The sequence below is a fragment of the Janthinobacterium sp. UMAB-60 genome, assembly GCF_900095235.1.
Lineage (GTDB): Bacteria > Pseudomonadota > Gammaproteobacteria > Burkholderiales > Burkholderiaceae_D > Janthinobacterium.
In genome coordinates this window covers 3,272-47,427 of record NZ_LT607491.1, presented here as the reverse complement: position 1 = coordinate 47,427, position 44,156 = coordinate 3,272, and the positions used below count along the sequence as shown (strand labels likewise).

The following is a 44,156-nucleotide window of genomic DNA, read 5'->3' as shown; positions in this document are numbered from 1 at the left end:
CCAGACGAAAAAAAGCCCCGGTTACGGGGCTGGTGCAAAAATTTAGAAGGGTAGTTCAGGCGGCGGTGGGCGCCGGTAGGCTTGCCAATTGATTTCGTCAGCGTTGATCTGGCTGATCAGCGGCGCAATGTCGAACGTGGCGTAGCTTCGCGAAAAGCCGCCGACGCGTGGCGACAGCAGCAAAATAGGTAGGGTGGGAAAGAACTGCTGTGCATGGAGCAGGGAGGCCGGGCCGGTGGTCGGCCAGGTGTGTTCTGGCTCGACCCTGACCACGGCCAGTTGGATTTGCTTGATCTTGATGATGGCGGCGCATAGTTGCATAAATGCATTATGCTTTGAATATTGCTAATTTGGAAGTGATTGGGAGTGCGACAACATACTAGGCGAAGATTAAATCCCAGTTCGGAACCGAGCCGGAAATTAGGCGAGCATCTCAGACCGCCCGAGCTCAGGAATATTATCCAAAGTTATTACCTTTGCCGCACTCCCTAGGAAGCTGGCGGCTCGACCAAACTCAAGATGAGTGGCGCCACGCTCAATCACAGCAATGCGGTTTGCCACATCTGATGCGGCCTTGACGTCGAACAGCTTGCCATGGAACTCGTACACCGCCGGCCAATTGACCTTGTCGTTTTCCATTGCCACCGGTTGAACAAAGATTGGCATCCCACTTTTTCGGCTGACAATAGCAACAGGAAATTCAATAGTATGGCCACTTGCGCCTTGGACTTTAGCTTGCCGAATAATCCGGTCAGCACCCAATTGCGCTTCCAACTCTCTCACTACAATTGCTTGGAACTTTGCTTGGGCGAACTTTGGCTGCCAAGATTTTGTTTTAAAAGAGAGCGCTAGTGCAAGTTTCGCAGCATCCCAAAGGGCTCTTTGAAGGAGATTGATTGGGCCACTGGCCTCAATACTCCAGTCTTCCCTGAACGTTGCTAGTGCAACTCCAGCAGTTTGGTTGAGCGAGTCGAGCCGGTTCTTTCGAAGCAGGATGCCCATCTGCTCAGCGTACATTGCCGTCTCGCATGCATCCGTAATGTAGAACGTGTCTACACTCGGCTGCGCGATATAGAAAGCGACATGAGGACCTGCCTTACCTAAGGTGAACGGCGCAGTAGCACGAATAGAACCCCTGCCTGAGGCGCGACAGTGCCATTGCGTGATCGATTCGAGAGTAGCGCAGTTCATAAAAGTTGCTCAGTTTGCCCCTTCAGAGGATGCCTGAATGGTCCATTTAGATAGATGTTAACACGTTCACAAAATTTAGTAATCGCATCTTCGAGTTCGGTTATGGGAGGATCAATCGGCTCCACATAATCGTCTGCAGCGATCGTCCATATGTGCTCATGCGTCAGCGACGTGATCGTTGCGCCAGAGTATTGGTATCCCGCAACGACAGCATTTGTGTGCTTTTGATCTGGCTTTGTATCAATGCCGTAGACGCGATGATTGCGTATCCAGACAGAGACAAAAAACGCTTCAGGTATTTCGATATCCGAATCGCCTCGTCGGTTGACGGCGCGCTTGCGGTATTGGGCACGGAAATCTACCTCCTCTGAAATCTCCGAGCCAACATAGCATTTACTCTCGAATTTAGCCCATCCTGAGGCCTTTTTGCTCGGGCTGTCGATCCACTCCATTTGTCGCACAATGGCCTTCTTCAAAGCCATAAATGTCTTCACATCGTCACTAGTAGGGGTAGGAAGCGCCAACTTAATTCTCTTTCTTATTCAAGCTTGTCTGCGCCGCTGAGTTTGGAGTGATGCCTTGGGGGAATGGATTCTCCGCACTCAGCGCAATCAATCAATACCATAATTTATGCCGTCCCGACAAAAGTATGTGCCGTTGCGCGGCAGCATTATATGAAATATTGCAAATTGAAAATCTATTGAATTGTTGCTTTATCTCACAACTCGGATGCCCGAGGCAGGCGAAGCGATTCCCATCAACTTACCCTTGCGGTAGAACATGATCTCTCGCGCGGCACGGCCAAGGCAAGCATCCATATCAGCATAGGTCGTGATCATCTGCAGGCGCTTCGCCTCGGGTTGCTTTTCGATTGCATACGTCCAGTGCACGGTCAGATGATCGCCCTCGATGTGCCAGCCGGCGAGTTTCCGGATTGCGAACTGCACGTCCTGGGCAGCCTCCTTGTTGCAGGACTGCTGCCTACGCATGGATACAGGAACCGGCTGCTCGCTAACCGCTGGTCCTGTGAAGTGCGGATTCTTTATGCTGCTGACCAGCTTGCACGCGTCGGCCGGCACGGCCTGGCTGACGGTGTAGACGTGGCCAGTTGCTGTATCGGTGCATTGCCATGTTTCGGCGTAGGCAGCGGGCGCGAGCGCCAGAGCGGGTAAGAGAAAAAGTAATCTGGGAATCATGGCGCCAGTCGGTAAGTTTGCTCGTACTGTGCCTGCATCTGCTGGCATGCATCCCGGGCAATTTGTGCTTCGACCGAGCCCGATGGCAACGCTTTAGCACGGCCCCAGCAAAGTTCAACCGCATCCTTGGATGCGGATTTCTCTTGGGCGTCTACTTGCAGGCGACTTGGTGTTGCGCCGACTGGCTCACGGTGCAACGACCAATACCCAAAGAAAAGCAGCGCCGTTACAGCTGCCACAAGACCAGGGAAAATAACCTTGAATATCGTCGGCCGCGCCGCATCGCGGCTGCCAGGAGCGGGACTCACAGTCGATCCTTGAAATTACGTGGCTCGAAACGGACAACTCGGCCGATTACCTTGCAGTCGCCAGTGCGGCACGGCTCTTGTTGGAAATCGGGGTTCTCCGACGCCAGATACCATTCGCGCCGCTCGTAGCGCAGGCGCTTGACTACCGACTCCCCCTTGTAATTCAGTGCGAAAACGCCGCCACTCACACGGCTCGTATCTTTTGTATTGACGACAGCCACGTCGCCTTCGTACATCATCGGCACCATGCTTTCGCCCTTCACTTTGATCGCGAGCAGCTGGTGCGTAGTGAGGTCGTTTTCTTCGAGCCACTGGCGGGGGACATGTAAATGCCCGACGTCATCAAAAACGCTATCTGCTTCGAAACCGGTAATTCCCGCCCGTAAATGCTCGGGAACCATGCGTATGGCAACCATAACAGGGGCCATATCATCATCGTCAGTCACCGGCCGCGCGCCAGGCGCGTCGACATGTTCGTCGTCCTGATCCACTGCGTGCCTCACATCAAGCCAGCCAGCTGGCTTCTCGAAAGCCTGCTCAATACGCTTGGCGATTGAATTCCCGATGTTTTTGATTGGCGTCTTGCCAATTATTTGACTTACCTGCGACGGGACCATATTGAGGGCGCGCCCGAATTCCACCTGGCCGCCTGCAAGGTCGGCAAGGGCGCGGGCGTTCTCTCGTCTGATTTCTTCTCTTGTCATCGCGTGATGGTCTTCTAATTTAACAAAAAGATAAACAACCAAAAAGATAAACAAATTACCGCGTAAAGTTTATCTTTATGGTAAAGTCGCGGAATGGATATGAAAAATTACCTCAAGCAAGCCGCGCCTTGCGACCGTCAGGCGTTAGCTGATGCCGCAGGAACTTCGGTTGCCTACCTCTACTTGATCGGCGGCAGGCATCGGCGCCCGAGCACGAAACTCTGCCAGAAACTCGTTGCCGCTGAAGTCAAGTTGAGCCTGAGCGAGTTGCGCCCCGACGTATGGGGTGTGTCAGAAACGGTCGCGGCATGATCCGCCTGATCCCCATCTTCCCACCGCGCCCGGCGGACGACGTCGTGCGCATCCCGCTGCTCGACCCGCACCAACTGCCGCCCGGCGTGCCGCTTGAGGGGTGCGCATTGCCTGCGAGCGAGCGCCCACCGTAAAACAGCACCAAGTACCAACCTGCAATTCGCTGTACCCAAACCCTGTAACACCGACCACCAGGAGAAAACCATGAAACAGAAGCAAAAACGCACCGCACTCGTCAAGGGCTACATCACCGACGACAACAAGGATGCCTTGCAAGCCGCATGCACAGCGATGCGCAAGACCGTCAGCGACGTGTTGAACGAATGCACGATCGTAATCATCCGCAATCACCTGGACGCCAGGCCGAAACGGAATGATACGCCGCCGTTTTCCAGCGGAGCTAGGCCCAAATCAATAAATAACAGGGCCCAGATTGTGCCGGCACCGCGCCCGTGCTTTGGCGTCGTCCCGCGCGTCGTGCGGATGCGGGTTTAACGGCATGGAGGCAGCTATTGAATAAACAAGCCGAGGTCACAGCCGAGGAGAAGGAGCTGATCTTCCAGCGTTCGATGATCTACCGCCAGGCCGAGAAAGACCTGCAGGGCGCCAAGGACGGGGAGGGCGAGATTGCGGCGAAGGCCGCGCACAAGGAAGCGCGCCAGAAATGGCGCGATGCCACCGACAGGGTGGCGAAGAAATATGAGGTGCCGCAGCGCGAGCCGCCCTAACGAACCCGCACCCGACAGCTACAGCATCGCATGGCCGGATTCGGCCACTTTAATCACCATCAATTAGGAATATGACATGACGCAAACAACTGCAATTAAGCCTTACCGCTCGCTGGACGACGCTCATGGCAATAACGAACTGCTCGACATGCTGCTGGCCAAGGGCCCGAAGAACGACGCAGCTCTGGCCCGCGCGCTGGAAGTGGCGCCGCCCGTGATTTCCAAGATTCGCCACGGCCGCCTGCCTATCGGCGCCTCGCTGTTGATCCGCATGCACGAGGTGTTCGACGTGTCGATCCGCGAGCTCAAGTGCATCGCGCGCGCCGAGGTGGCGGCTTGACCTGGGCGACATTGCAACAGGAAGGTGGCGCGCCGGCGCAGGCAGAGCAGGGCGCTCAGCTGCAGGAACAGGCCGAGCGCGAACTACCGGTCGACCCCGGCCATGTCCGGACGCGCCAGCACTACGAAGCAATGCTGCAGGAACTGCAAGGCCAGAAATGAAAAAAGCCCGCTTGCAGGCGGGCTTCCTTGAAACAACAAAAATTCGCGAAAGAATTTATGACCGAAATTGTACAACACAAAGGCATCACGATAGCGAATACGCTGATCGCGGTCGATAAAGAAGGCCGTTTTTGCCTCAACGATTTGCACAAGGCAGCTGGCGCGGAAAGCCGCCATCAACCTGCATTCTTCTTCCGTCGCCCGGAAATCCAGGAGCTGGAAGCGGAATTAAACTCTGCGCCGGCGCAGAGTTTGCCAACCATCACTTCCCAGGGCCGCAACGGCGGCACCTACGTGTGCAAGGAGCTGGTGTACGCCTACGCCATGTGGATCAGCCCCAAGTTCCACCTGGAAGTCATCCGCACCTTTGACGCCGTGGCCACCGGCCAGGCGCCGGCCGCGCCCAAGCCCAGCGCAATCTCGCCCGCCAAGGAATTCCGCGCCATCTTCGGCATTGCGCGCCTGATTGGCCTGGACAAGAACGCTGCAGCTATCAGCGCGAACCAGGGCACGGCCGCCCTGACTGGCGTCAACATGCTGCAGCTGATGGATCGCACGCACCTGGCCACGCCCAGCCAGGAGATTTACTACACGCCGACAGAACTGGGCAGCCGCTTCGTCAAGAGCGCAAAGGCCTTCAACCAGCTGCTGGTGCAGGCTGGTTTGCAAGAGAACATCTCCGGGCACTGGGTGCCGACGAAGAAGGGCCGGGAGCACGCCTACGTGATGGACACGGGCAAGGCGCACTCCAGCGGCACGCCCATCCAGCAAGTGAAGTGGCGAGACTCTGTCCTGGCGGAGGTGGCATTGTGACTGGCCAAGCTGACAATCGCGCGCGCCCGACTTTTGGCGTAAACAAGACGAAACGGCGCCATTCTGGCGTCACGCTCCCGAAACAGGGCTCTCGCTCGTACGCGCTGCTGCAGGCGATGCTGGCCGGGCCCGGCACCTTCTACCAAATCTGCGAGCGCGCGGGCTTCGATATCGAAGAAGCGGGCATGGAGCACCGCTTGCGCATGATTTTTTCACGCTTCATCCAGGGCAATGTGCGTCTGGCAGGCATTCGCTACGTGCTTAAAGACGCCTCGCGCGCGGCGCTGCTGGGCGCCGAGCCCGAGCAGCCTGGCCAGATGGCCACGCCGCACTTTCGTGGCACGGTGGGCGCAATGCCTGTCGTGGTCGTTCGCCGGCCAGCTGCGGAGGCGCGCCCATGAAGCGCGATGAGCTCCCGGCAACTCCAATCCGTTATCTGTCGCTGTTTAGCGGCATAGAGGCGGCAACCGTGGCGTGGGCGCCGCTCGGCTGGGTATGCGTCGGCGTGGCCGAAATCGAAAACTTTCCCCTGCGCGTGTTGGCGCACCACTATCCGAACGTCCCAAAACTGGGCGACATCACCAAAATTACCGAAGCGGATATCGCCGCACTCGGCCGCATCGATGTGATGGTTTTCGGTTCGCCGTGCCAGGACATGTCCGTAGCCGGAAAACGCAAAGGAATGCTCAATGCAGATGGAACTGTTACTCGATCCGGCCTGTTCTTCGCCGCCTTCAATATTTTCCAGTGGGCCCGCAAGCACGGCGGCTGCCGATTCGCACTATGGGAAAACGTCCCTGGCGCCTACAGCAGCAGCCAGGGCCGAGACTTTGCAAGCGTGGTTGAGCTCTTGGCAGGACTCGACGACGTTGCAGTCCCCGTCAACGGCTGGGGCACGGAAGGCTGTGCGCTGGGCGACAATGGACTGCTCGAATGGGCATGTCTGGACGCGCAATGGTTCGGAGTGGCGCAGCGGCGCCGCCGCGTGTTCGCTGTCCTCGATACTGGAAACTGGGCCAGTCGCCCCCCAATACTTCTTGAGCGCCAAAGCATGCGCGGGGATACTGCGCCGCGCCGCGAAACGGGGCAAGACGTTGCCGGAACTCTTAGCTCGCGCACTACAGGCGGTGGCGGGCTCGGAACTGACTTTGAATGCATGGGGGACTCCAGCCCACTGTATTGCCTGGCACACGGGCAGGGGGGGGCGGAACTAGCAATTGACCGCAGCCCGACGCTGACCTGCAACCACGAGGCGCCGATTGTCGCCGGCACACTGACGTGCGGCGCGAAGAGCGCTGGAAGCGCAACGCAGCAGGATGCCGAGGCGGGGCTGTTGGTGCCGGTCATCGGCTTCAACGCCCAGCAAGACCCTGATTCGTGGATCGAGCGCAGCGGCCCGCTCGCCGTCAACGGCACGCAAGCGCAGGCAATCGCCTTCTCGTGTAAAGACCACGGTGCCGACGCAATCATTGAACTGGCGCCGACCATGCGCGCCATGGGCCATGCCGCAAGCCACGCGAATGCGGGCGGGCAGTTGGCGGTTTGCATCACTGGAGACGTCACCCATTGCCTCAAGGCCGAAGGTTTCGACGCATCGGAAGACGGTACGGGCCGCGGCCAGCCGATTGTTACGGCATTCAAGTCCGGCCAGTCGGAGGCCGCTGGAGGTATTTTCACGACGGTGGAGTTTGCGCCGACGCTGCAAGCACAGAACAATGGATCAACCGCAGTGCCGGCGATTCAGTACGGTATGGCCGTACGCCGCCTCACGCCCACGGAAACGGAGCGCCTGCAGGGATTCCCTGACGGCTATACCGCCATCCCCATCAAAAAATACGCACGCAAGCGCGTGACGAAACTGCGTCCGGAGAGCATGTGGGCGAAGATCGACGGCAACTGGTGGCTGCTGGCCGCTGACGGGCCGCGGTATAAATCGCACGGAAATTCGTTTGCGGTGCCAGTCGTCGCATGGATTGGCCACCGGATTGATGCAGCCATGCGCGCCAACTTCGCGCATGAGCGCGAGATTGCGAGGGTGGCGTGATTTTATTCGTCAACGAGGCCTCGCTGGGCGCAGTCTGCCTTCAAGACGCCCTTGCGATGGGTGAGCAGCGTAAGCTGTTTTTCGCATTCCTGAATATGCACCAACGTGATTTGCATAAAGTAGTCACGCAGACCGCCGTCCCGCATCGAATCGAAATTTTGCCGTGTCTCCCAGAGGGCGTGAATAATTCTCAGGGAAAATGCGGCCGACTCAGGATCGGAAGGGGTTACGAACCTTTCCAGCATCTCACGTTCATGGTCAAGCCTACCAGGGGTGAAGGTAGATGTGCCATGGGCGCCGTCCGTCTCTACGTGATCAAGCGCACGCTTCATTTCACCAATTGCCCAATGTGCAAGCGTCCAGAGTGTTTCCGCCTTTTGCAGTTGCTCATAAACGCTTCGATCATCCGCATCTCCTGCCGCTTTTCGTTGCTGCGCCTGAGCCATCCAAAGCGCTACAAAAATTGCGACGATGGATCCCACTGCCTGCACCCAGCTCGCCCAATCCGAGGTTTTCAATCCATTGAGCCTACCAAGCCAAATAAGAGCGACCAGCAAAACTATCGCAGCAATGAGGCCGATTTTCTCCCGCTTATTCATAGAAGCAATCAGAGTTGTTTGAAAGGAATATTAGCATGATCGCCAATCCAGCCCAAATTACTCGCCACCATCTGGCGAACCAAGTCGCACCAGCCTATTCGCTGATCCGCAAGCTATGCTCCTGCGGCAAAGCCAGCACCGCCAAGCAGCTCGCCCAGCACGGCAAATGCGCCGCGTGCGCGCTGGCCACCGTCCGCGACGCGATCATGCCTGGCGACTTCGCCAAGCTGCAGCACATGCTGGGCGCCATCCACGGCAAGCCGAAGAATCGCTGGGGCTGTCGTAACTACTTTGCCGCCGGCAGCGGCCAGCAGCACGAGTCCATGCAGCGCTTGGTAGCCGCCGGCCTGGCCACGGCTGGCCGTGCCGCCAGCGAAATGACCTATTTCCATGCGACCCGCCTGGGCTGCAAGGCTGCTGGCCTCGACGCCGCTGGCATCAAGCGCGCGATGGAGGATGCATCGTGAGCGAATTGATCCTTACCGGCGCCGAGATCGACACCCTTGTAGCACTCATCGAATACGGCCCTTTGTCGCATGGTTACGAGCCTAGCAAATCTGCGCGCGACAGTCTGATCGAGCGTGGCCTGGCCGTGTCGATCGTCAACAGGCTTGAGGACGGCTGGACGGCCGCGACACTTGAAGGCCGCGACGCGTACAAGGCGCACTTCGGCACAGCGCTGGACGGCAAGGCGGACACGATGCGAGAGGCCCATGCGGCGCGGCTGGCACGCCGCGCTATCCGTAGCGCCGGGAGTGCAACATGAACCAAGCCTACATCTTCGCCGCCAGCGCCACCAAGCTCTCAATCCTTAATGGATTTTTGAAAGGTATTCATAACCTCCCAGCTGCGCTCTACTTGCCTCTTCGCAACTGCAGCTGCAAAATACGCGCCGTCCGTTTCAAGAGTAACAAGCCGTCGAACATCGGTGCTCGGCGGTTGGCGGGTGCTTATGTTCACAATATGCTTTTTGAGATTTCCCAGTGCATTTTGGATGCCGGCAATTTTCATCGCGCAACTGTCCTCCAGGGGTACAAGAATCGCAAGTTCTTGGTTGTCAATGAGTTTAAAGGAATCGATGGTCTCAATCGCAAGTATCCGGTTATTTATGGGGATCACGGCAGCATTCGAAGGGCCGAGCAATTCAGCGATCCGCTCCAACCCTTGGAGTATTGCTTGCATTTTATGTTGGCAATGGGCCGCGTGAATCACGGCCAACGTCATTCTTTCTCGTTGGCGCCTTCGCGCTTCAGACGATGCAAGCACGATGGTACCTATCAAAGTTCCCGTCGTGCCAATGGCAGCGACCCAGTATGCGGACACGGTTGCGTCCATACAAGACCAAGGGGTGGCACGGTATCCGTAGTAGGACGCTGCGCCCAAGCCGATCATCAAAGTTGCCCATCTAAACCAGGTCAGCCAAGTCAGCATAAATTTCCTTGTCAAAAGGAAATCTTATCATGAGCCTAATCCACTTGGTTTCGCTTTCGGGCGGCAAGGACAGCACTGCAACCGCTATTCTCGCGCTCGAGCTGCACGGTATAGCCGCGTGCCGTTTCGTCATGGCCGATACCGGCAATGAGCACGAGAGCACGCTGGAATATGCACTGGACTACTTGCCAGCGGCCCTTGGCATCAAGGTCGACGTGGTGCGTGCTGATTTCGCTGATGAATTCGCCACCAAGCGCGCCAACCTGGCGCGCATCGCGGCCGGCGAACCGGAGTCTGCCGTGTATGGGAAGCGCAAGTTCATGTATCACTGGACGGTCGAGGCAGCACAGCGTGCGCTTGAGCTGCTACACCCATCTGGAAACCCATACCTGGACCTATGCATGGTGCGGGGTGGCTTCCCTTCGCGCAAACGGCAGTTCTGTACGGAATATCTCAAGACCAAGCCATTGACGGAGTTCGCAATGGATTTGATTGATCGTGAATGCGATGCGATCTGGTCCTGGCAGGGCGTGCGGATCGACGAAAGCCAGTCGCGCCGCGAGCGTCTGCAAGGTACTGGCGCATGCGTCAAGCACTTTGAGGTGTTGGGCGGCGGCCTGTTCACCTACCGGCCCATCTTGCGCTGGAACGTCGGTGACGTGTTCGAGGCCCATCGTTTGGCTGGCATCGAGCCAAATCCGCTCTACAAGCAAGGCATGTCGCGCGTCGGTTGCATGCCTTGCATCAACTGCAGCAAAGGGGAGCTGCACGAAGTGTCTCGCCGCTTCCCTGAGCACATCGCTCGAATCGCGGAATGGGAAGCCCTAGTATCTGAGGTATGCCGGCCGCGCTCACCTGTGTCGTTCTTCCATATGGGCACTAAGGCGCACTCGGGCCAGGCCTCGACCATCGAATCAGTGGTCGAGTGGTCGAAGACTAGCCGCGGGGGCAAACAATTTTCGCTGCTTACAGCGTTGGTCGAGCCGACGGCGTGCAGCTCTGCTTACGGATTATGCGAATGACGACGAACTTTACCTGGGAAAAATGGCGTGGTGTGCGCGCCATTTCAATGAGTCGGCGCCTTAGCGATAGTCATGATGGAACGCGAAAAACGTTAAGAATTATCTATCACCGTCTCAAATATTCGACTGGTGCTCTGAAGTTGCTGAACGGCACCTTCCAGCACCGTGCAATTGGTATTCAGGTGCTCGAAGAAGGACGCCAGATTCTGCGAGCTGTCTTCGACATCACTGAGCAGCGACACCGTGGAGCCGATTCGTCCGTGGGCAGCAGCAAGTTGTGCGGCACAGTCGTAGGGCAATGGTGCCAATCGCAAGAGTTCTGTTGGGGTCCATTGGTTAACTTTCGCCAAAAGACGGTGTGCGTTCTTCGCGAGAATAAGAAGGTGACCCATGCCCTTTTGCGCCAACAGTTCATGGCTATTGGCATCTTTAAGACATTTGAGTGCGAACTTTGTATTGGCCTCATTGTGGATGTGTTGAAAATACATAGCGGCAGCGGTCAAGCGCGCAATTGCCGAGGCATCATTTCGCCGCCTGCGAGTTTCACTCGTTGCGATCCACAGGGTACCGAGCAACGTTCCAGTGGTTCCGATAGCTGCAACCCAGTATGCCCATATGGTGATGTCCATTTTGCACCAAGGGATGCAGTTGTAACCAGCCACTCCGATGGCTGCAGCGATAGCCATTATTGCCCACTTATCATACCAAGCCATTCTGCCTCCTATATAAGTTGGCGGAATCGTAACATGCCATGTGTAGGCGGTGGGAAATGAAGCGCTCTTCCATGAAGCCAGGCAAGCCCCTGACGCGCTCGCCATTCAAGCGCACCTCGCCCATGCCCAGCACCGGCATGCTCTCCGTGCAGTCGCACCAGCGCACGGCGCCGAAGCGCAAGGTTGGCTTGAAGAGCAAGGGCCCACGCTCCACGCCGATCCGGCGCGCCGCGCGCGGCCAGGACTGCACGCTGCGCCTGGCCGTCTGCAACTTCGATCCTGACACCACTGTGCTGTGCCACAGCAATTTCCAGGCGGACGGGAAGGGCATGGGCCTGAAGGCGCCGGACACCGCCGCCGCGTTCGGCTGTAGCGCCTGCCACGACGTGCTCGACGGCCGGCGCCCGCGCCCGGCTGATCTGTCGCTGGCCGCGCTTGAAATCGCATTCCGCGCGGCCGTCGGTACCACGCACGAAATTTTACGGTCGATGGGCCTGCTCGATGCAGCGCCCGTCGCCATTCAACCTACATTGGAACACCTATGAGCGCCTTTAGCCCGCAAGAGCAAAAACACCTGAAAGAAGCCGCGTACAGCGAATTCCTGCGCGCCAAGATCAAGCTGGCGCAGCGCAAGGGCTTCGACGTGCCGCTGGCCGATATCCATCCCGGCCTCAAGCCGCACACGCGTGACATCGTGCGCTGGGCCCTGGCAGGCGGCCAGCGCGCCATCTTCGCCTCGTTTGGCCTGCACAAGACCAGCACCAACCTGGAGGTGATGCGCCAGATCGGCATCCACCGGCCAGGCCTGCGCCTGATCGTGCTGCCGCTGGGCGTGCGCCAGGAGTTCATCCGCGAGGCGGCAAAGCGCTTCACGGGCGAATATGAAGTGCAAGTGCGCTTCATCCGCACGGACGCCGAGATCGTTGGTCAGGACGTTGTCTACCTGACGAACTACGAATCGGTGCGCGAGGGCAAGATCGACGTGCGCAAGTTCCGCGCTGTCGGCCTGGACGAGGCAAGTGTGCTGCGCAGCTACGGTAGCAAGACCTATCAAGAGTTCCTGCCGCTGTTTGAACAGGTCGAGTTCAAATTTGTCTACACGGCTACGCCATCGCCGAACCGCTTCAAAGAATTGATCCACTATGCCGGCTTCTTGGGCGTGATGGACACGGGCCAAGCCCTGACGCGATTTTTCCAGCGCGACAGCGAGAAGGCCGGCAACCTGACGCTGTATCCGCACAAGGAACAGGAATTCTGGTTGTGGGTGGCCAGTTGGGCCGTTTTCATCCAGCGCCCGAGCGACTTGGGCCATTCGGACGAGGGCTACGACCTGCCAGCGCTCGACGTGCGCTTTCACGAAGTGCCGAGCAACTACGACACGGCCGGCGCCGAGAAGAACGGCCAGGGCCTGCTGATCCCGAACGTGGCCATGGGCCTGTCGGCCGCCGCTGGCGAGAAGCGTGACAGCATGGCCGCGCGCGTGGCCAAGGTGGGCGAGATTATGGCTGCGGATCCTGATGACCATTTCCTGATCTGGCATGACCTGGAGGATGAGCGCCACGCCATCCAGGCGGCCGTGCCCGGCGTGGTCAGCGTGTGGGGCACGCAGGACCTGGACCAGCGCGAGCAGCGCATTGCCGATTTCAGTGACGGCAAGATCAAGGATCTGTCGACCAAGCCGATCATCGCCGGCAGCGGCTGTAACTTCCAGGTGCATTGCCACCGTGAGATTTTCGCGGGCATCGGCTTCAAGTTCAACGATTTCATCCAGGCCATCCACCGCGTCCAGCGCTTCCAGCAGCAGCACGCGGTGCGCATCGACATCATCCACACCGAGGTCGAGCGCAAGGTGCTGGCCGATCTGATGGAAAAATGGCGCCGCCACGACGAAATGCAGGCCAAGATGGGGCAGATCATCCGCGCCTATGGCCTGGACCAGCTGTCCATGCAGGATTCGCTGGCGCGCACCATCGGCGTCGAGCGCGCCGTGGTGGCCGGCGAGCGCTTCTCGGTGGCCAATAACGACTGCGTGCTCGAAGCCATGCAGCAGCTGGATAACTCGGTGGGCATGATCATCACCAGCGTCCCGTTCGCCAACCATTATGAATACACGCCGAGCTATAACGACTTTGGCCACACCCAGGACAACGATCACTTCTGGGCGCAGATGGACTTCCTGACGCCGGAACTGCTGCGCATCCTGCAGCCGGGCCGCATCTACGCCTGCCACGTCAAGGACCGCATCAATTTTGGCAACGTTACCGGCGCCGGCGTGCCCACCGTCAGCCCGTTCCACGCCGAGGCGCTGTTCCACGGCATCAAGCACGGTTTCGATTACATGGGCATGATCACCGTCGTGACCGACGTGGTGCGCGAAAACAACCAGACCTACCGCCTGGGCTATTCCGAAGTGTGCAAGGACGGCACGAAGATGGGCGTCGGCTCGCCGGAATACATCCTGCTGTTCCACAAGCCGCAGACGGACCGCAGCCGTGGCTATGCCGATACGCCTGTGACCAAGGCCAAGCCAATGTGCCTGGACGATGCCGGCGACCGGATCCCGTTTGACCGCAAGGCCGCGCCGATTCCTGGTACTGGCTACAGCGTGGCGCGCTGGCAGGTCGACGCGCATGCGTTCTGGCGCTCCAGTGGCGATCGCCTGCTGGGCGCGGCCGAACTGGCCAGTTTCGGCCCGGGCAAGCTGGCTAAGCTGTTCACCAGCATGTCGCTGGGCAACGTCTACAACTATGAATACCACGTCGAGGTCGGCGAGGCGCTGCTGGCCAATAAGGCACTGCCTGCCGATTATCTCAGCCTGGCGCCGGGCAGCGCCGATCCGGCCGTGTGGCACGACATCGTGCGCATGCGCACCCTGAACGGCGAGCAGTCGGCGCGTGCTGTCGAAAAGCACGTTTGCCCGTTTCAGATCGATATCGTTGACCGCCTGATTGGCCGCTACAGCAACCCGGGGGAGGTGATCTACGATCCATTCTGTGGCCTGGGCACTGTTCCCGTACGCGCAATGAAGCTGGGCCGCCAAGGCCGCGGCAGCGAGCTGAACCCGGCATATTTCGCTGACCAAGTGCACTACTGCCAAGCTATGGAGCGCGAAGTTAGCATGCCTACGCTGTTCGATATGGAACTGATGGACGAGGAGAATGCAAAGTGACGCGCGCAAATTTCAGTGAATTCGTGCTGGGCGCCATGCCCGGCACCAAGGCCGAGATCGTTATCAAGTCGGGCGTCAGCCAGGCAGCCGTGTTGCGGTGGGTTCGCCTGCTGCATTCCGCGCGCAAGATTTACATCGCAAGTTGGAAGCCGCACCCGCGTGCTGGCGCCGCCATGGCGGTGTATGCCGTGGGTGATCTGCCGGACGCACCGTGCCAGCTGAAGCATCTGACGAAGCGCCAGGTTCGCCTGCGCTTCGAAGCCAAGGCCAAGCAGGACGGCCGCTGGGATTCGATGAAGGCGCGCTGGCGCAGCAAGTACTGGATCCGCAAGGCGGGCGCCGTGGGCGACCCGCTGGTGGCTGCGCTGTTCGGCGCGGCGCGCGTGCAGGAGGGCCGGCTTTGAATTACTACAGCCATCACATCGGCGATTTTGACCGCGCGACCCGGCACCTGACGCGCATTGAGCGCAGCGTGTACCGTGATTTGCTCGACACCTACTATGACACTGAGCAGCCGCTGACGCTGGACCGGGCCGCGCTGTGCCGAAAAATCCTCGCACGTTCCGACGAGGAGGCAACGGCCGTTGAACAGACGTTGAACGAGTTTTTCATCGAAACGCCGACCGGCTGGTATCACCAGCGGTGCGAGGAAGAGTTGGAGGCATACCGCGCGTCGAATAGCCAGAAATCGGCAGCTGGTAAGGCATCTGCTGCCAAAAGAGCATTGAAATTGCAACAGGCGATGAACGGGAATTCAACGACCGTTGCAACGACCGTTGAACAGACGCTCAACGGCTCGGCAACTAACCAAGAACCAATAACCAATAACCATAAACCAGTAAACCTAAAACCTTCGTCGGCTTCGCCTCCCGATCCATACCCAGAAGAATTCGAAACGGCCTGGCAAGCGTACCCGCCACGTCCCGGTGCAAGCAAAAAAGATTCTTATAAGGGCTGGACGGCCCGCCGGAAGGAGGGCGTACCGGCCGAAGCGCTCCTTGCTGGCGTTCAACGGTATGCGAACTACGTGCTGCTATCTCGCACCGAGCCGCAATTCACGAAACAGCCTGCCACGTTCTTTGGGCCAGGCGAGCACTACAAGGCCGACTGGGCAGTCGGCGCAACGCAAACACAAAAAGGCGTCATTCATGGAAACTTTGGCAAGCAGGATTACCACAAGGGCGTTGGGGCAGATGGCACCTTTTGAAGGCAAGAAGCGCTTCGCCAGCGCGCAGATCGAGCGCTGCCCAATGCACGGCGAGTACACGGCAATGCTGATTCGCGGCGCCTGGTCCGGGTGCCCGGATTGCATGAACGTCGAGGACCAGGTACGCGAGGCCGAGCAGCGCGCCGCCTGGCGCCAGGAGCTCAAGGCGCGCGAATGGAGCGCAAAGCTCGGCCGTGCCGCTATTCCCGAGCGTTTTGCTGATCGCCGCCTCGAATCGTACCGGCCGGACTGCCCAGGCGCCGAGCGCGCGCTGGCCGTGGCCACCCGGTACGCCGAGAACTTCGAAGATGCACGGGCCACTGGCGCCTGCCTGATCTTCGCTGGGGATGTCGGTACCGGCAAGACGCACTTGGCCGTGGGAATCGCCCACCACATCATGGGGCACGGCCGCCAAGCGGTCTTCACCTCGGTGATGCGCGCCGTGCGGTCCGTCAAGGAAACCTACGCCAAGGGCGCTGGCCGCACCGAGGCGCAGGCCATCCGCGACCTGGTCGACCCTGATCTGCTGATCCTCGACGAGGTGGGCGTGCAGCACGGTAGCGACACGGAAAAGCTGATCCTGTTCGAGATCATCAACGGCCGCTATGAGGCGGCGCGCCCGACCATCGTCATCAGCAACCTGGACGCCGCCGGCCTGGAGCAGTTCCTGGGGGCGCGGGCGTTTGACCGATTGCGCGAAGGCGGCGGCAGGCTGGTGGTCTTCGATTGGGAGTCGCACAGGGGGAAACGCCCGAGCGTCCAGGCTGCGAATGCCGCTCAGGATTTGCCAGAGGCACCGCCGCACTGCGCAAGGGCCATGGCCGCTACGAAGTGACGTACCCATCAGAAAAAACGGCTTAAAAGGCTTTAAATGAAAAATCAAGAAAACAAAATCGCAGCAAATAAACGCCTGGCCGAGCTGCTGGGCTGGTCCAGCATAGTCGAGGTGGGCGGCGCCTTGGTCGGCACGCCGCCGGCGGGCACCGCTTCAAGTCGCGGCCAGGCCATGCTGCCGGACTGGATGGGCGACTGGGCGGCGGCCGGCCCGCTGGTAGTCGAGTATCGAGTCGATCTGGAATGGTCGTATGACGGAAAGGAAGTGGTGGCGATCATCAATCGAAATGACATGTATGGGAAGTTCCCCGTGCTGCTGGCCGACTTCAGTGCGCCCGATGCTGCCGCGCGTGCAGCCGTGGTGCGGGCCGTCGCCGAACTGGTGGGCTGCGCATGATGGCCCGTGGCATACAGGCCCTGGGCCGCCTCAAGGTCGGCGCCATGAACAAGACCGAGGCCGCGTATGCGCAGACGCTGGAGCTGCGCAAGGTTGCCGGCGAGGTGGCCTGGTACAAGTTCGAAGGCCTGAAATTCCGCTTGGCCGACAACACTTTCTACACGCCGGATTTCGCCGTTCTCTTGGCGTGCGGTGCGCTGGAGGCGCATGAAGTCAAAGGCCACTGGCAGGACGATGCGCGCGCGAAGATCAAGATCGCGGCCGACATGTACCCGCTGCGCTTCGTCGCCGTGCAGGCGCTGCCGAAGAAGGCGGGCGGCGGATGGAAAGTTGAGGAGTTTTGATGGGCGCGAACAAGAAGCCGCGCAAGCGGTATATCACGAAGCCGGCCGTGCTGCCGGCCGGCCTGCGCAAAGACTTGGCATTCGAAATGCCAGGCTTCCAGGCCAGCGAGGCCATGGGCAAGGGCCACTTCCAGGAGCAGCATGTCTACGACCTGCTGAGCAACGCCGATATGGCGCGACGGATTGCGCCAGCTGACCATGAAATCCTGCCGGTGGCCCAGGCCATGGTTGAGGCGATTGCCGAGATCCAAGCGCGCGCCCAGCGCACAGGCACCTTAGGCGTCAACGGCGATGAAATGCGCGTGCTGCGCGAGGGCGTCGGCAAGACCATGGTCTTTCTGCGTGGCGCGTCGAACGTCGACATTGCGCGTGCCGGACTGGCGGCCGTACGCGAATTCAACCGCACCGGCGTGCTGCGGGTATGAGCGGCTCTGAGGAGCGGCAGGGCTGGCGCAGGGCTAAAAAGGGTGTTAACGTTGGCATACAAAATGAAAGGCAAGACATGGGCTTTACAGACCGCTACATCGCATCGATAGGTTCGAGCAACCTGATGGACGACGCTTTGCACCACCAGACGGACCCGCTGGCCGCCGCGGCGCTGGCTGGCGACATCGGCGCGCTGCTGTGCCGCGTGAAGTACGCCGACGGCACGCTCAACCGCATGTTCGAGGGCAACCAGCAGAATCTGGCGCAGCTGTTGCGCATCTGGACTGTCGATGTGATCAAGCGCGGCCGGGCGCGTCGTTGGGTGCCGGAAAATACAGCATGGGATGCACAAGCGGCGCAGGCGCTGTACAGGCGCGTGGCAGAGAAGTCGCTGGCGCACTGGCTCGACGGCACGTGCAAAGGCTGCAGTGGCACTGGCGTCAAGGTGTTGCTGGGGAATGGACTGTGCACTTCGTGCAAAGGAACCGGCGTGGCGCCCGTGTACGGCGTGGCGGGCCTGGAGCTGGAGCGCGTCAAGGACATGGTGAGCGAACTGAGCTCCATTCACGATAGCCATTCTGGCCGGGCGGGCGGGTTGTTGCGCGGTGGCGACCTGTAGCGCGGATATTCTTTAAGCCTGTGTTTACAAACAGTATTTCGGCTGTATAATGCAGGCTCTAGTTCAAGAAAATTCTTCCGGAAATCGTAATGTGCGCATCGCGCCACCGATAGCTGGAACTCGCGACAGTACCCGGACCCAGCATCGGACCTGCACGCCTTGAATTTGCCGCTCACCACGCGCTATAGTCGTGGGAGCAACACCGAAGCCCGCTCATGCGGGCTTTTTCTATTTGCGCGCGTGAGCAGCGGGCGGCAGAGGTTGTCCCGGCCGCACGCTTTATGCAGCGGGGCTATGCTGCAACTACCTCAAGTTCCCGGCCAAGCGCATGCATCGCATCTTCGATAGCGTCGATTTTGGTTGTATGCGCCAAGTCGAGTAACCGCGTTACCTCCTGTGGCTTCACTCCCAGGCGCCGGGCAAGCTCGGCCGGGCGCATATCCTGCGCAGCCATTTCATTCAGCAGCAGCACCTTGGCGCTAACGCTGGCCGGCAGGCCAATAAGGCGCTCGCCTGGCAGCGCTGCTGATGGCGCAGGCGCGGCGCGGCGGTCCTCAAAGTAAAAATCCATTGCGGTGGCAAGGGCAGATCGGGCTTCGGCCAACGCTTCGGCTTCGTCGTCGCCCTGGGCGATAGCTTCGGGGATATCGCGGAACGTGACGACATAGCCGCCATCAGGATCTGGTGTAAAAGTTGCAGGGTATTTCATATAGCTCCTTTAGGGAGTGTGGTGGTGCCCGGAAGAAGCCCCTTACGGGGCAATCCCTCTATTTCAGATTCAGTTGTTTTTTGACGCCTTCAACAAGTCCTGTTTTCAGTTCCTTGCTTGGGTGCCTCGGTAAGATGGTCTGTTTGCCGTTCAGATAAACCTTCAAGTGATTTGTGCCTTCCTTGAAAGTCGCCCCTTGTAGCTTGAGCCATCGAACAAACTCACTCTGCTTCACCACACCTCCGTTGTTTGTTTCGATGAATAGAGTATAAGCAAAATTGCTTATTCTTGCAAGCAATATCAACAAAAATGCTTATGTTTTTGACCGGCCGGACGCGGGCGCGAGCATGCCGCCGCAGGCCTGAAAAGGAGGTGCGCCATGAAGTAGCGAAGAATTCATCCCCGGCGCCATGCGGCGCAAATGTGAAGGCGACTTTCCGCGCATTTAGCCATCGGCGCAGCGGGTAGTTTGGCACTGGCGAGGCCTTAGCGCATCAATCAGCCTACAACCACGAGCAGGATAAGCACCACCCAGCCGGCGCGCGCTGTAAGCGCGGCTACTCGGCGCCGGACGCTGTAACCGGCAACCAGATTTCGCGGGCGTAGCTCAATGGCAGAGCGGAAGCCTTCCAATCTTTCCACGCGGGTTCGATTCCCGCCGCCTGCTCCAGTTCTCCTCGCCCGGCATGCCGGGTTTCGCCGCCGGCCGCATCACTGCGCTGGCGGCATCTTTTTATCAATGCGCGAGCAGTCCAATACGGTTTCGATCATTGCAAAAAGCTGCCCGAGCGGACGATCAAGGATTTTTTCACGCTGTACAGCTGCTACCAGACCAACTAAATCTGAGTGCTGGAGTGTCTCTATGATTTGGCTAACGTCGTAGCGGGGGCCCGCGGAACCAGAGCTTAACCAGCGCGATATTTGGCGGTTGTGCCCATGTGTGTAGTCATTGAATATTTTGTAATGATCATTGAAAACCTCAAACCACTCCCCGAACTCGTGCGACTTTCGGAGGTTCTGCGCCATGGTGTTGAACGGTGGTGGTGAACGCTTTATCCGCAATATTTGGTCCACTAGTTCATCTGTGGCGCATGAATCTATCCACAAGCCCGATATAGCAGCTTCCAGCAGCGAACGCTGCAGTGCCGTAGCGCTAGCGTAAGCGCCTGCCTGCACAAGCAGTAGAAGGGCTTCGCGATGTTCGAGCGCCAGGTTTAGATAGGCCATGGCCAGATAAGACCTGCGGTTAAATTCACCCTGAACCCCGAGTATTTCTTGCAATGAAGACGAGATCCCAGCGGACTGCTTGAGGGCGAGTTCCAGATTTTTATTGTGCATAAGTTCGCTTCCGTATCACTGCATGGTCGGGTGTTGCCGGTATCGGATCGTACCATTGCGAACCTGTCGGCGCGCTCCAGTGGCAGGGCTTACAAAACGGGCGCAGTCACCGACGCATCATGGCCAAGAGGCTCCGCCGCAATTCATCGCAGCCCTGCTTGGCACGGGCGGTGACAAATCTGCTTAAGGCCAGACAAGTTTTTTGAGATTCCGCTTACCTTCATCCGAGAGCGCCGAAATCAAGACGCTAAGTGCCTTTACCTGTGCGTCTTCAGTCGAGGCTCCAACCTCGCCGGGCGTTAAAAATACAGAGATTCGGGCACGCTTATTGGGGAAAGAGGCATAGTCAGCGCAAAAGCTGGCGAGCGCCTCGTGAAACTTAGTGTATTCAGGGTCATCTTTGGTGATTAATCTGGCCCATGGGGCAAGTCTCTTTTCTGTAACGCGTCCATCTAACCGGCCTGATGCGCCAGTCTCTGCGGCGTAAAGTTGCGCATTCATATTCGTGTAGCCAATGAATTTGCTGGGACCAAACAGGATATCTCCGTCTCGCTCGGTCGCGTACCAAGCCTGGACGTTCGGAATGAGGCGGCGAACGTCTTCGTCCGCGCCGTTGTGAAGTGCTCCGTTGTACACGGAGATATTGGCGATCGCCGTATCTACAGATTGTACCAGTGTGATGGGGTTCATTTTTCATTCTCCTAATGTGCTTGCTTGCGCGGGTATGCGTGAGCACATGGTTAATATATCTCCCGTGAAACTAAAATGCAAGCTAGTTCTTCTGTAGTCAACGAATAGGATCGAAATGGGCCGAAAATCATCCCTGACAGAAAGGCAGTGGTCGGAGATAGGTAGACGCCTACTCACAGGGGAAAAGGGTAGGGGGCTGGCCAGAGAGTTTGGCGTATCCGAAGCCACGATCAGAAAACGCTTTGGTGCGCAGACGAAACAAATAAAAGACGTTGCAAATCAATTGGTTGCGGCAGAGTCGGCATTTAGTGCGCTACCGATTGGTGCGCAGATAAGTGCGCGCACCTTGGCCGACGAGCTGAAAGAAATCTCGATGCACTTGGCCGGCGCCGCACGATATGGCGCTGCCACCGCGCACCGGCTATCCGGCATCGCGCATAACAAGGCTGGCGAGATCGATGACGCCGAGCCGCTCGATGACAAGAGCCGCTTGGCCTTGGGTGATATCGCCGTGTTGACCAGGATGGCCAACGGCGCCGCCGAGATCGGCATGAACCTGCTGAAGGCCAGCAAGGACGTGAAGCCGGACGACGACGCGCCCACACCTGTCGCCATTACCTTCGGCGTGAAAGACGCCAAGCGCCATGACGACAATCCAGTTTGACCTGAACGTCCCGCAATCGAGCTTCCTGCAGCTGCCGCACAAGTTCAAGGCCTACGTGGCCGGGTTCGGCTCGGGCAAGACGTTTGTGGGCTGCGCCGGAATCTGCGCCCATTTCTGGCAGTGGCCAGGCATCAACCAGGGCTACTTTGCGCCGACCTATCCGCAGATCCGCGACATCTTCTACCCGACGATGGAGGAGGTGGCCTATGCGATGGGCTTGCGCATCAAGGTGAAGCAGGGCGACCACGAAGTCGAGGTATACGAGGGCCGCCGGTACCGTGGCACGGTCATCTGCCGCTCGATGGAGAAGCCGGAAACCATCGTCGGCTTCAAGATCGGCCACGCGCTGATCGATGAACTGGACGTGATGCCGCTGAAGAAGGCGCAGATGGCCTGGCGCAAGATCATCGCCCGCATGCGCTACAACGTGCCGGGCCTGATGAACGGCATCGACGTGACGACGACGCCCGAGGGCTTCAAGTTCGTCTATCAGCAGTTCGTGAAGGCAATCCGGGATAAGCCTGAGCTGGCCAGCTTGTACGGCCTGATTCAGGCGAGCACGTTCGACAACGAGCTGAACCTGCCCGACGACTATATCCCGTCGCTGATGGCCAGCTACCCGCCGGCCTTGATCGACGCCTACCTGCGCGGCAAGTTCACCAACCTGACCAGCGGCAGCGTGTATGCCGATTTCGACCGCGCGCTGAACCACACGAACGAGATCATCCTGCCCGGCGAGCCGCTGATGGTGGGTCTCGACTTCAACGTGCAGAACATGACTGCCTGCATCAACGTGGTCCGGGAAGGGCTGCCGCGTACGCTGGCTGAGCGCGTGCAAGTGCGTGATACGCCGGCCATGGCCAAGATCCTGAAGGAGGACTTCAAGGACAAAGGCCACCAGGTGAAGATTTTCCCGGATGCGTCCGGCCAGAACACCAGCAGCAAGAACGCGAGCGAGTCCGACCTGTCCATCTTGCGCCAGGCGGGCTTCTTGCTCGAAGTGAACCATTCAAACCCTGCGGTCAAGGACCGGGTCAATGCCTACAACGGCATGATCCTGAACGCCCAGGGCGAGCGCCGCTGGAAGATCAACACCGACCAGTGCCCGACCACCACCGAGGCGCTGGAGCAGCAGGTTTGGGGCGCCGACGGCCAGCCGGACAAGAAGTCTGGCCACGACCACCCGAATGACGCGAATGGCTACTTCCTCGTGAAGCGCTACCCGATCGTGAAGAGCACGACGACCACCGCGCCGCTGCGCATGTAACAACAAGGATTTCCATGACCGATGTACGCACACAATCAGCCGAAGCGGCCAAGCTGAACGAGGATTGCGCGCTGATCGCCTCGCTGCTGGGCGGCACGAAGACCATGCGGGCGGCTGGCAAGAAGTATTTGCCGCAGTGGCCGGGCGAGGACAGCGAAAGCTATGATCTGCGCCTGGCCGTCGCCACGCTGTTCCCGGCCTATGCGCGCACCATCGATGTGCTCTCGGCCAAGCCATTCAGCAAACCGGTGACGCTGGGCGAGGACGTGCCGGAACGGCTCAAGCCCTGGCTGCAGAATGTTGACTTGTCCGGCCGCGACCTGCATAGCTTCCTCTCGGAAATTACCCAAGAGGCGATGGGCTATGGCTTCGCTGGTATCCTGGTCGACTTCCCCAAGGCTGGCAACTTGGTCACGAAGGCCGACGAGCAGGCCGCCGGCGTGCGCCCGTACTTCGTCCAGGTGCATGTGCAAAACGTCCTGGGCTGGTTGCCGAAGAATGCGACCAGCCTTGATGGGCTGACCCAGCTGCGGTTGCTGGAAAGTGTGTCCGAGCCGAATGGCGACTTCGACACCAAGGAAATCGAGCAGGTACGCGTCTTGGGACGGGGCACCTGGCAGACCTGGCGCCAGAGCGATACCGGCAGCAAAAAGGAGTGGGCGCTGCATGAAGAGGGCATCACCAGCCTGAAAATCATCCCATTCGTGCCCGTCTACGGCAAACGCCTGGGCTACATGCAGGCCACGCCGCCGCTGCTGGAACTGGCGTACAGCAACATCGAGCACTGGCAAAGCAAGAGCGACCAGCAGAATATTTTGCACGTCGCGCGCGTGCCAATCCTGTTTGCCAAGATGCTGGGCGAGGGCGGCATCACGGTCGGCGCCGGCAGCGCGGTCAAGTCCGAATCGCCAGAAGGCGATCTGAAATTCGTGGAGCACGGTGGTAAGGCCATCGAGGCCGGCCGTCTGTCCATCCTCGACCTGGAAGACCGCATGCGCCAGGCTGGCGCTGAACTGCTGGTGATCAAGCCGGGTAACGTGACCGAATCGCAGACCCTGGCGGACAACGAGCAGGGTGCATGCGCGCTGCAGAAGATCGCGGGCAACGTCGAGGATGCCGGTGACCAGGCGCTGCAGTTCATGGCTGAATGGGTGGGGGAGGCCGAAGGTGGCCACATCACCATTTTCAAGGACTTCGGTGCCGCGTCGCTGGCCGAGGCCAGTGCCGAGCTGCTGTTCAAGAGCGCCGCCGGCGGGAAAATCTCGGGCGAAACCTACTTCAACGAACTGCAGCGCCGCGGCATTCTGTCGCCGGATCTGGACTGGGAGACGGAGCAAGAGCGTATCCAGTCGGCTCCGCCAGACCTGATGGGAGCATAAATGGGCGCGCTCGAAGAGTGGATTGCCGAGATGTTCCTCGTTCATTCCCTGAATCTGCTGCGCTTTTCATCCGGCGCGCAAGAGAAAATCTTGCTGCTGATGGCGGCCGTGTCGAAGGAATTGACGGCCAAGCTGAACGAAGGCGAGATATCGACCTACGGCAAGCAGCGCCTGGGCGCACTGCTGCGCGAGTCGAACGCGGTGATTTCATCGCATTACACCGGTATGCAGGCCGAAATGACGCGCAACCTGACCGGTATGGTGCGTATCGAGGCTGATTACACGGCCAAGGTGCTGACCCAGGGCCTCAAGATCGAGTTGGGCGCCAAGCTGCCGCCCGCCACCTATCTGGAGAAACTGGTCGGCGACACGCTGATCAAGGGTGCGCCATCGGCTGACTGGTGGAAGCGCCAGGCACTTGACACGCAATTCCGCTTCGCCAGCCAGGTCCGGCTCGGTGCTGCGCAGGGTGAGACGACGTCGCAGATCGTGTCGCGCGTGCTGGGCAAGAGCGCCAAAGCGGCCGATTCGCCGGCCAACAAGCCGGCATTGCCTGTCACGCCTCCAATGCCAGATTCGAGGGCGCCGCCCGCCGGGCCAGCAACGAAGCCGGGTGCGCCGCCAGCTGATCCAGCCGCTAAGCCGCCTAACGCCGCGCCGGATCCTGTAGCGCCGGGCGAGCAGGGCATCTTGAAAACGTCAGCCGCGAATGCGCGCGCGTTGGTGCACAGCTCGGTGCAGGCAGTGGCCAACGCCGCGCGCCTGGCGTCCTTTCAGCAGAATGCAGACCTGATCGAGTGCCTGGTGTGGCTGTCCACGCTGGATTCGCACACATGCCTGTTGTGCGCCATGCGTGACCTGCACGAGTACTCTCTGGACGACCAGGAGCCAATCAACCATACCCACGAGTGGGCGGGCGGCCCTGGTGCCATCCATTTCAGCTGCCGATGCGTGCTCAGCACGCGTACCAAGTCATTCAAAGACCTGGGCATCGAGCTGGACGAACCGGGCGAAAGCACGCGCCCCAGCGACGGCGGCCCGGTCAGTAGCAAATTGAACTTCAAGGACTTCTTGGCCAGCAAAGACAAGGCCTGGCGGGCTGAGTACTTGGGGCCGGGCCGCGCCGAGATGTACGAGGCGGGGAAGATTACGCTGAATGACCTGATGAACCTCAAGGGCAGGAAGCTGACGCTGGAGCAGCTGCAGGCGAAGTACAAATAGCAAAAGTGAGGGCGAATGGAAATTGCACTGCAAGTCGCGGCTGCCGTATGGGGCGCGTGGATCGCCCTCAACCTGCTTATGGTGGCTCTCGCGGCGACAGTCCTACCGGTTCAGCAGGTGCACTTCGACGGATTCCGGGCGCGGCTGCCGACCTCGTTGCCGACGCTGCTGGCGCCGGCTGAGATCGCCGCTGTCGTGGCACACGAGCATGGCCACGGCCATCACCTGCATATCTGGACCAACCTGCTGTTGCGATGCCTGCTTTTGACGCCTGGGCCGCAGCGCCGGCGCCGACAGGAAATCGAAGCCGATGACTATGCTGTGGCGCGCGGACACGGCGCCCACTTGGCCAGCGCGCTGCGCAAGCTGTCGAGCCATCCCGACGATGTATCGCGAGCCGAGCGCCTGGAGCGCATGTAGCACAAACGATTTCACAGACCGCCCGCGAGGCGGTTTTTTATTGCCGCGAGCGGACGCGAAGCGGCGCACGGCCGGAAGGCCATTAATAGGGCGGATGCCCAGAAAGAACGACCATGCCATTCAAATACAACGCAGACGGAACCATTGCTATCGACGGCGAGAAGAAACTGCCGATCTTCATTCACCCGAACGGTACCGAGGCACCATTCGACGCGGATACCACGCTGGGCACGATCACTCGTCTGAACGGCGAGGCCAAGACCCACCGCGAGGGCAAGGAAGCGGCAGAGGCAAAGCTGAAGACCTTCGAAGGCATCGAAGACGGCGTAGCTGCCCTGGCCGCCCTGAATACGGTGAAGAGCCTGAGTTCCGGCGAACTGAAAACGGCCGCCCAAGTCAAGGAAATCCAAGATGCGGCGGCCAAGGCCGCGCAAGAGCAAGTCGCCGCCCAAGCCAAGGCGAGCGCCACGCAGTTGCAGGAATTGACCGCGCAGCTGGATAAGCGCACCAACGAATTGAACACCCACATGATCGGCGGCGGTTTCGCCAGCTCGAAGTTGTTCACCGACGATAAGCACCCGCTGCGCCTGGCTATCCCTGCCGAGATGGCAAAAGCCTATTTCGGCAACAACTTCAAAGTCGAGGACGGCAAGACTGTCCCGTATGACGCCGCCGGCAACAAGATTTTCTCGCCGACCCGCCCGGGTGAAGTGGCCGACTTCGATGAAGGTCTGGCGCAGCTGGTGGCCGCCTGCCCATTCAAAGATCAGATCCTGAAGGGCTCTGGCGCATCTGGCGGCGGCGCGCAAGGCGGTGGCTCGGGCGGCAGCGGAAACGCCAAGCAGGTCACGCGCGCCCAGTACGAAGCGGCCGACCCATCGGCACGCGCCGGTCTGCTGAGCGGCGGCGCCGTGCTGGTCGACTGATTCCGATTTCCCTGTTCCACCGAATGGCCTGCCGTGCGCGGGCTTTTTCATATCGGCATTACCGCAACATCGCAATACATTTGCCGGCGCCTGGATGGGCTAAGTCGGTGCTTTGGGCCGGATGGCCTGCTGCTGGAAATCCCAAACCACTTACCTTTAAGGCAATCAACATGAAAAAAATGTTCGCTTTTGCCGTGGCGCTCGCCGCCATGGCATTGTCCACGGCCACCTCGGCCGCAACCGCCAGCGCCCAGGCTGTGCGGGGCTTCGCTGCGCCAGCCATCAGCAAGGCAGTCTTCTGCGCACGCGTGGCGCGCGAGCTGGCGTATGGATACGTCTGGAACTACGCCGCCAAGACCGGCCTGGTACTCGGCGCCAACAACCTGACAGGCCTCATCAATACGCTGTATAACGCGATGGATGTGGTTTCCCGCGAACAGATCGGTATGATCCCGGCCGTGTCGAGTGACATGACCTTCGCGCGTGCCGCCGTTGGTCAGACCGTCACTTCGCCAGTTGCGCCAGCAGCAACTGCGACTGATATTGTGCCAGCCGTTACGCCGCCAGATGACGGCAACCAGAACATCGGCAACAAGGGTGTCACGCTGACGAAAGCGCGCCGCGTTCCAATCCGCTGGAACGGTGAAGAAAAACTGGCGCTGGACAATAGCGGCAACAGCTACAACATCATTCTGCGCGACCAGTTCGCGCAAGCGATGCGTACGCTGGCCAATGAAGTCGAAAGCGACCTGACGGCGCTGCACGTCAAGGCGTCGCGTGCTTACGGCACGCCAGGTACCGCTCCGTTTGGCGTGGCCAACGAGCTGAATGACACCGCCGGCGCGCTGCGCATCCTGGAAGACAACGGCGCTCAAGGCCTCGACTTCCAGTTGGTGCTGGGCAGTGCTGCCATGCAAAACATGCGCAGCAAGCAGTCGGGCCTGTTCAAGGTAAATGAAGCTGGCCGCGAAGACATGCTGCGCAACGGCATCACCGACCGCCTGCAAAATCTGGCGCTGCGCCAGTCGTCGCAGATCAAGCGCCCAGCCAAGGGTACCGCTGTCGGCGCCACAACCAATGCCGCAGGCTATGCTTTCGGCGCCACGGTTATCACGTTGGCGGCAGCTGGTACCGGCACGTTTGTTGCTGGTGATGTAGTCAGCATTGCTGGCGACCCGGAAAACAAATACGTGGTTGCCTCCGGCGATGCTGACGCCTCGAACGGCGGCACGATCACCCTGGCTGCGCCAGGCCTGATGCAGGCTATCCCTCCCGCCGCGACGGCGATCACCGTTGCCAACGTCGGCTTCCGTAACCTGTTCTTCGCTCGTTCGGCGATCGTGCTGGCCACCCGTGTACCCGCGCTGCCGACGCAGGGCGACTCGGCTGTCGACCGCACCATCATCACCGATCCGGTGTCGGGCCTGTCGTTCGAGGTCAGCATGTACATGCAGTACCGTCAGGTGCAGTACGAGATCGCACTGGTATGGGGCTGCGGCACCGCCAAGGACGAGCACTTCGGCATCCTGCTGGGCTAACCATCAACCCGGCCCGGCCTGCACTGAGGTGCTGCCGGGCCTCACCTGGAATTCACCATGGATACCCTCAAAATCGTATCGACGGACCCGCACACGCAGGGCCCATTCGTCGTCATCAATAAATCCGACTTCAACCCCGACGTGCACGAGCTGTACGGCGACCAGGACCTGGGTGCGCCGGCCGAACGCGTGCCAACCATGGCCGAGCTGCTGGCCGCGCGTGATCAGCTGCTGGAGCGCGAGCGCGAACTGGCGGCCGAGAAGGATCGCGTTGCCGAACAGGCCCAGGCCAACGAGGCCGAAGCGCAACGCCTGCGCAACGAAGCTGTAAGCCTGCAGGCCGCGAAAGATGCAGCTGCTGCGGCAAGTCTTGCCACTTCGACCGAAAAGCCAGCCAAGGCTGCCAAGGCGTAATCCCTGGCCAGCACCGCCCCGCGCGCCGGGGCATTCCACAAACCGCATTCCCGAAAGTCACTATGCCAACCATCACCGCCGGCAGCACGCCACAAACCATCAGCTTGTCCGAGGGGCAAGTTCTGAATATCAGCGGCGTCGTCGGCACTGCTGGCGTGGCGTATCGCCTCGATCCGGTGCTGGGTGGCACGAATTCACTGCAATCGTGGACCATCGGCGCTGGTGCGTTGGCGCAGATCGGGCCTTATGCCGGCCTGCAGCGCTTCCTGGTGACGTGCTCTGCGGGACGTGTGGATGTGAGCGCGTCAAATGCGGTGTTGAACCTGTCGAGCGGTGGCGCCGCTGGATCGATTCCATTTTCGGCTGCTGTTCCGCTTGGTGGCGGTAGCGTCGTGATGGAAAAGAAGGTGGTGAGCGGGGCGCTGACATTCGTGCCTTCTGGCGCTATCTCTGGTGGCGTATGCGTTGCAGAGATGCTGGCCGACGGCGTGAATGCGCCTTCGTTCGCGGCTTTTGAAGAGCATTCCTCGTCGTCAGGCTGGCTGAATACGGCGGGATTTACGAACCTTGTGCAGTTTTTCTGCATCGGCACCCGCAATTACTTCTCGGTCTCGCAGCCCCTTGTACAAGTGGCACCCGATTTGACGCCGCCGACCGTGGCGTCAGCTATCGTCGCGGCAGCTTTGCCGGGAGTGCTCTCCATCGGCTTCAGCGAGGCGCTGGCCAGCGGCTTTGTTCCAACCGCAGGCGCATTCACGGTCGACGGCCACACCGTGACCGCGGTGGCCTTGCGCGCAGCCTTCGTAGGCTTGACAGTTGCCCCGGCGTTTGGGGGCGGAGAGGCCGCGCGCACGGCGGCGTATGTGCAGCCCGGTAGTGGCGGCTTGCGTGACCCGGCCGGCAATCTGGTGGCGTCGTTTAGCGGCCGTGCGATTGCCAATAATGCCGGCGTGGTCGTGACCGTGCCAGCTGCGCCCACAGCGGTTGCAGCGGTGGCCGGCAATGGCCAGGCCACTGTAACCTATACGCCTGGGGCCGATGGCGGCTCGACCATCACCGGTTACGTGGCCACATCAACGCCAGGCGGATTTACTGGCAGCGGCACATCTGGCCCGATTGCGGTGCCTGGCTTGACGAATGGGGTGGCCTATACGTTCACCGTGCACGCCGTGAACAATATCGGCAACAGCGCCGAGTCGGCACCATCGGCCGCTGTTACGCCAGCATTGCCGGCCGCCGGATATGCTCGGTTCGCAAGTCTGGTCAACACGACCGAGAGCGGCAGTGCCGACCCATACGCCTACACAGGTAATGGCACAGCATTTGGTACTGCAATGGGCGGCATAGCAACAAAATCTCGCGTGGTTGGGACTGATGGCTCTTGCGCTGTGGTGCTTGGCACGGCCACCGACGCGACGCACGAGGCAATGCTCGGACTGGATAATTCTGCCACCCCTGTCGGCTACACTTCGCTGGACTATGCGGTGTTCGCGCCAAGCACGGGAACCTATCGTGTGGTCGTTGGGGGAGTTAGTACGGCAGCGACAGTGGCCGTTTCCTGCGCTGCGGGCGACATCATGCGCCTCAGTATCGCAGGGGCGAATCTTGACGCACAGGTATCGAAAGACGGCGGCACGACGTGGACGACCATCTACTCATGGAGCGGCATCTCCTCATCGGCAGTTAAGTATCATATCCAGGCTGCGAAATCTGCTGTACTCACCGCCAGCCAGATTGTCGGTGCCGCATGATGATCATTCCGACCGGAATGGCGCGCACGATCTATGACCCGTCCCGTACAGCCATCACCTACGACGGCAACAGCATTATCGATCCGACGCTGCCAGGCGACCTGGTACTGCAGCTGGCAGCCATGCCGCCCATCAGCAATGCACTGACGATTTCCAATATCGGAAAGTCGGGCCAGACCATCCGGCAAATGATCGCGACGCGGAGCGATGTTTTGGCATCCTTTGTACCCGGTCGCCGCAATATCCTGATCGCATTCGAGATCACCAACAGTATTTTCAACGGAGTGTCCCGAACTGGCCTGCAAGCCATTGCCGATCTGGCCGAATATATCATCGCGGTGCAGGCCGACGTCGCTGCTGCTTACCCAGGTCAGCGGTGGACCGTGATTGTACAGACGGCCATCCCGCGCGGCGACTATCTGGGCGCCGTCTATACCGCGCAGACCGGGGAGGTGGAGCTGCAGGCCGCCAACGCGGCACTGCGGGCGGACTACCGCTCGATGGGCGCAACAGCCCTCGTAGAGTCGCGGCGCCCAGGCGGCATTTTCGATTTCACTGACTCGCACAACGGCGTTCGATTCCCGTCGACCTATTGGCGCGATCGCACGCACCCGAATGCGGCCGGCGACGCCGTGTTGGCCGGTTATGTAGCTGATGTCCTGAAGACGCTGCCTGCCCGCTGAAATTTTAAGGATCCACATGCTCACAATCGAAACCGGCGCAGGCCTGTCTGACGCCGAATCTTACGCCAGCATCGCCGCAGCTGACGTGCGCTGTGCCAGCCTGGGCCTGACTGCCTGGGCGGCGCTGGCCGTAGCTGACAAGGAAATCGCCCTGCGCAAGGCCATGGTCTTCATGGCCACCTACCGCACGCGCTGGGCCGGCCGTCGCGTCTATCAGCGCCAGACGCTGGACTGGCCGCGCTACAACGTCGTGGTCGATGGCTTCATCGTGCCCAGCACCATCGTTCCGCCCGACGTGATCAATGCCTGCATCGACCTGGCCGTGCGCGCCGGCAGCGGCGAAGATCTGCTGCCCGACCTCGACACTGGCTCGAACGCGATCAAGAAAGACAAGACCGGCCCGCTGGAAACGGAGTACTTCCAGAACACCACGGATGCGCGTGAGCGCTTCGTGGCCGTGGACGCAATCCTGGCGCCTTACTTCGGCGAGCCCGGTGGTGGCAATTCGATCAAGGTGACACGAGCATGAGCGCATACCCCGCAGTGAAGATCGATGGCTGTTTCGTCGCTGATAACACCTACCGCGACGGCGGCAAGGTATGGATCGTCACCAACCTGATCGCACGCGCTAAGGACTTGGTGCCGTTCGACCTGCCAATGGCGGCGATTTACTCCGGCAGCGAGGTCTGGACCCCTGTCGGTTCGGCCTACGGCATCGCGCACCACGTGCGCCGCGCGCTGGACGTCAACACCGAGTATCCGATCATTCTGTGCCAGCAGGGCTTCATCATGGACGGCTGGCATCGCGTGCTGCGTGCCCTGATCGACGGCAAGACCACGATCAAGGCCGTGCGCTTCGTGAAGACGCCGCCGTATGACTACTTGAAAGCGCCATAGGCTATGACCGATTACAGCAAAAGCGCCTCGCGTGCCGACCAGTCCCTGCGCCGCAAGGGCGGCGTCGTGGCGCTACGCCAGGTCGTCACCGGTCCATATGATCCAGGCCTGGGCTCTGCACCCACCATCACCACGGACTACGAAGGCACCGGCGTGAAGATAAACTACGAGGCCGAGAACATCGACGGCACGCTGATCCAGGCGGGCGACCAGAAACTGCTGTTGTCGCCGCTGCAGCGTAACGGCGCGCCAATGCCGACGCCAACCACGGCCGACTTGGTGCTGTTCGGCGGCGCCAGTTACACGGTAAAGGCCGTCGGAACCACAGCACCGGTCGATGTGGCCGTGCTGCACACGCTGCAACTGCGGGGGCTTTGATGGCGAGCATGTCATTTTCGATGCAGATTGCCGAGTTCATCGCCAAGACCAAGGCCAACCAGGATCTGGTGGTGCGCGCCATCACCATGAAGATCGACAACAAGCTGGTGCAGCGCTCGCCGGTCGGTGATGCCAAATACTGGAAGCACAAACCGCCACCAGGCTATACAGGCGGGCGCTTCCGCGCCAACTGGCAGCTTTCCATCGGCTCGCCGACCGCTGGCGTCCGCGACCTGATCGACAAGGACGGAAGCGCCACAATCGCCGCCCACGGTAGCACGATCAGTGCGGCGAAGGCGGGCGACGTGATCTACCTCGTGAACAACCTGCCCTATGCGAAGCGCATCGAGGAGGGCTGGTCCCGCCAGGCGCCCGTCGGCGTCGTTGCGCTGACGGTCGTGGAATTCCGCACCATTGTGGACAACGCTGTGAACGGCGTGCGCGACGGCACCACCGCAAGCGAGTTCGCCCAAGGCTATTCGAGCTATAAATTATGAGTCAATCAACAATACGCGCTGCGCTGGAGGTGGCCCTGGCCAGCCTCGCGCCAGCCATCGACATCGCTTGGCAGAATGTGCCATACACGCCAGTTACCGGTCGACCGTACCAAGCAGCCTATTTGCTGCCGGCCGATCCAGATAATCATTCCATGGGCGACGGCTCGCGCCAGGAGCGCGGCATCTTCCAGGTCAGCTTGCTGTATCCGCCAGGGCAGGGCACCGCCGCCGCCGGCGCGCGCGCTGAAATGATCAGGGAGCTTTTCCGCCGCGGCGCAAGCTTCACGAAGGGCGATGTGACCGTGCAGATTGAGCGCACGCCTGAAATCGCCAACGGCCGCGAGGACGGCGACCGCTGGATGGTGCCGGTCAAAATCCGGTATTTCTGCAACTTGTAACACGCATCACTCCACACAGATCGCCTCGGCGGTCTTTTTTTTCGACCAAAGAAAGGCAATCCATACCATGACCACTGCAAACGGCATCGACAGCCTGCTCGTTATCGGCAAGCAAACAGCGGAAGGCACAAAGGCCCAGGCTGCCGCCGGCCGCCTCTATCCACGCGTGACCGCGACGTATGACACGGACGCCGACAAGTACTCGAGCAATGAGATCGACCCGAGCCAGCAGCAGAGCGATACCCGCCTGGGTAACTTCCGCACCTCTGGCGTCATCAAGGGCGAAGCCAGCTGCGGCACCTACGCCTTGCTGCTGGCCGCGCTGCTGCGCCGCGACTTCACGGCCGGAGGCGTCACCGCGGCACAGAACACCATCGCATCGGGTGCCACGGGTCTGACTCGCAGCGCTGGTTCCTGGCTGGCCGACGGTCACCGCGCCGGTACCGTCGTGCGCATCGGCGGCTTCCTGACCACCGGCGCGGCCAACAATGCCAAGAACTTCTTCATCACGTCCGCTACTGCGCTGAAGCTGACGGGCCAGTTTATGAACGGCTCGGCCATGACCGTTAAGGTCGAGGGCGATCCAGTGACGGTGACGGCGATCGGTAAGCGCAGCTTCACGCCGCTGAGCGGACACACCACCGACTGGTTCACTGCGGAAGTTCAGGATCCTGGCATTGCCGTCAACCGCTGCTTCATTGATCAGTTGGTGAGCAAGGTTGACTTATCCGTGCAGCCGAACGGCATCACCAGCATGGATTTCACGCTGATGGGCAAGCTGGAAGGCCCGACGACGCCGGCAGCATACTTCGCCGCGCCGGCGGCCGCGCCTGGCACCGGCAAGTTCTCGGGCGCCACGGCGATGCTGACGGTGGCCGGCATCCCGTCGCAGATTTGCACCGGCATGTCGCTGTCCCTCGATGGTCAGGTCAAGATCGATCCGGTGATCGGCTCCAAGTTCGCCACGGCCGGCTCGCGCGGCAAGGTGCTGGGCTCCGGGCAGTTCACCGTGCTGATGCAGGATTCGGCCTATATCGACTACTTCAAGGAAGAAGTCGAGTTGCCGCTGGCCTACGCCATGGCGGCCAGCACGGCGCCATTGGCCGATGCGATGACCATCGCCATGGGGCGCATCAAGATCACCAGCGCCAAGGTCGATGATGGTGAAAAAAACAAGATTGTCACTTGTGCCTTCGACATCCTGCGCTACCAGGGCGCCGATGCGCAGTATGAGGCGACCACCGCCGCCTTCCAAGACACCAGTCTGTAATCCATTGCCCGGCCACGCGCCGGGCTTCCTTTTTGGCGCAAGCCAACCCCAGCACCGACCGGTCGCTGTCGCCTTCGTGGGCGCGGCGGCCGGCACGGGCATTGTTTATTTCCCACGAAAGGCACTACCCATGAATACCACCCAAGCACCCGCAGTCCTGAACGCCGCTCAAGCCCTGGCCGTCGCTGGCTTCGATATCGCCAACCTGTCCGCGCCAGCCGCGCGCGTGACCTTCGACGTGCCCGTGATCTTCGACGCCGACGGCGAGCCCGTGGCCGGCATCAAGATCGTCGGCAAGAATTCCGACGAGTACCGCAAGGAAAGCCACGCCGTGCGCGCCGAAGGCTACAAAAAATCGGCCAAGCGCAAGACCGCCATCGATGCATCGACGGACGAAGGTGCCGATCAGTTGGTGAACGTCATCGATGACAACCAGAAGCGCCTGGCGCTGGCCGTGGCTGTCGACTGGTACGGCTTCACCAGCAACGGCGCGCCGGTCGCCTTCGACAAGGACATGATCGCCGCGGCGTTCGACAAGTACCCAACCTGGCAGGACCGCGTAACGGCCGCCCTGGAAAACGACGCCAATTTTTTGAAGGTCTAACCCAGGCCCTGTTGCTGTACGCCGATCATCTGTTTGATCGCGCGGCAGCGGCAGGCGACGGCAACGCCAAGGGCGATCACCTGGACACCGCCCGGCAAAACCCGCTCTACCGAGCACCCGAGGCACCGGCGGTGCCGCAGCTGCCGCCCGAGTTGGCCTATATCTGGACCTGGTTCACCCAGCTGAACCAGAAGCGCCAGTGCGGCATGGCCGTGAACGCGCTGACCAGTGCCGAGATATTGGCCTGGCAGGCGCGTCATGGTATCCGCTTCGATCCGTTCGAAGAAGCCGCCATCGATCGCCTTGATGCGCTGTTCATTTATCGCCAAAACAAGAAGGACAAATAAATGCCTGATATCGCCGAGCTTGGCCTTTCGATTGACACGCGCCAACTGGAGCAAGGCGCCCAGGCGATGGACCGTCTCGGCGCCGCCAGTGAACGTGTCGAGAAGAAGGTCGACAGCGCGACGACGGCAGTGGCGCGCCTGGGAGATGCTAGCGCGTCAGCCAAGGGCAAGGTTGAGGAGGGTGCCGTCGCCGTGTCATCCGTTGGGGATGCTGGCGAGCGCGCGCTACGCATGATCGAGCCGGCGAGGGCGGCAATGCTGTTGCTTGGGTATGCCGGGATTAGTGTGCGTTCCGGGGCTGCGGAAGCTGCGCTTGGCCTGGACGCATTGAGCGGTTCGGCAGCCAGCATCGCACGGCAGGCATTGGACCCTGCAAAAAATGCAATGCTGATGCTTGGATACTCTGGCGCCGGTGTTCAATCGGCGGCAGTGCAAGCCGCGCAAGGGCTCGATATGCTGCGGGCTGCTGCTGAATCGGTGGCGCGTCAGGGTCTGGATCCGGCGAAAAATGCCATGCTGCTGTTGGGCCATGCCGGCTCATCGGTTCAGGCTGGCGTTTCGAGCGCATCAACTGCGCTCGATGTGCTTGGCGGCTCGGCGTCAAATACTGGTCAACGGACTTCTGTTGTTTGGGAGGTGCTTGATAGAGTTGGCAACTCAGCATCCGGCGTAGGCTCGCGTGCGCTTGTTGCTGCGGAGACCTTTGAAAACCTCGGCAGATCAGCGTCCAACATAAGCCCCCGTGCGATTTCTGCTGCGGATGCCATTGAAAACCTTGGCGCTACAACTGAGCGCACATGGAAAAAGCAAGCCGATTACAACGGCGCAATGAATGATACTTCGCGCCTGATGCGAGATGCTGCCGAGGCGTCGCGGAATTTGGAGGACTCAAAACACAGGCTGCTGGTTGAACTCCAGCGCGAAATTGATGTTTTCGGCATGTCGCGCAGTGAATTGGAGCGCTACCGTGCTGCGGAGCAGGGTCTGGGCCTTTCTGCACAAAATAAGGCTGCCGCCCTGGGATCTAGCATTGATGCTATGCACCGCGAGGAACGCGCGGCGCGCGATGCGGCGGCAGCCGAGGACCAGGCCACCCAGGCAGGCGACCGCTTCATCAAGAACCTGCGGGACCAAGTGGCCACGCTGGGCATGACAACCCAGCAACTGCAAGCCTACCGTGCTGCCCAGTTGGGCGTTTCCGATGCGGCTGCGCCCTTGATCAACAAGTTGGCCGAGGCCGGCGCCGGCGCTAAGTCGGCGGGCGGCCACATGGAAGGCCTGAGTTTTCAGTCCGCCAGCGCAAAGCGCGAACTGCTGGTGCTCGCCCATGAGCTGAGTCAGGGGCAGTTTCAGCGCTTCGGCGGCTCGATGATGGTTCTCGGCGAACAAACTGGCGCCGCCAGCCTGCTGTTCAGCGCCGCCGGCCTGGCTGCGCTGGCCTTTGCTGGCGCACTGGGCACGGTTGCCTACGCGATGATCAAAGGTGCCAGCGAGCAGCGTGAAATGAACAATGCCCTGATCTCGACGAACAACTATGCAGGCGTCACCAGCGACAAGCTGAACGAAATGGCGCATGCGGCGACTGAGGCGGGTGGGAGTATCCGTGAGGCCAAGAAGGTCGTCACAGAGTTGGCCGGCACCGGCAAATTTACGGGCGATCAGATCGCCTACATTACTGATGCGGTTATTGCTCTTGAGCATGCCACGGGTGAATCTGTCAAAAAAACAATCAAAGAATTCGAATCTCTGGCCGTTCAGTCGACTGGTAGCACCAACCGTGCGACCGAGGTGATCACGCGCGCAACCGTCAAGTTGGATGACACCTATCACTTCTTGACGCTTTCCGTATATGAGGCAATCCGTGCCTTGGAAAAAGACGGTGATGCCAAGGGTGCATCTGCAGTCGCCACTGAAGCGTTTGCAAAGGCAACCAAGGATGGTGCAGAGCAGATGATTGCCAACCTTGGTAGTGTGGCGCGCGCTTGGCATGGCGTAAAAGAAGCAATCGGCGGCGCTATGGATGCCATCGGAAGCTACGGCGCCAAGGCCACGCCAGCGGCCGATGTAAAAAAATACAGTTTCCGCCTGTCGGAATTCGATAAGGGACTGGCTGATAGCAATCTGCGCTTGGGGCGCGCACCTGATGCCATTACGCCTGAACTACAGGCAACCCGTACGCAGATTGTCCTTGGCCTGACCGACGCCGTAGACAAATTGAACAAAGCTGATGCCGTAGCTATGGCCCAGGGAGAAGTGGCGACTAAAAATTCGCGTGCAGTTCATGCCGCTGCAATGATCCACGCGGAAGATATCCGCCTGCAAAAGAAAGGAATGGGGGAGCTGGCGGTCGCCCTGGATGCGTACCAATCGAACATCGATGCCATTCGCGCTGCTGACCCAAATTCACCTCTTATTAGCCCTGACGCGATTGCCGCTGGTATTGCTGCTCGGACCAAAGCGCACACAGAGCAGGCTAAACCAAAGGCCGACCAGGTCGAAAACACTCAACTTGCCGACCAGATCAAGCAGTATGAGAAAGAGGCCGCGACCGCGAAGGCCCATTACGACGCATTGGGCAAGCTTGACGACATGTACTTAAGGGGCGGCGAACTGTCTGTACAACAGGCATACGAGAACAAGCGCTCATATGCAACCAAAACATATGAAGCCCAGATTGACGCGTATGACCTGGAGCTTGATGCGTTGACCAGCCACAACAGCCGCACCAGCGGCGAGGCTGCGAAACACGAAAAGCAGATCAACGAGATCCTCGGGAAACGTGACGCGGCAGAGAAAGCCTTCTTTGACGAGAGTTTCCGTCGGGACGAAGAGGAGCGCTTGCGCCAAGCGGCAATCGCCACCGCCGCATCAGATGCCGCCAACAAGGAAATCGCAGCCATTAATGCCCAGGTGGCCGCTGTTGAGGAGCAAATCCGCACCTACGGCTTGTTGCCGGCGCAAAAAACCGCTTTGGCAGTCGCGGATCTTGAAGAGCAAAAAGCTGCTCTTGCCAGTTTCGAGGGCAATGAGAAGGTCATTGATGGCATTAATCGCAAGATCGAAGCGATGAAACGCCTTGGCATCGTGCAAAGCAAGGCTTCGACGCAAGAGCAGGGTGGCGACGTGGCCAAGGCCAAAGAGTTGCTGGATATCCTGACGGCTGTCGACACTGCAACGAAGTCGGCAGCGCAAGGTATGGCCGCGTCGTTCGGCGCGGTCGGCACTGCTATCGGCGGACTGACGACAGCCTTATCCGGCTATGCCGTGCAGCAGCAGGCTATCGCTGCCCAGTTGGCCGCCGCCACCAAGGATGCCTATGGTGACCCGACCAAAGTCGCCAAAGCCCAGGCCGCTGCGGCCCAGCAGGGCGCCCAAGCGCAGATCAAGTCTTATGGAGACATGGCCAGCGCCGCCAAGGGCTTCTTCAAGGAAAACAGCACCGGTTACAAGGTGATGGAAACCGCAGAAAAAGCATTCCGCGCCTATGAAATGGCCATGGCCGTCGAGTCGATGGTCAAAAAGATCTTCTTCAAAGAAGCCGAGGTGGCCGCCAACCTGACACTGAACGCCACCAAGGTGGGCGGCGAGGCTGCTGCCAGTGCCGCGTCAACCGGCCTGGCCGCGACCGAGGCCAGCGCCTGGGGCATCACGGCGGTGGTGAAGGCCCTGGCCTCGCTGCCGTTCCCAATGAACCTGGCCGCTGGCGCCGCTACGCTGGCGGCCGTGGTGGCCATCGGCGCCAAGATGCTGGGCGGCGTAGGCGGTGGCAGCGTCAGCGTATCCGAACAACGCCAGGCTGCCAACGGTACCGGCTCGGTGCTGGGCGACTCGTCCGCGAAGTCGGAATCGATCGCACACAGTCTGGCCATCATGGAAAAGAATTCCGGGCTGGGCCTGGCTTACTCTGCATCGATGGCCAGCTCATTGCGCCAAGTTGTCGACGGTATTGGCGGTCTCGGTGGCCTGCTGGTGCGTAATTCCGGAGTGACCGGCAGTATGGCGGCCGATACAAAAGGGGGCGCCGCGTCGTTTGGCGCGTCCACCCTTGGTGTTGCACTGACGGGCGGGGTTATCGGCTTGACACTGGATAAACTGACCGGCGGACTTGTTGGAAAAATCACCGGTGGCATCCTGGGTTCCATATTTGGAGGTAAAACGACCACGCTTGATACGGGCGTCATGTTAAACAAGGCATCGCTGACCAGTATTCAGATGGGTGGCGTGTCCGCTAGCCAATATACCGACACGAAAACGTCGGGTGGCTGGTTCTCTCGCGATAAGAACCGCACTGCGCTGAGCAGCCTGGGTGGTGAGGCGAACGACCAGTTCACTAAAATCATCCTGGGCCTGCGCGACACGATTCAATCAAGCGCCACGGCGCTGGGCATGGGTGGCGCCGTTTTTACCGCGCAGCTGAATACATTCGTGGTCGACCTGGGCAAGATCAGCCTGAAGAATTTGAAGGGCGATGAACTGCAGAAGGCCTTGGAAACAGCGTTTTCAAAGCTGGGCGACGACATGGCCAAGTTCGGCGTGGGCGGCCTGGAGCAGTACCAGGCCGTGGGCGAGGGTTACCTGGAAACGTTGGCGCGCGTGGCCAATGACTACATGCAGGTGTCCGACGTGCTGGCCGTGCTGGGCAAGTCCTTCAATACGACCGGCCTGGGCGCGGTGGCGCTCAGCGAAAGCTTGATCGCGGCAGCCGGCGGCCTTGATAAGCTGACCAGCGGCACGAGCTACTTCGTTGAAAACTTCCTGACGGAAGCGGAACGCATGGCGCCGATCACCAAGTCGGTGAACGACGCCATGGGCAAGCTGGGAATATCGGGCGTGACCACGGTCGACCAGTTCAAGGCCCTGGTGCTGGCGCAGGACCTGAACACGACTGCTGGCCAGGCGATGTATGTGGGATTGATTGCCCTTGCCGAACCGTTCAAGAAGGCGGCCGACTATGCGGCCGAGCTGGCCGGTACCACGGGCGACCTGGCCGCAGCGAACAAGACCGCCAGTGAGATTGCCAGCGAGCGTCGCGACCTGCAGCAGCAGCTCAACGAATTGACGAAAAGCGAAACGGCGTTGCTGGCCATCCAGCGCGCTGCCATCGCCGACGTCAATAAGGCGCTGTTTGACCAGGTGCAGGCGGCCAAGGCTGTGGTCTCGGCCAAGGACGCACTGGGCAAGGCCTACGACAGAGAGGCGGCAGCGGCCCAGACTGCGCTGGATAAATCGAAATCGTGGGTGGCCACGCTCAACGGCCTGAACGCCAGCATGGCGCTGGGCGGCCAATCCACCCTGACGCCAGAGCAGAAGTACGCCGAGGCGCGGGCCCAGTTCGAGAAAACCCTGGCGGCGGCCAATGCCGGCGACACGACGGCGCAGTCCGGCCTGTCGGCCGCCGAGCAGGCCTTCTTGACCGCCTCCCAGGTGGTCAACGCCTCGGACGCCCGTTACGCGGCAGATTACGCACGCGTGCTGGCAGCCAATGACGAGGCGTTGAAATGGGCCTCGGCCCAGGTCGACGTGCAGCAGGCCAGCCTGGATGCCCTCAAGGCCCAGGTGTCGGGCCTGATCACCATCAACGACAGCGTGCTGACGGTGGCGCAAGCCATCGCCAACCTGCAGGCGGCGATGGGCACGGCGACCGGCCTGGGCGTGAAGTTCGACGGTTCCCATGCCGGCGGCCTGGCCAATGTGCCGTTTGATGGTTACGCGGCCGAGCTGCACCGCGGTGAAGTGGTGGTCGACGCGCCAGCGGCGGCAGCCATGCGGCGCTATTTCGGTGGCGCGCCAAGCCAGGGCGGCGGCAACACCGATGCCCTGGTGGCCGAGATCAAGCGTCTGAATGAAAAGCTCGACAAGCTCAACGCCGACACGAACAGAAATGCTGGCGCCACCATCCAGGCCACCGTCGAATCGAACGACAAGGCCGCCAAAACGGTCGTGGCTGGTGTCGACAAGTCAGCCAAGAGCTCGGCCTGGGCCAATACAGTGAAAGGAGAATACGCATGACTGATGCGCAATTTTTAGAATGGCTGCAAAGCCCGTCCGCCATCCGCATGGTGCTGATCGAGGCCCAGGTGAACGTGGCCGGCCAGGAGGTGACGCGGTATATCGCCTCCCGGCCGTACGTCACAGGCCCGGCCGATGTGCCGGCCAACACGGAGTATCTGCCGCTGGCCACCGGTGGCCTGGCCTTCACGGAACAGGTCAGCTTGACGGGCGAGGCCGGACTGTCCGGCGGTGACATCGAGCTGGACAACGGCGATGGCGCACTCGATGGCTGGTTGCTCGATGTGTGGCGCAACCGCGCCATCAAAGCCTGGGCTGGCGACCCCAGCTGGCCGCGCGCCGATTTCCGCCTGGTGTTTGACGGCATCGTCGATGACGTTGGCAGTTCCAGTCGCGAGACAATCAACCTGGTACTGCGCGACAAGTTGCAGCGCTTAAATACGCCCATCACCGAGGTCAAGCTGGGCGGTACGACGCCGAACAAGGACGCAATCTTGCCGATTCCGTTCGGGGAATGCCACAACGTCACGCCGCTGCTGACCGATCCGGCCACCTTGGAATATGGTTTTCTCGGTGCCGTCGAGTCGAGTTTCGAGGTGCGCACCAACGGCAAGCCGATTGCCGTGGCCTTGAATGACCAGGCCGGGCGCTTCAACCTGACCACGCCGCCATACTCGGCTGCGATCACGGTCAGCGTGCAGGGCGACAAGGGCGGCAGCTATGCGCCGCGCATCGCCCCGCTGGTGCAGCGCATCGCTACGGCGTACGGCAAGGCCGCCGACCGCTTCACGCTGGCAGACCTCGACCTGGCCAATCTGGCCGCCTTCGATGCCGCCCACCCGCAGCTGGTGGGCCTGTACGTTGCGGACCGGACGAACCAGGCGCAGGCCATCCAGCAGCTGGCGGCCAGCGTGGGCGCCCAGGCGCTGATGTCGCGCACCGGCCAGCTGCGTCTGGTGCAGATCGCGCTGCCTGCAGCCGGCGTGCCGGTGCAGATTGGCCCCGAACACATGCGACTCGATTCCTTGCGCCCGGTACAGCGCCTGCCGGTGGTGGCGGCCGTCAAGATCGCCTTCGACCGCAATTACACGCTGCAGGCCAGTCTGACCACCAGCATCCCGCCAGCGCATGCCGACCTGTACGCGACGGAGTGGCTGACGGACACCGCTGTCGATGCCGTGGTAAAGGCGCGTTACCGCCTGACGGACGACCCGCCACAGATCGAAACCTGCCTCAAGACCAACGCAGACGCGCAAGCGGAAGCGGCGCGGCGCCTGGCCCTGAACAAGGTGCAGCGCACGATTTATGAATTTGACGGAGAGCCTGAGATGATGATGCTGGAACTGGGGCAGCCCGTGGTATTGCGCGATGACCGCTTCGGCCTGCAGGACGGTGTGCCTGGTGTGGTGGTGCTGCTGTCGCACCAATGGCTGGCCGGGCGCGTGACGGTGGGGGTGTTGGTATGACGGCCATCGGCGGCGCGCGCGATACGCTGCTGCAGGCGACGGCGGAGCGTTTCAGCACGACGGCGGACGGCAAGGCGATCCTGCTGGCTGGCAGTACGCCTGTGTTTCGCGTGAACAGTGCCGGCGCCGGCGCGCCCGGCTCGATTGCGATTACCGCCAAGCCCGTGAACGTGGTGGGTGATATCGTGTTTTCGGTGTCTGACGGCACGCAGTTGACCGTCAACGGCAACGTGGCCACGGTCGACTTTGCCAGCATGACCACCGACACGACCCTGGTGCAGGCGCGCATCCGCGAATTTGGCGTCGATTACGTGGCCAACTACATGATCAGCAAGGTCTTCGACGGTATCAGAGGCGACACCGGCCTGGCAGGCTTGAACACGGGCCAGGCCTTCGCCTACAAGCGCGCGGCCGTGGCGCCTGATGATTTGCCGGGTGACGTGGTCTTTTCTTTTGCCACGGGCAGCATCACGACGCCTGCCGGCAACGACCTGGCCAATGGCTGGTCGAAGAATATCCCGGCAGGCACGGCGCCGCTGTACGTGCGCGTGGCCGCCGCCAGCTCGCGCAATGCCACGGACAATATTGTCGCCAACGAGTGGGCGGGGGCCGTGCAGCTGGCCAAAGATGGTGCCAATGGCGTGGATGGCCTGAACGTGGCGCCCGTGCGCATCTACCAGCGCGGGGCCACCAATGTTGCGCCGGCGCTGCCGAGCGCGGCATGCACGTTCA

At 60.5% G+C, this 44,156-nt stretch carries 54 protein-coding genes, 1 tRNA gene and 1 pseudogene; 43 read left to right on the top strand and 13 right to left on the bottom strand.

What is annotated here, in order from left to right:
- Positions 1 to 42: 42 nt before the first annotated feature.
- From K0F86_RS16470 to K0F86_RS16445, 6 genes are all read right to left on the bottom strand, one after another.
- Positions 43 to 321: a hypothetical protein gene (locus K0F86_RS16470; protein WP_219135419.1), complete on the bottom strand. Its 279-nt coding sequence runs from the start codon at positions 319 to 321 to the stop codon at positions 43 to 45.
- A 99-nt stretch (positions 322 to 420) separates the two neighbouring features.
- Positions 421 to 1,191, bottom strand: a complete 771-nt coding sequence (locus K0F86_RS16465) for a DUF1828 domain-containing protein (RefSeq protein ID WP_219135418.1) — start codon at positions 1,189 to 1,191, stop codon at positions 421 to 423.
- Positions 1,188 to 1,673 carry a hypothetical protein gene (locus K0F86_RS16460; protein WP_219135417.1) on the bottom strand — a complete coding sequence of 162 codons (486 nt, stop codon included), beginning with the start codon at positions 1,671 to 1,673 and terminating at the stop codon, positions 1,188 to 1,190. Before K0F86_RS16460 ends, K0F86_RS16465 begins: the two co-directional genes overlap by 4 nt.
- 231 nt (positions 1,674 to 1,904) lie before the next feature.
- Positions 1,905 to 2,387, bottom strand: a complete 483-nt coding sequence (locus tag K0F86_RS16455) for a hypothetical protein (protein WP_219135416.1) — start codon at positions 2,385 to 2,387, stop codon at positions 1,905 to 1,907.
- The gene (locus K0F86_RS16450; protein ID WP_219135415.1) at positions 2,384 to 2,695 is read right to left on the bottom strand and encodes a hypothetical protein; all 312 of its coding nucleotides are present in this window, start codon (positions 2,693 to 2,695) and stop codon (positions 2,384 to 2,386) included. The genes K0F86_RS16455 and K0F86_RS16450 overlap by 4 nt, the downstream gene beginning before the upstream one ends.
- Positions 2,692 to 3,453, bottom strand: a complete 762-nt coding sequence (locus K0F86_RS16445; protein ID WP_219135414.1) for a S24 family peptidase — start codon at positions 3,451 to 3,453, stop codon at positions 2,692 to 2,694. The genes K0F86_RS16450 and K0F86_RS16445 overlap by 4 nt, the downstream gene beginning before the upstream one ends.
- Positions 3,454 to 3,498: 45 nt before the next feature.
- Between K0F86_RS16445 and K0F86_RS16440 the strand changes: the two genes are divergently transcribed.
- The 9 genes and pseudogenes from K0F86_RS16440 (at position 3,499) to K0F86_RS16400 (ending at position 7,797) form a co-directional block, all read left to right on the top strand.
- Positions 3,499 to 3,711 carry a hypothetical protein gene (locus tag K0F86_RS16440; RefSeq protein WP_219135413.1) on the top strand — a complete coding sequence of 71 codons (213 nt, stop codon included), beginning with the start codon at positions 3,499 to 3,501 and terminating at the stop codon, positions 3,709 to 3,711.
- Positions 3,708 to 3,845: a hypothetical protein gene (locus tag K0F86_RS16435; protein WP_219135412.1), complete on the top strand. Its 138-nt coding sequence runs from the start codon at positions 3,708 to 3,710 to the stop codon at positions 3,843 to 3,845. The genes K0F86_RS16440 and K0F86_RS16435 overlap by 4 nt, the downstream gene beginning before the upstream one ends.
- A 70-nt stretch (positions 3,846 to 3,915) precedes the next feature.
- Positions 3,916 to 4,206 (top strand): hypothetical protein, encoded by a 291-nt coding sequence (locus K0F86_RS16430; RefSeq protein WP_071077716.1) that lies wholly within the window; start codon positions 3,916 to 3,918, stop codon positions 4,204 to 4,206.
- A 17-nt stretch (positions 4,207 to 4,223) separates the two neighbouring features.
- Entirely contained in the window at positions 4,224 to 4,439 is a 216-nt protein-coding gene (locus K0F86_RS16425) for a hypothetical protein (protein WP_219135411.1), read from the top strand.
- Positions 4,440 to 4,515: 76 nt separating this feature from the next.
- A pseudogene (locus K0F86_RS16420) lies at positions 4,516 to 4,749 on the top strand (helix-turn-helix domain-containing protein); the annotation flags it as partial.
- A 26-nt stretch (positions 4,750 to 4,775) separates the two neighbouring features.
- Complete coding sequence (locus tag K0F86_RS16415) at positions 4,776 to 4,940, top strand: hypothetical protein (RefSeq protein WP_219135409.1); 165 nt, start codon at positions 4,776 to 4,778, stop codon at positions 4,938 to 4,940.
- Between the two features lie 57 nt (positions 4,941 to 4,997).
- Positions 4,998 to 5,753 carry a KilA-N domain-containing protein gene (locus K0F86_RS16410; protein ID WP_219135408.1) on the top strand — a complete coding sequence of 252 codons (756 nt, stop codon included), beginning with the start codon at positions 4,998 to 5,000 and terminating at the stop codon, positions 5,751 to 5,753.
- Positions 5,750 to 6,154, top strand: a complete 405-nt coding sequence (locus K0F86_RS16405; RefSeq protein WP_219135407.1) for a hypothetical protein — start codon at positions 5,750 to 5,752, stop codon at positions 6,152 to 6,154. Before K0F86_RS16410 ends, K0F86_RS16405 begins: the two co-directional genes overlap by 4 nt.
- Positions 6,151 to 7,797: a DNA cytosine methyltransferase gene (locus K0F86_RS16400; protein WP_219135406.1), complete on the top strand. Its 1,647-nt coding sequence runs from the start codon at positions 6,151 to 6,153 to the stop codon at positions 7,795 to 7,797. The genes K0F86_RS16405 and K0F86_RS16400 overlap by 4 nt, the downstream gene beginning before the upstream one ends.
- A gap of 2 nt (positions 7,798 to 7,799) precedes the next feature.
- Here the strand turns inward: K0F86_RS16400 and K0F86_RS16395 are convergent, their stop codons facing one another.
- Positions 7,800 to 8,396, bottom strand: coding sequence for a hypothetical protein (locus K0F86_RS16395; protein ID WP_219135405.1), 597 nt, complete (start codon positions 8,394 to 8,396; stop codon positions 7,800 to 7,802).
- A 35-nt stretch (positions 8,397 to 8,431) separates the two neighbouring features.
- Here K0F86_RS16395 and K0F86_RS16390 point away from each other — a divergent pair, with 35 nt between their 5' ends.
- Together K0F86_RS16390 and K0F86_RS16385 are read left to right on the top strand one after the other, a co-directional pair.
- Positions 8,432 to 8,863 carry a hypothetical protein gene (locus K0F86_RS16390; RefSeq protein WP_219135404.1) on the top strand — a complete coding sequence of 144 codons (432 nt, stop codon included), beginning with the start codon at positions 8,432 to 8,434 and terminating at the stop codon, positions 8,861 to 8,863.
- Positions 8,860 to 9,162, top strand: a complete 303-nt coding sequence (locus tag K0F86_RS16385) for a hypothetical protein (RefSeq protein WP_219135403.1) — start codon at positions 8,860 to 8,862, stop codon at positions 9,160 to 9,162. The genes K0F86_RS16390 and K0F86_RS16385 overlap by 4 nt, the downstream gene beginning before the upstream one ends.
- A gap of 38 nt (positions 9,163 to 9,200) precedes the next feature.
- Here K0F86_RS16385 and K0F86_RS16380 read toward each other — a convergent pair whose 3' ends face one another.
- A complete protein-coding gene (locus K0F86_RS16380; protein ID WP_219135402.1) occupies positions 9,201 to 9,827 on the bottom strand; it encodes a hypothetical protein in 627 nt (208 codons plus the stop codon).
- 29 nt (positions 9,828 to 9,856) lie between these two features.
- On the opposite strand from K0F86_RS16380, the gene K0F86_RS16375 reads away from it, so the two are divergent.
- Positions 9,857 to 10,849, top strand: a complete 993-nt coding sequence (locus K0F86_RS16375; protein WP_219135401.1) for a phosphoadenosine phosphosulfate reductase family protein — start codon at positions 9,857 to 9,859, stop codon at positions 10,847 to 10,849.
- A gap of 92 nt (positions 10,850 to 10,941) precedes the next feature.
- On the opposite strand, the gene K0F86_RS16370 is transcribed toward K0F86_RS16375, so the two are convergent.
- Positions 10,942 to 11,562, bottom strand: a complete 621-nt coding sequence (locus K0F86_RS16370) for a hypothetical protein (RefSeq protein ID WP_219135400.1) — start codon at positions 11,560 to 11,562, stop codon at positions 10,942 to 10,944.
- Positions 11,563 to 11,618: 56 nt separating this feature from the next.
- Here K0F86_RS16370 and K0F86_RS16365 point away from each other — a divergent pair, with 56 nt between their 5' ends.
- The 9 genes from K0F86_RS16365 to K0F86_RS16325 all read left to right on the top strand — a co-directional run bounded on the left by K0F86_RS16365 (position 11,619) and on the right by K0F86_RS16325 (position 18,558).
- Positions 11,619 to 12,107: a nuclease domain-containing protein gene (locus K0F86_RS16365; RefSeq protein ID WP_219135399.1), complete on the top strand. Its 489-nt coding sequence runs from the start codon at positions 11,619 to 11,621 to the stop codon at positions 12,105 to 12,107.
- Positions 12,104 to 14,731 (top strand): DNA methyltransferase, encoded by a 2,628-nt coding sequence (locus K0F86_RS16360; RefSeq protein WP_219135398.1) that lies wholly within the window; start codon positions 12,104 to 12,106, stop codon positions 14,729 to 14,731. Before K0F86_RS16365 ends, K0F86_RS16360 begins: the two co-directional genes overlap by 4 nt.
- Positions 14,728 to 15,135, top strand: coding sequence for a hypothetical protein (locus K0F86_RS16355; protein WP_219135397.1), 408 nt, complete (start codon positions 14,728 to 14,730; stop codon positions 15,133 to 15,135). Before K0F86_RS16360 ends, K0F86_RS16355 begins: the two co-directional genes overlap by 4 nt.
- Positions 15,132 to 15,938: a YdaU family protein gene (locus K0F86_RS16350; RefSeq protein WP_219135396.1), complete on the top strand. Its 807-nt coding sequence runs from the start codon at positions 15,132 to 15,134 to the stop codon at positions 15,936 to 15,938. The genes K0F86_RS16355 and K0F86_RS16350 overlap by 4 nt, the downstream gene beginning before the upstream one ends.
- Positions 15,925 to 16,773: an ATP-binding protein gene (locus tag K0F86_RS16345; protein WP_219135395.1), complete on the top strand. Its 849-nt coding sequence runs from the start codon at positions 15,925 to 15,927 to the stop codon at positions 16,771 to 16,773. The genes K0F86_RS16350 and K0F86_RS16345 overlap by 14 nt, the downstream gene beginning before the upstream one ends.
- A 36-nt stretch (positions 16,774 to 16,809) precedes the next feature.
- On the top strand, positions 16,810 to 17,169 hold the full coding sequence (locus K0F86_RS16340; protein ID WP_219135394.1) for a hypothetical protein: 360 nt from the start codon (positions 16,810 to 16,812) through the stop codon (positions 17,167 to 17,169).
- On the top strand, positions 17,166 to 17,513 hold the full coding sequence (locus K0F86_RS16335; protein WP_257572195.1) for a DUF1064 domain-containing protein: 348 nt from the start codon (positions 17,166 to 17,168) through the stop codon (positions 17,511 to 17,513). The genes K0F86_RS16340 and K0F86_RS16335 overlap by 4 nt, the downstream gene beginning before the upstream one ends.
- Entirely contained in the window at positions 17,513 to 17,938 is a 426-nt protein-coding gene (locus K0F86_RS16330; RefSeq protein ID WP_219135393.1) for a hypothetical protein, read from the top strand. The genes K0F86_RS16335 and K0F86_RS16330 overlap by 1 nt, the downstream gene beginning before the upstream one ends.
- A gap of 77 nt (positions 17,939 to 18,015) precedes the next feature.
- Entirely contained in the window at positions 18,016 to 18,558 is a 543-nt protein-coding gene (locus tag K0F86_RS16325; protein ID WP_219135392.1) for a hypothetical protein, read from the top strand.
- 292 nt (positions 18,559 to 18,850) lie between these two features.
- On the opposite strand, the gene K0F86_RS16320 is transcribed toward K0F86_RS16325, so the two are convergent.
- Both K0F86_RS16320 and K0F86_RS16315 read right to left on the bottom strand, forming a co-directional pair.
- On the bottom strand, positions 18,851 to 19,267 hold the full coding sequence (locus K0F86_RS16320; RefSeq protein WP_219135391.1) for a type II toxin-antitoxin system HicB family antitoxin: 417 nt from the start codon (positions 19,265 to 19,267) through the stop codon (positions 18,851 to 18,853).
- 58 nt (positions 19,268 to 19,325) lie between these two features.
- Positions 19,326 to 19,502 (bottom strand): type II toxin-antitoxin system HicA family toxin, encoded by a 177-nt coding sequence (locus K0F86_RS16315; RefSeq protein WP_176386214.1) that lies wholly within the window; start codon positions 19,500 to 19,502, stop codon positions 19,326 to 19,328.
- A gap of 361 nt (positions 19,503 to 19,863) precedes the next feature.
- Here K0F86_RS16315 and K0F86_RS16310 point away from each other — a divergent pair.
- Positions 19,864 to 19,937 (top strand) — tRNA-Gly (locus K0F86_RS16310).
- Between the two features lie 41 nt (positions 19,938 to 19,978).
- On the opposite strand, the gene K0F86_RS16305 is transcribed toward K0F86_RS16310, so the two are convergent.
- Positions 19,979 to 20,605: a hypothetical protein gene (locus K0F86_RS16305; RefSeq protein ID WP_219135390.1), complete on the bottom strand. Its 627-nt coding sequence runs from the start codon at positions 20,603 to 20,605 to the stop codon at positions 19,979 to 19,981.
- Positions 20,606 to 20,788: 183 nt separating this feature from the next.
- A complete protein-coding gene (locus K0F86_RS16300) occupies positions 20,789 to 21,295 on the bottom strand; it encodes a hypothetical protein (RefSeq protein ID WP_219135389.1) in 507 nt (168 codons plus the stop codon).
- Between the two features lie 115 nt (positions 21,296 to 21,410).
- On the opposite strand from K0F86_RS16300, the gene K0F86_RS16295 reads away from it, so the two are divergent.
- From K0F86_RS16295 to K0F86_RS16195, 21 genes are all read left to right on the top strand, one after another.
- Positions 21,411 to 21,959, top strand: coding sequence for a Hin recombinase (locus tag K0F86_RS16295; protein WP_219135388.1), 549 nt, complete (start codon positions 21,411 to 21,413; stop codon positions 21,957 to 21,959).
- Complete coding sequence (locus K0F86_RS16290) at positions 21,940 to 23,226, top strand: terminase large subunit domain-containing protein (protein WP_219135387.1); 1,287 nt, start codon at positions 21,940 to 21,942, stop codon at positions 23,224 to 23,226. The genes K0F86_RS16295 and K0F86_RS16290 overlap by 20 nt, the downstream gene beginning before the upstream one ends.
- A gap of 14 nt (positions 23,227 to 23,240) precedes the next feature.
- Positions 23,241 to 24,605, top strand: a complete 1,365-nt coding sequence (locus K0F86_RS16285; protein WP_219135386.1) for a DUF4055 domain-containing protein — start codon at positions 23,241 to 23,243, stop codon at positions 24,603 to 24,605.
- On the top strand, positions 24,606 to 25,826 hold the full coding sequence (locus K0F86_RS16280; protein WP_219135385.1) for a phage head morphogenesis protein: 1,221 nt from the start codon (positions 24,606 to 24,608) through the stop codon (positions 25,824 to 25,826).
- A 15-nt stretch (positions 25,827 to 25,841) separates the two neighbouring features.
- Entirely contained in the window at positions 25,842 to 26,246 is a 405-nt protein-coding gene (locus K0F86_RS16275) for a hypothetical protein (RefSeq protein WP_219135384.1), read from the top strand.
- A gap of 113 nt (positions 26,247 to 26,359) precedes the next feature.
- Positions 26,360 to 27,172, top strand: coding sequence for a DUF6651 domain-containing protein (locus tag K0F86_RS16270; protein ID WP_219135383.1), 813 nt, complete (start codon positions 26,360 to 26,362; stop codon positions 27,170 to 27,172).
- 170 nt (positions 27,173 to 27,342) lie between these two features.
- Positions 27,343 to 28,710 (top strand): P22 phage major capsid protein family protein, encoded by a 1,368-nt coding sequence (locus K0F86_RS16265; RefSeq protein WP_257572194.1) that lies wholly within the window; start codon positions 27,343 to 27,345, stop codon positions 28,708 to 28,710.
- A gap of 57 nt (positions 28,711 to 28,767) precedes the next feature.
- Complete coding sequence (locus K0F86_RS16260; protein WP_219135382.1) at positions 28,768 to 29,124, top strand: hypothetical protein; 357 nt, start codon at positions 28,768 to 28,770, stop codon at positions 29,122 to 29,124.
- 62 nt (positions 29,125 to 29,186) lie between these two features.
- Positions 29,187 to 30,875, top strand: a complete 1,689-nt coding sequence (locus K0F86_RS16255) for a fibronectin type III domain-containing protein (RefSeq protein ID WP_219135381.1) — start codon at positions 29,187 to 29,189, stop codon at positions 30,873 to 30,875.
- A complete protein-coding gene (locus K0F86_RS16250; RefSeq protein WP_219135380.1) occupies positions 30,872 to 31,558 on the top strand; it encodes a hypothetical protein in 687 nt (228 codons plus the stop codon). The genes K0F86_RS16255 and K0F86_RS16250 overlap by 4 nt, the downstream gene beginning before the upstream one ends.
- 16 nt (positions 31,559 to 31,574) lie before the next feature.
- Complete coding sequence (locus K0F86_RS16245) at positions 31,575 to 32,087, top strand: DnaT-like ssDNA-binding protein (protein ID WP_219135379.1); 513 nt, start codon at positions 31,575 to 31,577, stop codon at positions 32,085 to 32,087.
- Positions 32,084 to 32,455, top strand: coding sequence for a hypothetical protein (locus K0F86_RS16240; protein ID WP_219135378.1), 372 nt, complete (start codon positions 32,084 to 32,086; stop codon positions 32,453 to 32,455). Before K0F86_RS16245 ends, K0F86_RS16240 begins: the two co-directional genes overlap by 4 nt.
- A gap of 3 nt (positions 32,456 to 32,458) precedes the next feature.
- Complete coding sequence (locus K0F86_RS16235) at positions 32,459 to 32,833, top strand: hypothetical protein (protein WP_219135377.1); 375 nt, start codon at positions 32,459 to 32,461, stop codon at positions 32,831 to 32,833.
- An 8-nt stretch (positions 32,834 to 32,841) separates the two neighbouring features.
- Complete coding sequence (locus tag K0F86_RS16230; RefSeq protein ID WP_219135376.1) at positions 32,842 to 33,330, top strand: hypothetical protein; 489 nt, start codon at positions 32,842 to 32,844, stop codon at positions 33,328 to 33,330.
- Positions 33,327 to 33,728, top strand: a complete 402-nt coding sequence (locus tag K0F86_RS16225) for a DUF4128 domain-containing protein (protein ID WP_219135375.1) — start codon at positions 33,327 to 33,329, stop codon at positions 33,726 to 33,728. The genes K0F86_RS16230 and K0F86_RS16225 overlap by 4 nt, the downstream gene beginning before the upstream one ends.
- A gap of 67 nt (positions 33,729 to 33,795) precedes the next feature.
- Positions 33,796 to 34,998 carry a phage tail tube protein gene (locus tag K0F86_RS16220; protein ID WP_219135374.1) on the top strand — a complete coding sequence of 401 codons (1,203 nt, stop codon included), beginning with the start codon at positions 33,796 to 33,798 and terminating at the stop codon, positions 34,996 to 34,998.
- A 130-nt stretch (positions 34,999 to 35,128) separates the two neighbouring features.
- Positions 35,129 to 35,602 (top strand): hypothetical protein, encoded by a 474-nt coding sequence (locus K0F86_RS16215; RefSeq protein WP_219135373.1) that lies wholly within the window; start codon positions 35,129 to 35,131, stop codon positions 35,600 to 35,602.
- An 11-nt stretch (positions 35,603 to 35,613) separates the two neighbouring features.
- Positions 35,614 to 35,949, top strand: a complete 336-nt coding sequence (locus K0F86_RS16210) for a hypothetical protein (RefSeq protein WP_219135372.1) — start codon at positions 35,614 to 35,616, stop codon at positions 35,947 to 35,949.
- Positions 35,950 to 41,958: a phage tail length tape measure family protein gene (locus K0F86_RS16205; protein ID WP_219135371.1), complete on the top strand. Its 6,009-nt coding sequence runs from the start codon at positions 35,950 to 35,952 to the stop codon at positions 41,956 to 41,958.
- Positions 41,955 to 43,424 carry a hypothetical protein gene (locus K0F86_RS16200; RefSeq protein ID WP_219135370.1) on the top strand — a complete coding sequence of 490 codons (1,470 nt, stop codon included), beginning with the start codon at positions 41,955 to 41,957 and terminating at the stop codon, positions 43,422 to 43,424. Before K0F86_RS16205 ends, K0F86_RS16200 begins: the two co-directional genes overlap by 4 nt.
- Positions 43,421 to 44,156, top strand: a 736-nt coding sequence (locus K0F86_RS16195) for a hypothetical protein (protein WP_219135369.1), incomplete at its 3' end; no start/stop codon positions are given. The genes K0F86_RS16200 and K0F86_RS16195, both read left to right, overlap by 4 nt.

What these genes read in the sequence shown, in the direction of transcription:
- K0F86_RS16365 (WP_219135399.1), top strand. Translation starts at nt 11,619, where the DNA reads ATGAAGCGCTCTTCCATGAAGCCAGGCAAGCCCCTGACGCGCTCGCCA.
- K0F86_RS16275 (WP_219135384.1), top strand. Translation starts at nt 25,842, where the DNA reads ATGGAAATTGCACTGCAAGTCGCGGCTGCCGTATGGGGCGCGTGGATC.
- K0F86_RS16220 (WP_219135374.1), top strand. Translation starts at nt 33,796, where the DNA reads ATGACCACTGCAAACGGCATCGACAGCCTGCTCGTTATCGGCAAGCAA.
- K0F86_RS16400 (WP_219135406.1), top strand. Translation starts at nt 6,151, where the DNA reads ATGAAGCGCGATGAGCTCCCGGCAACTCCAATCCGTTATCTGTCGCTG.
- K0F86_RS16330 (WP_219135393.1), top strand. Translation starts at nt 17,513, where the DNA reads ATGGGCGCGAACAAGAAGCCGCGCAAGCGGTATATCACGAAGCCGGCC.
- K0F86_RS16360 (WP_219135398.1), top strand. Translation starts at nt 12,104, where the DNA reads ATGAGCGCCTTTAGCCCGCAAGAGCAAAAACACCTGAAAGAAGCCGCG.
- K0F86_RS16295 (WP_219135388.1), top strand. Translation starts at nt 21,411, where the DNA reads ATGGGCCGAAAATCATCCCTGACAGAAAGGCAGTGGTCGGAGATAGGT.
- K0F86_RS16460 (WP_219135417.1), bottom strand. Translation starts at nt 1,673, where the DNA reads ATGGCTTTGAAGAAGGCCATTGTGCGACAAATGGAGTGGATCGACAGC.
- K0F86_RS16270 (WP_219135383.1), top strand. Translation starts at nt 26,360, where the DNA reads ATGCCATTCAAATACAACGCAGACGGAACCATTGCTATCGACGGCGAG.
- K0F86_RS16200 (WP_219135370.1), top strand. Translation starts at nt 41,955, where the DNA reads ATGACTGATGCGCAATTTTTAGAATGGCTGCAAAGCCCGTCCGCCATC.
- K0F86_RS16430 (WP_071077716.1), top strand. Translation starts at nt 3,916, where the DNA reads ATGAAACAGAAGCAAAAACGCACCGCACTCGTCAAGGGCTACATCACC.
- K0F86_RS16255 (WP_219135381.1), top strand. Translation starts at nt 29,187, where the DNA reads ATGCCAACCATCACCGCCGGCAGCACGCCACAAACCATCAGCTTGTCC.
- K0F86_RS16215 (WP_219135373.1), top strand. Translation starts at nt 35,129, where the DNA reads ATGAATACCACCCAAGCACCCGCAGTCCTGAACGCCGCTCAAGCCCTG.
- K0F86_RS16455 (WP_219135416.1), bottom strand. Translation starts at nt 2,387, where the DNA reads ATGATTCCCAGATTACTTTTTCTCTTACCCGCTCTGGCGCTCGCGCCC.
- K0F86_RS16440 (WP_219135413.1), top strand. Translation starts at nt 3,499, where the DNA reads ATGAAAAATTACCTCAAGCAAGCCGCGCCTTGCGACCGTCAGGCGTTA.
- K0F86_RS16305 (WP_219135390.1), bottom strand. Translation starts at nt 20,605, where the DNA reads ATGCACAATAAAAATCTGGAACTCGCCCTCAAGCAGTCCGCTGGGATC.
- K0F86_RS16245 (WP_219135379.1), top strand. Translation starts at nt 31,575, where the DNA reads ATGCTCACAATCGAAACCGGCGCAGGCCTGTCTGACGCCGAATCTTAC.
- K0F86_RS16260 (WP_219135382.1), top strand. Translation starts at nt 28,768, where the DNA reads ATGGATACCCTCAAAATCGTATCGACGGACCCGCACACGCAGGGCCCA.
- K0F86_RS16265 (WP_257572194.1), top strand. Translation starts at nt 27,343, where the DNA reads ATGAAAAAAATGTTCGCTTTTGCCGTGGCGCTCGCCGCCATGGCATTG.
- K0F86_RS16285 (WP_219135386.1), top strand. Translation starts at nt 23,241, where the DNA reads ATGACCGATGTACGCACACAATCAGCCGAAGCGGCCAAGCTGAACGAG.
- K0F86_RS16470 (WP_219135419.1), bottom strand. Translation starts at nt 321, where the DNA reads ATGCAACTATGCGCCGCCATCATCAAGATCAAGCAAATCCAACTGGCC.
- K0F86_RS16375 (WP_219135401.1), top strand. Translation starts at nt 9,857, where the DNA reads ATGAGCCTAATCCACTTGGTTTCGCTTTCGGGCGGCAAGGACAGCACT.
- K0F86_RS16280 (WP_219135385.1), top strand. Translation starts at nt 24,606, where the DNA reads ATGGGCGCGCTCGAAGAGTGGATTGCCGAGATGTTCCTCGTTCATTCC.
- K0F86_RS16290 (WP_219135387.1), top strand. Translation starts at nt 21,940, where the DNA reads ATGACGACAATCCAGTTTGACCTGAACGTCCCGCAATCGAGCTTCCTG.
- K0F86_RS16390 (WP_219135404.1), top strand. Translation starts at nt 8,432, where the DNA reads ATGATCGCCAATCCAGCCCAAATTACTCGCCACCATCTGGCGAACCAA.
- K0F86_RS16300 (WP_219135389.1), bottom strand. Translation starts at nt 21,295, where the DNA reads ATGAACCCCATCACACTGGTACAATCTGTAGATACGGCGATCGCCAAT.
- K0F86_RS16240 (WP_219135378.1), top strand. Translation starts at nt 32,084, where the DNA reads ATGAGCGCATACCCCGCAGTGAAGATCGATGGCTGTTTCGTCGCTGAT.
- K0F86_RS16250 (WP_219135380.1), top strand. Translation starts at nt 30,872, where the DNA reads ATGATGATCATTCCGACCGGAATGGCGCGCACGATCTATGACCCGTCC.
- K0F86_RS16335 (WP_257572195.1), top strand. Translation starts at nt 17,166, where the DNA reads ATGATGGCCCGTGGCATACAGGCCCTGGGCCGCCTCAAGGTCGGCGCC.
- K0F86_RS16325 (WP_219135392.1), top strand. Translation starts at nt 18,016, where the DNA reads ATGGGCTTTACAGACCGCTACATCGCATCGATAGGTTCGAGCAACCTG.
- K0F86_RS16465 (WP_219135418.1), bottom strand. Translation starts at nt 1,191, where the DNA reads ATGAACTGCGCTACTCTCGAATCGATCACGCAATGGCACTGTCGCGCC.
- K0F86_RS16395 (WP_219135405.1), bottom strand. Translation starts at nt 8,396, where the DNA reads ATGAATAAGCGGGAGAAAATCGGCCTCATTGCTGCGATAGTTTTGCTG.
- K0F86_RS16320 (WP_219135391.1), bottom strand. Translation starts at nt 19,267, where the DNA reads ATGAAATACCCTGCAACTTTTACACCAGATCCTGATGGCGGCTATGTC.
- K0F86_RS16340 (WP_219135394.1), top strand. Translation starts at nt 16,810, where the DNA reads ATGAAAAATCAAGAAAACAAAATCGCAGCAAATAAACGCCTGGCCGAG.
- K0F86_RS16435 (WP_219135412.1), top strand. Translation starts at nt 3,708, where the DNA reads ATGATCCGCCTGATCCCCATCTTCCCACCGCGCCCGGCGGACGACGTC.
- K0F86_RS16370 (WP_219135400.1), bottom strand. Translation starts at nt 11,562, where the DNA reads ATGGCTTGGTATGATAAGTGGGCAATAATGGCTATCGCTGCAGCCATC.
- K0F86_RS16410 (WP_219135408.1), top strand. Translation starts at nt 4,998, where the DNA reads ATGACCGAAATTGTACAACACAAAGGCATCACGATAGCGAATACGCTG.
- K0F86_RS16235 (WP_219135377.1), top strand. Translation starts at nt 32,459, where the DNA reads ATGACCGATTACAGCAAAAGCGCCTCGCGTGCCGACCAGTCCCTGCGC.
- K0F86_RS16205 (WP_219135371.1), top strand. Translation starts at nt 35,950, where the DNA reads ATGCCTGATATCGCCGAGCTTGGCCTTTCGATTGACACGCGCCAACTG.
- K0F86_RS16225 (WP_219135375.1), top strand. Translation starts at nt 33,327, where the DNA reads ATGAGTCAATCAACAATACGCGCTGCGCTGGAGGTGGCCCTGGCCAGC.
- K0F86_RS16345 (WP_219135395.1), top strand. Translation starts at nt 15,925, where the DNA reads ATGGCACCTTTTGAAGGCAAGAAGCGCTTCGCCAGCGCGCAGATCGAG.
- K0F86_RS16230 (WP_219135376.1), top strand. Translation starts at nt 32,842, where the DNA reads ATGTCATTTTCGATGCAGATTGCCGAGTTCATCGCCAAGACCAAGGCC.
- K0F86_RS16380 (WP_219135402.1), bottom strand. Translation starts at nt 9,827, where the DNA reads ATGCTGACTTGGCTGACCTGGTTTAGATGGGCAACTTTGATGATCGGC.